35 protein-coding genes and 1 riboswitch (2 of these 36 cut by a window edge) are annotated in these 57,671 nt (G+C 65.0%); of the genes, 12 read left to right on the forward strand and 23 right to left on the reverse strand.

From position 1 onward, the window contains the following. The 3 genes from JAO73_RS18815 to JAO73_RS18825 all read left to right on the forward strand — a co-directional run. A protein-coding gene (locus JAO73_RS18815) for a bifunctional transaldolase/phosoglucose isomerase (protein ID WP_198978804.1) crosses the window boundary here: on the forward strand, positions 1–1,131 show its 3' portion. 1,689 nt of this gene lie to the left of the window's left edge; 1,131 of the gene's 2,820 nt are visible here — the last part of the coding sequence; its start codon lies off the left edge, out of view; it ends in the stop codon at positions 1,129–1,131. A 223-nt stretch (positions 1,132–1,354) separates the two neighbouring features. Next, positions 1,355–2,317 carry a glycoside hydrolase family 43 protein gene (locus tag JAO73_RS18820; RefSeq protein WP_198978806.1) on the forward strand — a complete coding sequence of 321 codons (963 nt, stop codon included), beginning with the start codon at positions 1,355–1,357 and terminating at the stop codon, positions 2,315–2,317. Between the two features lie 89 nt (positions 2,318–2,406). Next, the gene (locus JAO73_RS18825) at positions 2,407–3,504 is read left to right on the forward strand and encodes a cellulase family glycosylhydrolase (protein WP_198978808.1); all 1,098 of its coding nucleotides are present in this window, start codon (positions 2,407–2,409) and stop codon (positions 3,502–3,504) included. 4 nt (positions 3,505–3,508) lie between these two features. Here the strand turns inward: JAO73_RS18825 and JAO73_RS18830 are convergent, their stop codons facing one another. The 14 genes from JAO73_RS18830 to dxs form a co-directional block, all read right to left on the reverse strand. After that, positions 3,509–5,548 carry a glycoside hydrolase family 127 protein gene (locus JAO73_RS18830; protein WP_198978810.1) on the reverse strand — a complete coding sequence of 680 codons (2,040 nt, stop codon included), beginning with the start codon at positions 5,546–5,548 and terminating at the stop codon, positions 3,509–3,511. A gap of 49 nt (positions 5,549–5,597) precedes the next feature. Beyond that, positions 5,598–7,679 (reverse strand): alpha-L-arabinofuranosidase family protein, encoded by a 2,082-nt coding sequence (locus JAO73_RS18835; protein ID WP_198978812.1) that lies wholly within the window; start codon positions 7,677–7,679, stop codon positions 5,598–5,600. A gap of 188 nt (positions 7,680–7,867) precedes the next feature. Beyond that, complete coding sequence (gene araA / locus JAO73_RS18840; RefSeq protein WP_198978815.1) at positions 7,868–9,358, reverse strand: L-arabinose isomerase; 1,491 nt, start codon at positions 9,356–9,358, stop codon at positions 7,868–7,870. 143 nt (positions 9,359–9,501) lie between these two features. After that, positions 9,502–10,203: an L-ribulose-5-phosphate 4-epimerase gene (locus JAO73_RS18845; RefSeq protein WP_198978817.1), complete on the reverse strand. Its 702-nt coding sequence runs from the start codon at positions 10,201–10,203 to the stop codon at positions 9,502–9,504. Then, positions 10,200–11,924, reverse strand: coding sequence for a ribulokinase (locus tag JAO73_RS18850; RefSeq protein ID WP_198978820.1), 1,725 nt, complete (start codon positions 11,922–11,924; stop codon positions 10,200–10,202). The genes JAO73_RS18845 and JAO73_RS18850 overlap by 4 nt, the downstream gene beginning before the upstream one ends. A gap of 113 nt (positions 11,925–12,037) precedes the next feature. After that, positions 12,038–13,237, reverse strand: coding sequence for an aldose epimerase family protein (locus JAO73_RS18855; protein ID WP_198978823.1), 1,200 nt, complete (start codon positions 13,235–13,237; stop codon positions 12,038–12,040). Between the two features lie 65 nt (positions 13,238–13,302). After that, a complete protein-coding gene (locus tag JAO73_RS18860; RefSeq protein WP_198978824.1) occupies positions 13,303–15,042 on the reverse strand; it encodes a family 43 glycosylhydrolase in 1,740 nt (579 codons plus the stop codon). 47 nt (positions 15,043–15,089) lie between these two features. Next, positions 15,090–16,166, reverse strand: a complete 1,077-nt coding sequence (locus tag JAO73_RS18865) for a glycoside hydrolase family 43 protein (protein WP_198978825.1) — start codon at positions 16,164–16,166, stop codon at positions 15,090–15,092. 76 nt (positions 16,167–16,242) lie between these two features. Beyond that, complete coding sequence (locus tag JAO73_RS18870; protein WP_198978826.1) at positions 16,243–17,778, reverse strand: RagB/SusD family nutrient uptake outer membrane protein; 1,536 nt, start codon at positions 17,776–17,778, stop codon at positions 16,243–16,245. A 65-nt stretch (positions 17,779–17,843) separates the two neighbouring features. Beyond that, complete coding sequence (locus tag JAO73_RS18875; RefSeq protein WP_198978827.1) at positions 17,844–21,014, reverse strand: SusC/RagA family TonB-linked outer membrane protein; 3,171 nt, start codon at positions 21,012–21,014, stop codon at positions 17,844–17,846. A 432-nt stretch (positions 21,015–21,446) separates the two neighbouring features. After that, complete coding sequence (locus JAO73_RS18880; RefSeq protein ID WP_198978828.1) at positions 21,447–23,681, reverse strand: T9SS type A sorting domain-containing protein; 2,235 nt, start codon at positions 23,679–23,681, stop codon at positions 21,447–21,449. Between the two features lie 395 nt (positions 23,682–24,076). Then, positions 24,077–24,943, reverse strand: a complete 867-nt coding sequence (locus tag JAO73_RS18885) for an aldo/keto reductase (protein WP_198978829.1) — start codon at positions 24,941–24,943, stop codon at positions 24,077–24,079. 210 nt (positions 24,944–25,153) lie between these two features. Then, positions 25,154–25,591 carry a hypothetical protein gene (locus tag JAO73_RS18890; protein ID WP_198978830.1) on the reverse strand — a complete coding sequence of 146 codons (438 nt, stop codon included), beginning with the start codon at positions 25,589–25,591 and terminating at the stop codon, positions 25,154–25,156. A 73-nt stretch (positions 25,592–25,664) separates the two neighbouring features. Further along, the gene (dxs, locus tag JAO73_RS18895) at positions 25,665–27,608 is read right to left on the reverse strand and encodes a 1-deoxy-D-xylulose-5-phosphate synthase (RefSeq protein WP_198978831.1); all 1,944 of its coding nucleotides are present in this window, start codon (positions 27,606–27,608) and stop codon (positions 25,665–25,667) included. A gap of 306 nt (positions 27,609–27,914) precedes the next feature. Here dxs and JAO73_RS18900 point away from each other — a divergent pair, with 306 nt between their 5' ends. Next, positions 27,915–30,896, forward strand: coding sequence for a TonB-dependent receptor domain-containing protein (locus JAO73_RS18900; RefSeq protein WP_198978833.1), 2,982 nt, complete (start codon positions 27,915–27,917; stop codon positions 30,894–30,896). 146 nt (positions 30,897–31,042) lie between these two features. Then, positions 31,043–32,119, forward strand: a complete 1,077-nt coding sequence (locus tag JAO73_RS18905) for a lysylphosphatidylglycerol synthase transmembrane domain-containing protein (protein ID WP_198978835.1) — start codon at positions 31,043–31,045, stop codon at positions 32,117–32,119. Positions 32,120–32,191: 72 nt separating this feature from the next. Here JAO73_RS18905 and JAO73_RS18910 read toward each other — a convergent pair whose 3' ends face one another. Together JAO73_RS18910 and JAO73_RS18915 are read right to left on the reverse strand one after the other, a co-directional pair. Then, the gene (locus JAO73_RS18910) at positions 32,192–34,741 is read right to left on the reverse strand and encodes an erythromycin esterase family protein (protein WP_198978845.1); all 2,550 of its coding nucleotides are present in this window, start codon (positions 34,739–34,741) and stop codon (positions 32,192–32,194) included. 163 nt (positions 34,742–34,904) lie between these two features. Next, positions 34,905–35,327 (reverse strand): hypothetical protein, encoded by a 423-nt coding sequence (locus JAO73_RS18915; RefSeq protein WP_190928760.1) that lies wholly within the window; start codon positions 35,325–35,327, stop codon positions 34,905–34,907. A 183-nt stretch (positions 35,328–35,510) separates the two neighbouring features. Between JAO73_RS18915 and JAO73_RS18920 the strand changes: the two genes are divergently transcribed. The 4 genes from JAO73_RS18920 to JAO73_RS18935 all read left to right on the forward strand — a co-directional run bounded on the left by JAO73_RS18920 (position 35,511) and on the right by JAO73_RS18935 (position 40,575). Next, positions 35,511–35,801, forward strand: coding sequence for a LysM peptidoglycan-binding domain-containing protein (locus JAO73_RS18920; protein WP_190928763.1), 291 nt, complete (start codon positions 35,511–35,513; stop codon positions 35,799–35,801). Positions 35,802–35,988: 187 nt separating this feature from the next. Continuing rightward, positions 35,989–36,104: riboswitch (SAM riboswitch) on the forward strand. Positions 36,105–36,493: 389 nt separating this feature from the next. Then, positions 36,494–37,873 (forward strand): O-acetylhomoserine aminocarboxypropyltransferase/cysteine synthase family protein, encoded by a 1,380-nt coding sequence (locus tag JAO73_RS18925; protein ID WP_198978847.1) that lies wholly within the window; start codon positions 36,494–36,496, stop codon positions 37,871–37,873. Between the two features lie 197 nt (positions 37,874–38,070). Then, the gene (gene metX, locus JAO73_RS18930) at positions 38,071–39,099 is read left to right on the forward strand and encodes a homoserine O-acetyltransferase MetX (RefSeq protein ID WP_198978849.1); all 1,029 of its coding nucleotides are present in this window, start codon (positions 38,071–38,073) and stop codon (positions 39,097–39,099) included. Positions 39,100–39,312: 213 nt separating this feature from the next. Further along, the gene (locus JAO73_RS18935; RefSeq protein WP_198978851.1) at positions 39,313–40,575 is read left to right on the forward strand and encodes a homoserine dehydrogenase; all 1,263 of its coding nucleotides are present in this window, start codon (positions 39,313–39,315) and stop codon (positions 40,573–40,575) included. Between the two features lie 91 nt (positions 40,576–40,666). On the opposite strand, the gene JAO73_RS18940 is transcribed toward JAO73_RS18935, so the two are convergent. Next, positions 40,667–41,905 (reverse strand): alpha/beta hydrolase, encoded by a 1,239-nt coding sequence (locus JAO73_RS18940; protein ID WP_198978853.1) that lies wholly within the window; start codon positions 41,903–41,905, stop codon positions 40,667–40,669. Positions 41,906–42,028: 123 nt separating this feature from the next. Continuing rightward, on the reverse strand, positions 42,029–44,992 hold the full coding sequence (locus tag JAO73_RS18945) for a DUF8693 domain-containing protein (RefSeq protein ID WP_198978854.1): 2,964 nt from the start codon (positions 44,990–44,992) through the stop codon (positions 42,029–42,031). Between the two features lie 172 nt (positions 44,993–45,164). On the opposite strand from JAO73_RS18945, the gene JAO73_RS18950 reads away from it, so the two are divergent. After that, positions 45,165–46,070 carry a S66 peptidase family protein gene (locus JAO73_RS18950; protein ID WP_198978856.1) on the forward strand — a complete coding sequence of 302 codons (906 nt, stop codon included), beginning with the start codon at positions 45,165–45,167 and terminating at the stop codon, positions 46,068–46,070. Positions 46,071–46,113: 43 nt separating this feature from the next. On the opposite strand, the gene JAO73_RS18955 is transcribed toward JAO73_RS18950, so the two are convergent. The 5 genes from JAO73_RS18955 to JAO73_RS23105 all read right to left on the reverse strand — a co-directional run bounded on the left by JAO73_RS18955 (position 46,114) and on the right by JAO73_RS23105 (position 52,140). Further along, the gene (locus tag JAO73_RS18955; protein WP_198978858.1) at positions 46,114–47,439 is read right to left on the reverse strand and encodes a DUF885 domain-containing protein; all 1,326 of its coding nucleotides are present in this window, start codon (positions 47,437–47,439) and stop codon (positions 46,114–46,116) included. Between the two features lie 233 nt (positions 47,440–47,672). Continuing rightward, complete coding sequence (locus JAO73_RS18960; protein WP_198978860.1) at positions 47,673–48,704, reverse strand: M28 family peptidase; 1,032 nt, start codon at positions 48,702–48,704, stop codon at positions 47,673–47,675. A 115-nt stretch (positions 48,705–48,819) separates the two neighbouring features. Next, complete coding sequence (gene cysS / locus JAO73_RS18965; RefSeq protein ID WP_198978862.1) at positions 48,820–50,352, reverse strand: cysteine--tRNA ligase; 1,533 nt, start codon at positions 50,350–50,352, stop codon at positions 48,820–48,822. 96 nt (positions 50,353–50,448) lie between these two features. After that, entirely contained in the window at positions 50,449–50,814 is a 366-nt protein-coding gene (locus JAO73_RS18970) for a four helix bundle protein (protein ID WP_198978863.1), read from the reverse strand. Between the two features lie 111 nt (positions 50,815–50,925). Continuing rightward, a complete protein-coding gene (locus JAO73_RS23105; RefSeq protein WP_198978864.1) occupies positions 50,926–52,140 on the reverse strand; it encodes an endonuclease/exonuclease/phosphatase family protein in 1,215 nt (404 codons plus the stop codon). A gap of 223 nt (positions 52,141–52,363) precedes the next feature. Between JAO73_RS23105 and JAO73_RS18980 the strand changes: the two genes are divergently transcribed. Together JAO73_RS18980 and JAO73_RS18985 are read left to right on the forward strand one after the other, a co-directional pair. After that, on the forward strand, positions 52,364–55,888 hold the full coding sequence (locus JAO73_RS18980; RefSeq protein ID WP_198978865.1) for a DUF7948 domain-containing protein: 3,525 nt from the start codon (positions 52,364–52,366) through the stop codon (positions 55,886–55,888). Between the two features lie 96 nt (positions 55,889–55,984). Beyond that, on the forward strand, positions 55,985–57,671 hold the beginning of the coding sequence (locus JAO73_RS18985; protein ID WP_198978866.1) for a DUF7948 domain-containing protein. The gene runs 1,853 nt beyond the window's last position; 1,687 of the gene's 3,540 nt are visible here — the first part of the coding sequence; its start codon is at positions 55,985–55,987; its stop codon lies beyond the right edge, outside the window.

Below are 57,671 nucleotides of genomic sequence, written 5' to 3' on the forward strand. Positions count from 1 at the left end.
AACGCCAAGTACCGCCGCATCTTCCTGAACTTCCCCGAAGTGGGCGGGCGCTTCTCGGCCCTCACCTACTTCGGCCTGGTGCCGGCGGCGCTCTACGGCCTGCCCGTGGGCGAGATTCTGGAGCGCGCCATCCGCATGATGCGCGCCTGCGGCGCTTACGGCCCCGTGAACGACAACCCCGGCCTGGAGCTGGGCGCCGCGCTGGGCGTGCTGGCCGAGCAGGGCCGCGACAAGCTCACGCTGGTGGTGCCCGACAGCCTGCACGACCTGGGCCTGTGGCTGGAGCAGCTGCTGGCCGAAAGCACCGGCAAGGAAGGCAAAGGCATCCTACCGGTGGCCGGCGAGCCGCTGGGCGACCCGAGCATCTACGGCAACGACCGGGTGTTTGTGTACGTGGGCTACGAGGGCCAGCCCGACGAAGCCAACGCCGGCAAGCTGCAGGCGCTGGCGCAGGCCGGCCACCCCGTCATCACCATCCGGATGAAGGACGCCTTCGATTTGGGCCAGGAGTTTTACCGCTGGGAAGTGGCCACGGCCGTGGCCAGCGCCGTGTTCGGCATCAACCCCTTCGACCAGCCCAACGTGCAGTCGGCCAAAACGGCCACCGACAAGCTGATGAAAGCCGTGCAGGAGCAGGGCCACCTGCCCGAAGGCGAGCAGCCCGCCGCCAGCGAAAACGGCGTGGACTACTACTCCGCCGTGCAGGGCAACGGCGCGGCCGGCGTGCTGAAGGCATTTTTTGCCCAGGCCATGCCCGGCGATTTCATGTGCCTGCAGGCTTACCTGACCGAGACGCCCGCCGTGACCGCCAGTCTGCAAGAGCTGCGCCAGCGCGTGCAGCAGGCGCTGCACATCGCCACCACCTCGGGCTACGGGCCGCGCTTTCTGCACAGCACCGGCCAGTACCACAAGGGCGGCCCCAACACGGGCCTGTTTGTGCAGTTCACCGACGACAACCCGCAGGACCTGCCGCTGCCCGGCCGCTCCTACACGTTCGGCACCTTCAAGAACGCCCAGGCGCTGGGCGACTTGCAGGCGCTGCTCGACAACGACCGCCGCACCCTGCGCGTGCACCTCGGCCACAACGCGGAAGCGGGCCTGAAGGCCGTGCTGGCGGCGCTGGAGCTGTAGCCGGCAGTTGAACTGAACCCTTAAAACGTCATGCTGAGCGCTGTCGAAGCATTTTTCCCGCTTCGCTGCAAGAGCATTGGTTCGTTGAGCGGGAGAGCTGCTTCGGCGGCGCTCGGCATGACGTTTTTATTTTGACGAGTTTCATCCAGTTACAACCCGCTCGAATTCCCACCCTTCAGCACCCTATTTTATGCTTTCTTTACACAATCGATTGTGCGGCGTAATGGCCTTTGTCAGCCTCTCTTCGGCCGCGCTGGCCCAGAGCGTGCCGGCCGGCCCGCCCACGCTGGGCGCCACGGTGGGCGGCAACCCCATCATCAAAAGCAAGTACACGGCCGACCCGGCCGCCATGGTGCAAAAAGGCACGGTGTACCTCTACACCGGCCACGACGAGGCGCCCGCCCGCCAGGAGCGCTACGTGATGAACGAGTGGCTCTGCTTTTCCTCGACCGACATGGTGCACTGGACCGAGCACCCCGTGCCGCTGAAGGTAACGGACTTTGCCTGGGCCAAGGGCGATGCGTGGGCGTCGCAGGTGGTGGCGCGCAACGGCAAGTTTTACTGGTACGCGGCGGTGGAGCACGGCACCGTTCCGGGCAAGGGCATTGGGGTGGCGGTGGCCGACAACCCCACCGGGCCGTTCAAGGACGCCCGCGGCACGGCGCTCATCAGCAGCGACATGACGCCGGAGGACAAGATTGGCTGGGCCGACATTGACCCGACGGTCTTTATCGACGGCAAGGGGCAGGCGTACCTGTTCTGGGGCAATACGACGTGCTACTACGCCAGGCTCAAGCCCAACATGACGGAGCTGGACGGCCCCATCAAGGCCATTAAGCTGCCGCAGTTTACGGAGGCGCCGTGGGTGCACGAGCACAACGGCTGGTACTACCTGAGCTACGCCTCGCAGTTTCCCGAAAAAATAGTGTACGCCATGAGCCGCAGTCTCGACGGGCCGTGGGAATACAAGGGCATTCTGAACGAGGTGGCGGGCAATTCCAACACCAACCACCAGTCCATCATCGACTTCAAAGGCCAGTCGTACTTCATCTACCACAACGGCGGCCTCAACACCGACGGCGGCAGCTTCCGCCGCTCGGTGTGCATCGATTACCTCTACTACAACAAGGACGGCACCCTGAAGCGCGTGGTGATGACGACCGAAGGCGTGAAACCGGCCAAATAATTCGCGGCCTTCGGCGCGAGCCCTGCCGAGGCTTTTCCACTGCGCTCATTTCTTCTTTGCTTTCCGTCATCTTCAATTCCCACCCGCTCATGACTCCCAAAAAACTTCTTGCCCTGCTGTTGGTGCTGCTGTGTCTTGCCCCGGCGGTGCAGGCCCAATCTCGCAAAGGCCGCGCCCCGCAAACCAGCACGGCCGCCGGGCAGCTCTGGCCCGTGGCAAAAGCCAACGCCTGGTACGCCCAGCACAAGTGGATATCGGGGGCCAATTTCATTCCCAGTACGGCCATCAATCAGCTGGAAATGTGGCAGGCCGCCACTTTCGACCCGGCTACCATTGACCGGGAGCTGGGCTGGGCCGAAGGCATCGGCTTCAACACCATGCGGGTATTTCTGCACCACCTGGCCTGGCAGCAGGACCCGGCCGGCTTCAAGCAGCGCCTAGACGCGTACCTGGCCCTGGCCGACAAGCACCGCATCCAGACGATTTTCGTGTTTTTCGACGACTGCTGGAACAAGCAGGCCAGCCCCGGGCCCCAGCCCGCGCCCAAAACCGGCATTCACAACTCGGGCTGGGTGCAAGACCCCGGCGAGCCCACCTCGCGCGACTCGGCCGCCTTCATGGGGCTGAAGCCCTACGTGAGCGACGTGATGACGCGCTTCGCGCACGACAAGCGCGTGCTGATGTGGGACCTGTACAATGAGCCGGGCAATTCCGATAAGAAGGACACCTCGCTGCCGCTGCTGCGCAACGTGTTTGCCTGGGCCCGCGCCGTGAACCCCGACCAGCCCCTCACGTCCGGCATCTGGGCCTGGAACCTGCAAGCGCTGAACGCCTTCCAGGTGCGCAACTCCGACGTGACGACCTACCACGACTACGAGGAGCCCAACTGGCACCAGCGCGTGATTGAGCTGCTGAAAACCAACGGCCGCCCGCTCATCTGCACCGAATACATGGCCCGCAGCCGCAACAGCCGCTTTGCCAACATCATGCCCTTGCTGAAACGAGAAAACGTGGGCGCCATCAACTGGGGCCTAGTGGAAGGCAAAACCAACACCAAGTACGCCTGGGACACGCCCCTGGCCGACGGCAGCGAACCCGCGGAGTGGTTCCACGAAGTATTCCGCCAAGACGGCACGCCCTACCGCCTCGACGAAGTGCAGGTCATCCGCAAAATGAACGGCAAATAGCGGCCTATTTCGCGTGCGTGGCCTCCACGGCCCGCCGCGTCACCAAGTCCACGTCGGTCACCTGCTGCGGAAACCAGACGGTCATTTCGCCCTTGCCGCGGTTGGCCCAGGCGTAGTACGGAATGGCCGTCAGGGTCTGGCGTACGGTGCTGATGGTGTTGGTGGCCGGGTCCACTTTCACCACGGGCACAGAAGCAGTGAGCTGGGTGATGCCGTTCAGCACCTCGGGCTTTTCGACGGCGGTGAAGGCGGTGCCGGCCGGCACGATGATGTTGCTGGCCTTGCCCTCGTTGTCGGTCCACTCGGCACAATACACCACCGGGCCGCGCTGCAGGGCCACTTTGCCCACGTTGTCGGGCACGTTGGGGTGGGCCTGCACGGTGCGCACTTCCATGGGCAGGCTCACTTCCACCACGTCGTTCTTTTTCCACTTGCGGCCCAGCACGGCGTAACCGTGTTGAAGGGCGTAGCTCACCGGCTTGCCGTTCACGTTGATGGTCACCTTCGCCGCCGAAGGCGTGGCAAACGTGTACAAATCAGAAGGCATGGCTTCGTTGCGCGCCCAGCCGGGAATGCGCACCAGCAGGTTGAAATCGGACGTTGCAGCCTGCTCGACGGTGAACTTCAGGTCGCCGCTCCAGGGGTAGTTGTTGGTTTGGGTGAGGCGCACGGCCTTGTTGTTCACGGCTAGGTCGGCGCTGCCGCTCACGAACAGGTTCACGTAGAGGTCCCGGCCATTCTGCCCGTACACGTAGCCCGGCAGCGACGGAAACAGCCGCGCCAGGTTGGTGGGGCAGCAGGAGCATTCAAACCAGCCCGCCCGCGCCGGCTCGGTCTGCGGGAAGCTGGCCGAGTTCTTAATCTGCATGGCGTTGGAGTAGAAGAACGACTTGCCGTCGAGGCCCACGCCGGAGAGCAGGCCGTTGAAGAGCACCTTCTCCATGATGTCGGCGTACTTGGCGTCGCCGTGTAGCTGGAACATGCGCTGGTTCCAGTAGATGTCGGCCACCGAGGCGCAGGTTTCGTTGTAGGCCGTGGCGTTCGGCAGCTCGTAGTTCTGCCCAAACCGCTCGCCACCGGGCACTGCGCCGGTGCCGCCGGTCACGTAGAACTTCTTGCTCACCATGTTCTGCCAGATGGTGTCCACGGCCGCCAGCAGCTGCCGGTCGCCGGTGAGGGCGGCCACGTCGGCCATGGCCGAGTACAGGTATTCGGCGCGCACGGCGTGGCCTTCGGCTTCTTTCTGGGCCACCACGGGCTTGTCGTCCTGCCAGTACTGGCCGTTGCGCCACACGTCCGGGCTCTTGGGGTCGTAGCCCTGGTACTGGCCGCGGGCCCCGATGAAAAACCTGGCCGTTTGGAGGTATTCTGGCTTGCCGGTCACGCGGTAGAGCTTCACCAGGCCCATTTCCACGATTTCGTGGCCGGGCGCCACCACCCGCTTGCCCGGCCCGAACACGGAGCACACCAAATCGGCATTTTTTAGGGCAATGTTGAGCAGGGTTTTCTTGCCCGTGGCCTGGTAGTGGGCCACGGCGGCTTCGTAGAGGTGGCCGGCGTTGTAGAGCTCGTGGCTGAGCTCGCGCTCCTTTTCCCAGCGCTGCGCGCCCGCCCAGGGGTGCGGGTGGGCCGGGTCGATGGTGCGGGCCGTGTAGAGGTAGCCGTCGGGCTCCTGGGCCTTGGCCACCTTGTCAATCAGCACGTCCAGGTACGCCGCCAGCTCCTTGTCCGGGTACAGGCTGAGCGAGTACGAGGCCCCTTCCAGCGTCTTGTAAATGTCGGTGTCGTCGAAGGGAAACGTGGTGGCAAACTTGCCCGATTTGGCCGCCGCCATCTCAAAGTTCTTCACCCGATTGGTGGCCTCGCAGCGCTGAAACGACGCCGGAATGGTGATGGTGGTGTTGGTTTTGAGGCGCGGCTGCCAGAAGGCATCGGTCAGCTTCACCTTGGTGAAGGGCACGGCCTGAATGGGGTAGTCGGCGCGCTGCTGGGCCGGGGCTGGCAAGGCGCCCAGCGCCAGGCCCACGGCGAGCAGAAAAGGCATTGGCGAAGTCATGGCAGAGGCGAATGAGGTGGAAAACCCGGGCCGGGGGCTACTTCTTGCCCGGAATGCGCAGCACGGTGAAGGAATTGGGCGCCAGCGTGTAGCTCACCGTCGAGCCCGACACGGCGACTTTCTCTTCTTTCGGCGTCAGCTTGTTGGGCTCCCGAATGGTGTTCTGGGCGTTGAGGTCGTCGCTGGCCATCACCAGGGCGCGGCCGGTGTTGCCCACTTTTTTGGCGCCGGCCAGGTTCACCTTCACGGCGCGGGGCGTGGCGGCGTAGTTCACCAGCTTCACGATGACGTCGCCGGTAGGGGCATCGGCCACGGCGCTGGCGAAAAGGTTGTCGGTCCCGTTTTTGGCATTGCCGGGCAGTTGCACGGTCAGCACGGCGGTGCCTTTGTTTTGGGCAAACAGCGTCTGCACGTAGTAGTTCACCGTGCCGTAGGCGGTCAGGTTGTCGAACCAAATCAGGTTCGGCGTCCACTGCCAGGCGTCTACGTGGGCCAGCATGGGCGCGTAGGAAGCCATGGCCACCACGCCGGCGTTGCGTTCCAGGCCGGTCATGAAGGCCGCTTCCGAGATGGCGCAGTCCCAGTTGTTCTTGTTGTCGGGGCTGGCAATGGCCACGCTCTGGGCGGCGTACTCGCCGGCGAAGATTTTGGGGCCGGTGCGGGGGTAGTTGTCGTAGCGGCCCACGTTCTGGCGAAACCATTCCGGCTTGGCGTAGTAGTGCTCGTCGATGAACTCGGCCTTGAGCTCGCGCAGCTTCAGCGTGGCTTTGTCGAACAAGTCGCCCTCCGGCGCGGGGCCGGCGCTGCTCACAATCTGCATGGCCGGGTACTTGGCCTTCACGGCCTTGGCAAAGGGCTCGTAGCGCTCCAGGTACTGGGGGCCCCACTGCTCGTTGCCGATGCCAATCATCTTCAGGTTGAAGGGCGCGGGGTGGCCCATGGCCGCGCGCTTGGCGCCCCAGGGGCTGCTGGCGGGGCCGTTGGCGAACTCAATCAGGTCGAGGGCGTCCTGGATGAAGGTGTCCAGCGTGGGCTCGTCGCCCTGGCCGGCCGCGTTGGGGCCCTTGGCCGCACTGATGGGCGCGAGCTCGGCCGAGTTGAACTGGCAGGCCATGCCCACGTTCAGGATGGGCAGCGGCTCGGCCCCAATGTCTTCCGACAGCTGGAAATACTCAAAAAAGCCCAGCCCGAACGACTGGTAATAGTCGGGCGTGTAGCGGTGCTTGAACTCCTTGTTCCAGCGGTTTATCATGGGCTTGCGCGAAGCCACGTCGCCGATGGTTTCCTTCCACTGGTAGCGGTTGTCGAGGGTGATGCCCTCCACGATGCAGCCGCCGGGAAAACGCAGGAAGCCCGGTTTCATGTCCTTGAGCAGCTGCACGAGGTCGGGCCGCAGGCCGTTTTCGCGCTTCATCCAGGTGTCTTTCGGGAAAAGCGACACCACGTCGAGGTCCACGGTGCCGGCGCCTTCCAGCGTCAGCTTGAGACGGGCCCGCGCGGCGGTGGCCGACGGCTTCAGCACCACGGAGTACTTCTTCCACTCGGTGGTGAGGCCCGTGATTTGGGCCTGCGCCAGCCCCTGGCCAGAACCCGGCGTTTCAGGACCCGGGCCGTTGCGGCCGGGCTCCTCCAGCGTCACGCTGAGGCCGCTCACGCTGCCGGGGCCCTTGCGGGCGTAAATCGAAAACGTGTACTCGGCCCCCTGCTTCACGCCCATGCCGCGGAAGCCCTCGTTCACGAAGCTCGCATCCGGGCCCGCGGTTTTGGCGCTCAGTCGCAGGAAATGGTTGTTGGCGTTGCTGATGGGCCGGTCCGTCGACACGAGGTAGCTTTCCAGCCCCGCCGCGCCCCGGATGGCGCGCCAGCCGAGGAGGTGGTCGTCGGTTTCGAAGGACTTGTTCTTCACCAATTCGGGGTACAGGCCGCCGTCGGCCGCGAAGTTGATGTCCTCGAAAAACAGGCCGTACATGTTTTTCGAAACCGGCGCGGCCGGCTGGTTCACTTGCACGGTGATGGTGGCCGGGGCCGCGCTTTGGGCACGGGCCGCCGGGCCCGGCAGCAAACCGGCCAGGGCCAGGCCCGCGGCGCCGAGCAGGAAACGGGAACGAGAGTAGGTCATGGTTGGTGGGATTTTTTGTTTCACTGAGCGAAAGCGGAAAGCCAATTGAGCGGCGCAAACGGGCGCGGCGGCCCCAGCCCCTCTCCGGCGAAAGGGGGCACCAGATGTAATCGAATGAGGCCCATCCGTTTCCCCTCTCCTTGCGGAGAAGAGGTCAGGGGCGAGGCGCCACGCCTGCGCGGCAGGAATTAGCGCCCGCCGAAGGCCACTTCGTTGTAGCGGAGCTCGTTTTTGAAGGTGCGCAGCTTGGTGTCGGCGTCGATGAGCACGAACTCGATGCCGGCCATCTCGGCGAAGTCTTCGAGGTATTCGGCGGTCAGGTTCTGGCTGTAGCCGGTGTGGTGGGCGCCGCCGGCCAGTATCCAGGCGGCGGCTCCGGTGGCCAGGTCGGGCTGCACTTTCCAGAGCACGCGGGCCACCGGCAGCTTGGGCAGGTCGGCGGCGGGCAGCACGGCCTCCACCTCGTTCACAATCATGCGGAAGCGGTTGCCGAGGTCCACGATGGTGGCGTTCAGGGCCGGGCCGGCGGGGCAGTTGAACACCAGGCGGGCCGGGTCGGCCTTGCCGCCGATGCCCAGCGGGTGCACTTCCACCTTCACCTTGCCTTCGGCAATGCTGGGGCAGATTTCCAGCATGTGCGAGCCGAGCACCTGCTCGTTGCCGGGCTCGAAATGGTAGGTGTAGTCTTCCATGAAGGAGTTGCCGCCGGGCAGGCCGGCGCCCATCACCTTCATGGCGCGCACCAGGGCCGAGGTTTTCCAGTCGCCCTCGCCGCCGAAGCCGTAGCCCTCGGCCATGAGCCGCTGCGTGGCAATGCCGGGCAGCTGGGCCATGCCGTGCAGGTCCTCAAACGTATCGGTGAAGCCCTTGGCGCCTTTGTCTTGCAAAAACTTGCGCAGGCCAGCCTCGATGCGAGCGGCTTCGCGCAGGCTCTCGCGCTGGGCGCCGCCGGCTTTCAGGTCGTCGGCCAGCTCGTATTCCTGCTCGTAGGTGACCAGCAGCTCGTCAATCTGGCTGTCGCTCACTTCGTTCACCACGGCCACCAAATCGCCGATGCCATAGGTGTTCACCTCGTAGCCGAACTTGATTTCGGCTTCCACCTTGTCGCCTTCGGTCACGGCCACGTAGCGCATGTTGTCGCCGAAGCGGACGAAGCGTGCGCCCTGCCAGTCGGCCCAGGCGCAGGCCACGCGCGCCCACACGCCCAGGCTTTCCTGCACGGCGGCGCTCTGCCAGTGGCCCACCACCACTTTGCGGTTCAGCCGCATGCGCGTCCCGATGAAGCCAAACTCCCGGTCGCCGTGCGCCGATTGGTTGGTGTTCATGAAGTCCATGTCGATGTCGGCCCACGGAATGTCGCGGTTGAACTGCGTGTGCAGGTGGGCCAGCGGCTTTTGCAGGATTTTCAACCCGTTTATCCACATTTTGGCGGGGGAAAACGTGTGCATCCACGCAATCAGGCCCACGCAGTTTTCGGCCTGGTTGGCTTCCTGCATGAGCTTGTAAATCTCCTGCGGCGTTTTCAGAATGGGCTTGTAAACGATGTTGATGGGCAATTTGCTGCCCAGCGCCTCGGCAATCTGCTGCGAGTGGCGGGCCACTTCCTCCAGGGTTTCGGGGCCGTAGAGGTGCTGGGTGCCGGTGATGAACCAGGCTTCGTAGTGGGAAATGTCAATCATGGGGTGGAAGGGGGATGAGGCGGTCAGGCCAAGCGCCGAGAAGCATCTCGCCTGCGCAGGTAATCAATCGATTGTGTTGGCAACGAAGCAGCACACGGGGTGCTTCGCGGCGCTTGGCCGGAGGTTCTGGTTGTGTAAAGGAATTACGACTGTCCGTAGTAGGAATGCACGCCGTGCTTGCGCTCGTAGTGCTTGCGAATGAGGGCGTCCTTGAGGCGCGGCACCTCCGGCCGCAGCGTGCAGCTGAGGTAGGCCATGCGGGCCACTTCTTCGAGCACAGCGCTGTTGTACACGGCTTTATCTACCGTTTTGCCCCAGCTGAAGGGGGCGTGGTTGGCCAGCAGCACCATTTCCACCTCGCTGGGCGAGAGGCCGCGGCGCTGGAACTCGTTGAGGATTTGCCAACCGGTCTGGTGCTCGTAGTCGCCCGCAATCATGGCGTCGTCCATGGGCGGGGCGCAGGGAATGTCGACGGTGAGGTGGTCGGCGTGGGTGGTGCCGAGGATGGGAATGTCGAGCTGGGCCTGGGCCCAGGCCGTGGCGTAGGTGCTGTGCGTGTGCACAATACCGCCGATGTGCTCCCAATGCGAGTAGAGCACGGCGTGGGTTTTGGTGTCCGACGACGGCCGCTTCTCCCCTTCCAGCACATTGTTGGCGAAGTCAAGAATGACGATGTCCTCCGGCTTGAGCAGCTCGTAGGGCACGCCGCTGGGCTTGATGGCAAACACCTGCTTGTCGCGGTCGACCACGCTGGCGTTGCCGAAGGTGAAGAGCACCAGCCCGAGCTTGGGCAGCTGCATGTTGGCGTCGTAGCACGCCTGTTTCAGGTCCTGGTATTGGCTCATGCGGTGGTGATGGCGGGCGTTTCGGTTTCCATAACGGGCTCCTCGGACTGACCTACGGTTGCCGTTTCCACAAACCGGCCGAAGGCCTGGTACTGCGCGTAGCGGGCCTGGTAGTCGGCCACGCGGGCCGGGTTGGGCTCGTAGGTTTCGGCAAAGCCGCTGCCCATGGCCTTCTGGGCCGTCAGCACGTCGGGGTGAATGCCGGCGGCCACGGCCGCGTACATGGCCGCGCCCAGCGCCGGTGCCTGTTCCGACACCGCAATTTTAATGGGTCGGTCGAGCACATCGGCCAGCGTCTGCATCACAAACTGCGACTTCTTGGCCACGCCGCCGATGCCGATGACCTGCTTGATGGCAATGCCTTCCTCTTCAAACCGCTCCACAATCTGCTTCGAACCGTAGCAGATGGCCTCTACCAAGGCCCGGAATACCTGGGGCGCGCTGGTGCCCATGGTCAGGTTCATCAAGGCGCCTTTTAGGGCCTGGTTGGCGTCGGGCGTGCGGCGGCCGTTCACCCAGTCCAGGGCCAGCACCTGCGACTCGGCGGGGTCTACGGCGGCGGCGGCTTCGCTGAGCTGCACCAGCAGCGTGTTGCTCATTTCTTCGCGCAGGGCGGCTTGCAGCTCGGGCGTCAGCACCTTGGAGGTGCTCAGCACATGTTGCAGGGGCCACTCCAGCATCTGCCGGAACCAGGCCAGCAGGTCGCCAAAGGCCGACTGCCCGGCTTCGAGCCCCAGCATGCCCGGAATCACGGAGCCATCGACCTGCCCGCAGATGCCGGCCACGAGGTGGTCGCCCACTTCGCTGGTCGGCGCCACCACGATGTCGCAGGTGCTGGTTCCCATCACCTTCACCATCGAATAGGCTTCGATTTCGCCCGCCACGGCGCCCGCGTGGGCGTCGAAGGAGCCCACCGCCACCACGGTGGCGGGGCTCAGGCCGAGGCGCTGGGCCCACTCTTCGGAGAGATGGCCGGCAACCTCGTCGGCGGTGTAGGTTTCGGTGAATAATCGATTGCGTAAACCGGCCAGCTTAGGTTCTACGTGGGTGAGAAACTCCTCGGCGGGCAGGCCGCCCCAGCTCTCGTGCCACATGGCCTTGTGGCCGGCGGCGCAGCGGCTGCGCTTGAAGCTAGCCAGCTCGCCGCCCGTGAGCAGCAGCGTAATCCAGTCGCAGTGCTCCATCCAGGAGTGGGCGGCGCTGGCCACGGCGGCGTCCTCGCGCACCACGTGGGCAATTTTGGCCCAAAACCATTCCGACGAATAAATGCCGCCCTCAAACTTGGTGTAGTCCTCGCCGCCCCAGGTGCGGGCTTTGTGGTTGATTTCGGCAGCTTCGTCCAGCGCGGTGTGGTCTTTCCAGAGCACGAACTGGGCGTTGGGGTTGTCGGCAAACTCGGGCAGCAAACCCAAGGCCACGCCCTCGGCGTTTACCGGGCCGGGCGTGCTGCCGGTGGTGTCCACGGCCAGGCCTTTAATCTGCTCGGCGGGCACCTGCTGGGCCACGCGGCGCACCACGGCTTCCAGCCCTTCAATGTAGTCGAGCGGGTGCTGGCGGAACTGGTTTTTGGCGGGGTTGCAGTACTGCAGGGTTTTCCAGCGCGTGTAGTGGTGCACGGCCTGGGCTTTTTCGGCCCCGGTGCGGGCGTCCACGAGCACGGCACGCACGGAGTCGGTGCCGTAGTCGACGCCGATGACGTAGGCAGGAAGGGTTTGTTCCACGGGAATGTCAGTTAACAGTTAACAGTGAGCAGTTATCAGTTTTAGGTGAGAGTATTTGGCGCCGACAAATTCATCTATCGACGACTGTTCACCATCAACTGATAACTGGTTTTCTATTTCCGCACCCCGAACTTGTAGGTGCTCACGGTGTGGTAGGTCTCGCCCGGCTTCAAAATCGTGTTGGGGAACTTGGGCTGGTTGGGCGAGTCGGGGAAGTGCTGGGTTTCGAGGCAGAAGCCGGCGTGCTTGCCGTACACGGTGCCGGCTTTGCCCTTCAGGGTGCCGTCGAGGAAGTTGCCGGTGTAGAACTGGATGCCGGGCTCGTCGGTGGTCACCTCCAGGGTGCGGCCGGTGGTGGGCTCGTACACGGTGGCCGCGGCGTGGCTGCCGGTGGCCGTGTTCAGCACCCAGTTGTGGTCGTAGCCGCCGGGCACCTGCGCGATGCGCTCGCCGATGGCGTGGGGCGCGGTGAAGTCGAAGGGCGTGCCTTTCACGGGGCGCAGCTCGCCGGTCGGAATCAGGGTGGCGTCCACCACGGTGTAGCGGTCGGCGGGCAGCGTCACTTCGTGGCCCAGAATGTCCTTGCCGGCGCCGTGGTTCAGGTTGAAGTAGGCGTGGTTGGTGAGGTTAATCGGGGTGGCCTTGTCGGTGGTGGCCGTGTAGTCGATGCGCAGGGCGTTGTCGTTGGTGAGGGTGTACACCACCGTTACGTTGAGGTTGCCGGGATAGCCTTCCTCGCCGTCCTTGCTCACGTAGCTCAATTTCAGGCTCTGGCCGTCGGCCGAGGACGCCGGCTCGGCCTGCCAAATCACCTTGTCAAAGCCTTTCAGGCCGCCGTGCAGGCTGTTCGGCCCGTTGTTTTTGGCGAGGGTGTACTCCTTGCCGTCCAGCGTGAATTTGCCGCCCTTGATGCGGTTGCCGTAGCGGCCAATCAAGGCGCCGAAGTAAGGGCCGGCTTTCTGGTATTCGGGGCTTTGGTAGCCGCTCACGTTGTCGAAGCCGAGGATGACGTCGCCGAGCTTGCCGTCCTTGTCGGGCACCAGCAGGCTGGTCAGGATGCCGCCGTAGTTGGTGATGGTGGCCTTCACGCCGTTGGCGTTGGCGAGGGTGAAAAGCTGGACTTCGGTGCCGTCGGTGGTTTTGCCGAAGGAGGCGGAGGTGGGCATGGCGGTGGTGTTCGTTTGGGCAGAATCGGCCGGGGCCGACGCCGCGGTGGTGGTATGCTCAGCGGAGTTGTTCGACCCGCAGGCGGCCAGCAACAGCAGGCCGGGCAATGTTACGGCCAGCAACCCAGAACGACGAAGTGAAATCATGGAATACGAAGAATGAAATGAAGGCGTGAAACTAAGTGCCCTTGCAAGGTACACCTTACTGTACCCTACTGCACGGTCTGTTTTTGGGTAATGAAGGCCGCCCCGCGCTGCACCCGCACCTGGTAGATGCCGGGCGCCAGGCCGGCGGCCACGGCCAGCTGGCGCTGCTGCGGGCCGTAGCTGCGGCGGTAAACCACTTTTCCCAGCAAGTCGGTTACCGTCACGGTGGTGGCCTCGGCGTTTGGCAGCGGGCCCAGGTCCACGGTGAAGGCGCCGCGCTCGGCCGGCACGGGGTAGAGGCTCACGCCCGCCAGCCGGGCGCCGCCGGCCACGGCGGTAGTGGTGCCCACCGGCGTCACAAACCAGTGCTGGCAGGCGCAGCCGTTGTAGTCGAAAATGCCCAGCTGCGCGCCGGGTGCGGTGGAGGCAAACGGCACTTCCACCACGCGGTTGCTGCTGAGCGCGGCCAGCACCAGGCTGCCGTCGCTGGCCCGGTCGAGGTGGAACTGCTGGCAGTCCTGCCCGGTGTAGGTGCCGAGCTGCAGCAGCGCAAAGTTGGCATCGGAGCAGTTGGCCGTGCCGGCGGCCAGCCCGCCGAGCGCGCTCGTGATTTTGTAGTCGCCGTTGCCCAGCGCCGTGAAATCCCACTGCTGGCAGGTGCCCGCGGCAGGCGTGGCCTGCACGATGGCTTGGCCCGCGGCGCCGGTGCAGCCCTGCGACTGCCACACCAGGCTGCTGGCCGCCGGGCCCGCGGCAATGGTGAAGCGCCCCGCCGCCCCCATGCTGCTGGCCGGTCCCAGCCAGTCGCGGCTCACCACGGGCCAGCCGGCGGCGTTCCAGGTCAGCTGGGCCAGCCCGAGCTTGGGCGCGCCGTTGTCGTAGGAGTCGTAGTAATGGTGCGAGAAGTAAGTGGCGCCGTTTTCCTCAAAAATGCCGGTGTGGCCCGGCCCGCGGTAGCGGCCCGCGCCGCTGAGCAGCAGGGTGCCGCCGTTGGCATTCAGGTCGACCCCGTTCTGGTCCAGAAACGGGCCGGCGGGCGAGGCCGAGCGGCCCACCAAAATGCGGTAGGTGCTGCTGATGCCCTGGCAGCAGGTGCCCCGGTTGATGAACAAGTAGTAGAAGGCGCCGCGCCGCGCCACGTAGGCGGCTTCCACGTCGCCGTTGGCCACGGCATTCTGGGTGGCGCCGGCCAGGGGCTTGCCGGTAGCCGCGTCGAGCTGCACGGCGCGGATGCCGCCGAAGTAGGACCCGTAGGTCATCCACAGGTTGTTGCTGGCGTCGCGGTAAACGGCCGGGTCGATGGCGTTCACGGGGCTGTTGGCATTGGTCGAAATCACCTCGCCTTCGTCCACCCAGTTGTAGCTGGGGCTGGCGGGGTCCAGCGTGACGTTGGTGGCCAGGCCAATGGCCGACACCTTGGAGCCAAACGTGGAGCAGGAATAGTAGAGGTAGTACTTGCCGTTCTGAAACACGCACTCCGGCGCCCAGAAATTACCGGCGAAGCCGGGCACTTTGGTATTTATCCAGCCGGGGTAGGCGTTGTTCACAAACACGGCCCGCGGGCCCGGCGTCCAGTTCACCAAGTCGGTCGAATACAAGCTGTAAATGCCCTGGCCGGTGGCAAACACCCAATATGTATTGCCCTGCTTCACGATGGTAGACGGGTCGTGCACCCCGGTTAGCCCTTGCAGGGCGTGGGCGCGCGGCGCAGCCCCGCACCACAGCAACAAGAGCAGCAGGCGCAGGCAGTGGCGGCGGGCAGGGTTCGCGCCACGGGGCGCGGCAACCGGACTAGTAGAAAGCATTGGCGGTGGGAATTTGAAGGCGTGGAAGGAATTGAAGTCGGTCGGGGCTATTCCCCGCTGGGTTTGGCCAGCGGTTGATTGATGGCCACGGGCACGCCGAAATTGGGCGAGCCGTCGGCGTTCCAGGTAAATTTTTGCATGCGCGGGTTGCGCTTGTCCACGCAGCCCTCGGCGGGGTTGGAGTTGGCGTGGTAGATAATCCAGTCCTCCTGGCCGTCTTTCGACTGGAAGAAGGAATTGTGGCCGGTGGCGTAGGCGCGGTTGGCCGGGTTCTGGGAGAAAACCGGCTGGTTCGATTTCGTCCAGGACGCGGGCAGCATGGGGTCGGCGGTGGCGCTGGCCGTGAGCTGGCCCAGGGCGTACTGGTCGGTGCCGCAGAAGCTGGCCGAGTAAATCAGAAACGTTTTGCCGGCGTGCTTGATGATTTCCGGGCCTTCGTTCACGTAGGGCGGACCCACGTTTTCCCAGGCAAACTCGGGGTGCGAAAGCTCCACCCGGGGCCCGGTGAGGGTCCAGGGGTTGGCCATCTGAGAGATGTAGAGGCGCTGCACGGCGTCGACGCCGTTGTGGCCCGACCAGATGAAGTAGCGGTTGCCGTTCTGTTCCAGCACGGTGCCGTCGATGGCCCAGAAGTCGGCCGCGGCGTTGTAGAGGCGGCCTTTGTCGACCCAGGTGCCGCTGGTGGGGTCGGGGCTGGGATTTTCCAGCACCCAGGTCCGCTGCAGGCCCAGGTTGGTGCCGTTGGGCCCGGCCGAGTAGTAGATGTACCACTTGCCGTCGAGGAAGTACAGCTCCGGCGCCCACAGGTTGCCCGAGGCCGGGCCGGTGGGCGGCGGCGTCCAGGCCACCACGCTGGGGGTGGTGCCCAGGTCCGACATGCGGGCCGTTTTCCAGATGCGCAGGTTGCTGCCCGTGGTGTGCATGTAGTAGTAGAAGCCGTCCTTCTGCACCACCCACGGGTCGGGCCCGGAGGCCATCAGCGGGTTGGTGAAGGTGTTGGCGGCGGTGGGCGGCACCACGGCGGGGGCCGCCGGGGCGGTGCGGCTGCCGTTGCAGCCCGCCAGGGCCAGCAGGCACAGCAGCGGCCAGCGCCGCAGGGTCGAAGCGAAGGGAAAGGTGCGCATGGCGAGGGGCCGTGAAGCAGTGGGCGATACGGCCGCCCCGGGTTGCAGCCCGGGACGGCCCTCTCACCACCACCCCTTAGTAGCCGGGGTTCTGGGTCACGCCCGGGTCGATGTCGATGTCGCGCTGCGGAATGGGCAGCAGCTTCGAAATGCCCAGGCGGAAGTTGGCAAAATCGGGGTCGCGGCCGCGCAGCTCGTCGATGCCGGCCTGGTTGTCCATCAGGCCCCAGCGCAGGATGTCGAACCAGCGGGTGCCTTCGCCGGCCAGCTCCTTGGCCCGCTCGCTGCGGATGAGCAGGCGCAGGGCGCTCTGGGAAAACGAGCCCGTGAGGGGGGCCAGGTTCACCGAGGGGCGCTGGCGCACGCGGTTGATGAGGGGCAGGGCGGCGCTCGTCTGGTTGAGCTCGGTGAGGGCTTCGGCCTGCATCAGCAGCACGTCGGCGTAGCGGATGACGCGGTGGTTGATGCCCGACGAGAAGTTTTCGTCGGTGCGGGTGCGGTCGTTCAGGTACTTGCGCCAGTACTGCTGGTTGGGGTTCCAGCCCCACCCCGAAAAGGTTTTGCCGTAGAACACGCCCGGGTTGCCGGCGTGAATGATGCAGATGTCGCGGCGCGGGTCAATCAGGTGCTTGCGGGTGCTGCCGGGCGCCAGCAGCGTCACCGTCGAGTCGCGGTACTCGTCCAGCAGCCAGCGGCGGGGCTGCACGTCGGCAAACGTGGGGCCGGGAGGGCCGAAGAAGTTGGGCCGGTCGTGGCTTTCCGACGAGGCCGAGTTGTCCTGCCCCTGCCCTACTTCCAGCACCGCCCCCGTAAACTGCACCTCAAACAGCGACTCCTTGTTGTTCTCGTTGGTGTCGGTGAAGTTGTCCAGGTAGTTATCCACCAGGTCGTACTGGTTGGAGCCGATGATGGTGCTGAACAAGGCCGAGGCGTCGGCCCAGCGCTTCTGCTGCATGTACACCTTGGCCAGCAGGGCCTGGGCGGCGCCTTTGGTGGCCCGGCCGCGCTCGGGGTCGGGGTAGGTGGCCGGCAAATCCGGAATGGCCTCCGTCAGGTCCTTGATGATTTGGGCTTCGGTTTCGGCCGCCGTGGCCTGGGGCACGCGGGTGGTCACCGTTGGCTCCACCAAAATCAGCGGCACGCGGCCGAAGAAGTACACCAAATCGAAGTACGACAGGGCGCGCACAAACTTGGCTTCCGCGATGAGGCGCTGCTTCAGCACGCCATCCATTTCAATGGCCGGCACGCGGGTTACCACCTGGTTGGTCCGGAAAATGGTCCGGTAGTAGTCGTTCCAGGCGAAGGACGAGATGAAGAAGTTGTTGTCCGGCGTCACAAACCGCGTGAAGTTGGCCAGCTCCACAAAGGGGCTCTGGCTGTACGACTCGTCGGAGCGGTGCGCCATGAAGTGCCAGCTGCGGTAGTAGCAGGCAAACTGCTGCAGGCCCGAGTAGCAGGCCAGCACGCCCTTGTTGGCGTCGTCGGCGGTTTTCCAGAACGTGGCCGTGGAGGGCGCGTTGGGGTTGGTTTTGTCCAACAGGTCTTTTTCGCAGCCCGTGGCCAGCACCAGGCTGGCGGCGAGCAACAAAGCGGGAATTTTCGGAAATTTCATGGGATGACGTGGTGCGCGCGGCGGCCGGGAAAACCGCGGGTTCTCTACCGGCCCGCGCCGGTGAGTTAGAAATTGACTTGCAGCCCGCCCGTGAAGCTGCGCACGTTGGGATAAGCGCTGTTGTCGACGCCGCGGCTGTAGAAGCCCGTGCCCGTGATTTCCGGGTCGAAGCCAGTGTACTTCGTAAACGTCACCACGTTGCGGCCCGTCACGTACACCCGCACGCTGCCCAGGCTGGGCATGAAGCTCGTGAGGGTTTTGGGGAAGGTATAGCCCAGCTGCACGTTTTTCAGGCGCAAGTAGGCGCCGTCTTCCAGCCAGCGCGTGGTATTGGCCCGGCCATTGAAGGCCGCCGAGGCAATGAGGTCGGGGGTGGCGCCGCCGCCCTGCAGCAGGCGCGGCGTGGTGGTGGAGGGGTTGCTCGGCGACCAGGGCGTCACGTCGGCGTTGTAGTTGTTGGGGCCGCTGTAGCTCTCCAGGGCAATGCGGGCCGAATTGAAAATCTTGTTGCCCGAAACGCCCTGCCAGAACAGCGACAAGTCAAAGCCCTTAAAAGCCGCGTTCAGGTTCAATCCGTATTGCAGGGTCGGAATCGCCTTGCCCGAAAACACGCGGTCGAGGTTGTCAATCTTGCCGTCGTCGTTCACGTCCTTATAGCGCACATCGCCGGCCGTGGCATAGGGCTGGATGATGGTGCCGTTGGAGCTCTTGTAGTTCTGCGCCTCCTCGCGCGACTGAAAAATGCCGTCGAACTGAATCAGGTAGAACTCGCCCAGCGACGAGCCCAGCTCCGAGCGCGTGAAGCCCTCACCGCCCTCAAAAGCTGACCCAACCACGGGCAGGGACGTGATTTTGTTGCTGATGGTGGTGAGCGTGAAATCGGCGCCGTACACGAAGGCCTTGCGGTTTTCGTGGTAGCCCAAGGCCAGCTCAAAGCCCCGGTTTTCAATGTTGCCGGCGTTCTGGTACAGCACGGTTCCGAAGTGCCCCAGGTAAGTAGGCACTTGCACGGGCGCCAGCGCCTTCCGGGTTTCGGCAATGTAGTAGTCGGTCGAGAGCGTCAGGCGGCTGCCGAGCAGGGCCAAGTCTAGGCCTATGTTCTTCGTGAACCGTTCTTCCCACTGAATGTCGGGGCTGGGCAAGGCCAACTGGGTCTGGCCGTTTACGATGGCCTGCCCTGTGCCCAGCACGTAGTTCACGTTCTGGGCGATGTTGGGTGTGGTAAGGTAGTTGCCGCCATACTCGCCGAACAGCGCGTCGTTGCCGTTGCCGCCGTAGCTGACGCGCAGTTTCAGGTTGTTCACCTGCGGCAGCGCGTCCTTAAAGAACGTCTCTTCGCTCAGGCGCCAGCCCAGCGAGGCCGCTCCAAAATTGGCCCAGCGGTTCTGGGGCGCAAATCTCGACGAGCCGTCGCGCCGGAAGCTGCCCGAAATGAGGTAGCGGTTTTTGTAGTCGTAGGTGGCTTGGGTGAAGAACGAGCGTTTGGAATTTTCCGTCGACGTGCCCAGCACGGCGCCCTTTGTGGTACCCGCGCTCAGCTCGAAGTAGTACTGCGGCAGGCTCGAAAAGCCTTGCGAGCCCGCCTGCACGTTGTGCTGCCGGTAGCGCTGCTCCGAGTAGCCGCCCAGCACGTTGATGTGGTTGTCGCCGAAGGCCTTGTTGAAATTGAGGGTGTTTTCGGCCAGCAAAAACACGTCGTAGCCCAGAAACTCATTGAGCGAGGACGTATTGATGCGCGTGTTCTGGCGCAAAATGCCCGACTTCTGGGCGTCGGAGTTGCTGTAGGTGTGCCCGTCGATGGCCGCGTTCAGGCGGTAGGTGAGAAAATCGAAAAGGCTCACGTCCATGCTGAAGTTGCCGGCCAGGCGGTTGTCGGCCTGCTTGCGTCGCAGCAGTTCCTGCGCCCCGATGGGGTTGGTGGCGAAGGTGTTGAGAATGGGCGAGCCGGTGCCGTAGCCGCCTTCGTTGCGGGCGTCGTACACCGGAATGCTCGGCAGCATGGCCAGCACGTCGATGAACGGCGCCCCGTTCAGCAGCGTCACGTCGAGGTGGGTCAGCTGCGCATTTTCCTGGAATTTGAAGCGGCCCCGCGTCAGGCCCGAGTTCAGGCGCAAGCTCAGACGCTGAAAGTCCGGCCCTTTCACAATGCCCTCCTGGTGGAAGTATTCGCCCGAAATCAGGAAGTTGCTGGCAGTTTTGTCGCCCACGCTGCCGCCCGAAAACGACAGGTTGTAGTCTTCCAGCGTGCCCGTCTGGAAAAACTCCTTCTGCCAGTCGGTGTCGATGTTGGGGTTGAAGGCGCCGCCGGGCCCTTTCGCGGCGCCGGCCAGGCCGTTCTGGCCGTTGTTCAGGGGGTTCAGGCCGGCGTTGGCGTAGGCCTGCACGGCGCGGTCGGCCCAGTCACTGGCGTTGGTCAGGTTGTAGCGCTTGTAAATCTGGTCGATGCCGCGGTAGCCGTTGAACGCAATGGATGGCTGACCGGCCTTGCCTTTTTTGGTGGTGATGAGCACCACGCCGTTGGCGCCGCTCGAGCCGTACACGGCCGTCGAGCTGGCGTCCTTCAGCACCGTGAGCGACTCGATGTCATTGGGGTTCAAATCCCGGATGTTGCCCGTCCACAAGCCGTCAATCACATACAGCGGGCCGCTGCCCGCGTTGCCCAGCGTGCCAATGCCCCGGATGGACACCACCGGCGCATCGCCGGGCCCACCCGAGCCCTGCACGGTCACCCCCGGCAGGCGGCCCTGCAGGGCCTGCGTGGCCGTGGCCACGGGCGCTTTGTTGGCCTCTTTCACGTCGAGGCTGCTCACGGCGCTGGTCACGTTCTGGCGGTCCTGGGCCAGATAGCCCACCACCACCACTTCGCTCAGCCCCTGCGTGTCGGTCGCGAGGCGGGCATCCACGGCGGTGCGGCCGCCCACGGCCACTTCCTGGGTTTTGTAGCCCACGAAAGAAAACACCAGCGTGGCCCCGGCGGGTGCCACCAGGCTGTAGCGGCCGTCGGCGTCGGTTTGGGTGCCGGTGCTGGTGCCTTTCACCAGCACGGTCACGCCCGGCAGGCCGGCGCCATTTTCATCCGTGATGCGCCCCGTCACGGGCGTGTCGGCGGCCTGCTGCACGCTGAACGGCCGCGCCGCGGGCGCGGCCATTGCCGGGTGCAGGCCGGGCAGGCTTAGCATGCCCCCTAGCAGGACGGGCACCGCAAAACCGGGAATCTTCGGTACTGACTTTTTCATAAGAACTGTGGTGGGAATTGGTGAGAACAAACACAATCGATTGTGTAATGAGCAGTCAAAAACCGACTGTTTCCGAAAACACAATGCAATGTCCGAGGAAGAAGAGCAGATAAACTCGCGAAGCTTAAACACGGGCAAAAACCGCATTCAATGGCTATAAACAAGTTTTTTTCTTCTGCGACGCCGGCACCACCCCCCGAAAAGGGTGAAGCTGGAGTCGCTTGAAGGTTGGCAATGTTACTGCGATTTCCTGACATTTTCAATTTAACGATTGTTTTTTTCTGGAGCAGTATCCTTTTTTCTTAGTAGTGTCGACTTTTTCTTTTTCTCCCCTTCCGGCGCGAAGTGCGGTACTGGGCCGGCCTTCACCCACAACAAAAAAGACCAGGGCCACCGGGCCCTGGTCTTTCACTTTTTGGCGCTGCTGACGGCCTAGCGGCGGCTCATTCGCAGCACTTGCTGGGCGTTGCCCTGGCGCACGGTGAGGTAGTACACGCCCACGGGCAGGGCCGCGGCCCGCGGCAGGGCAATGCGCTGCGTGCCGGGCTGCGCCGGGGCCGTGCCGGTCAGCACGGTTTGGCCCAGCATGTTCTGCACCGTGAACGTCACGGGGGCTTCCTGGTGGGTGGTCAGCTCCACGGTGGCTTCGCCGCCCTCGTAGGGGTTGGGGAACACCGTGGCCTCAAATACGACTGCGGCCTTGGTGGTTTGCAGGGTTTGCACGGGCGAGTAGCTATGCTCGCCGTTGGTGTCTACCTGGCGCAGGCGGTAGTATACTTGGCCGCTGGCCGAGGCCCGGAAGCTCACGTCCAGGAACTCGTACTCGGTGCGGGCCGCCGACGTGCCGGCGCCCTCGCGCTGGCCCACTTCGGCAAAACGCTGGCCGTCGGTGCTGCGCTCCACGGCGAAGTAGGCGTTGTGCTTCTCCGAAGCCGTTACCCAGCTCAGGCGGGGCGTTTTCTCGGCCCAGGCCGCGGCGAAGCTCACCAGCTCCACCGGCAGCGGCGTCACCGCGATGGTGGCCTGCGCGGTGGTGAAGCAGCCGGCGGCGTTGGCACCCTTCACGGTGTAAGTCGTCGTGACGGACGGGCTCACGGTGATGGTCGGCGTGGTATCGGCCAGGTTGGTGGTCGTGCCACCGGCGGTGGCCGTCCAGGAATACGTGCTGCCACCGGTGGCGGTAATCGTGGTGGGCGTGCCGGGGTCGGCAGTGGTCGATGTGGGCACCACCGACACGGTGGGCTTGGCGTTCACGCTCACGCCCACGTCTTGGCTGTTGGTGCCGCAGGGCGTGGTCGTGATGACACGGTAAATGGTGTTGGCGGCGGGCGTGGGCGCGAAGGTGGCCGACGTCGACAGGATGCTGCCCAGGTCGGTGGTGCGGTACCACTTGTAGGTGGTGTTGGTGATGCCCGAGCTGGCGGTGAGGGTGGCCGCGTCGCCGGCGCACACGGCGGCCGAGCTCGGCGTGACGGCATACGTGGGCGCAGCGGCAATGCTCACCACCACTTGCTGCGTGGCCACGGCGCCGCAGGGCGAAGTAGCCGTGACCGTGTAGGTGGTGGTGCCCGTGGGCGTGGCCGTCACGGTGGCCCCGCTGGTGGAGCTCAGGCCCGTGGCCGGCGACCACGCGTAGGTGGCGCCGGGGTTGTTCGACAGCGCCGTGAGGGCGATGGGGCTGCCCGTGCAAATGGTGGCAGCGGCCGGCGACACGGCCACCGCCGAAACGCCTACGCTCACCGTCACTTCTTTGGTGATGGTGCTGCAGTCGGAAGTGGTGGCCACCACCTGGTAGGTGGTGGTAGCGGCCGGGGCCACCGTGAGGGCGCTGGTGGTGGCCAACACCGCGCCCTGGCCTTTCTCAAACCACTGGTAGGTGGCGCTGGTGCCGCTGTAGGTAGCCGTGAGGGTGGTAGACTGGTTGGCGCACACCACCGGGGCGGCGGGCGCCACCAGCACGTCTTTCACCGGAATGGTGACCTGCTGCGAGCTTACGCCGCAGGAGGTGGTGGCTTCCACCGTGTAGGTGGTGGTAGCGGTGGGGGCCACGGTCAGGGTCGAGCCGTTCTGGTTCGGAATGACCACGCCGTTGGCGCGCCAGGTGTAGGCGCCGCTCAGCAGGCCCGAAGCCGTGAGCGTGACGCTGCTGCCCGAGCACACGCCCGACACGGCGCTGGTGCCCGACGAGGCCAGCGACAGCGTGGGCGTGAGCGTGAGGTAGACGTAGGACACGGTGTTGTTATTGCACGAGTTACCGGGCACGCTGCCCTTGCCCGCGTCCGACTTCAAACGGAAAATGGTGGCCGTGGTAAACGACGTGGCCAGCGCAAGCTCGTTGGGCGTAGCGGTCGAGCTGGTTGGCACGATGGCGCTGGACAAGTTTTCCACCACGTCGTCGGCAGGGTCGTTCACCACGCCCTGGTCAATCACCCGCGACCAGGTCATGAGCGCGCTCGAGGTAGAGCTGCCGCTAAACGAGTACTGGGCGCCGGCCGTGGGGCACACCGCGCCGGTGTAGCCGCTCTGGCCTTTGTTGGTCACGCTGGTGTTTACCAACGTGCCGTTGTCATAGTACCGAATGGCAATCTGGTTCGAGCACTGCGCAAACCCCGGAACAGATGCGAGCAGCAGACCGAAGCCACCCAGCAGGGTAAATAGTTTTTTCATGATAAAGTTTGTTTAAACGGTAGCTGTTTAATGCAATCAACCCGAAGATAACGCAAAATTACAGCCTAGCTTATATAATTGTACTCCATTAGTTTTACAGGCCAATACAAGGCAAATAAAAGAGTATTTAGTATAATTATTTCGCTAAAACGATTTGAATAATCGGTTAAAATATTTGATTATTTTCTGCATTTATTCACATTAACATCCAAAGTATATCAGCATGCAAATCCATGGTTGAACCCATGGTGGCGGCCGCCTCAGGCTGGCGTGCGGCTGGTAGGGCTTGCCCACTGGCGGCCCATTGCTGCGGGGCACCCACCACAAGAAGAAGGCCCCGCAACACACGTTGCGGGGCCTTCTTCTTGTATCCGACAGGAAACTATACCGGGCGTTTAGCGCCCACCGATGGCGTCCAGCGCAGCGAGGTCGTCGGCCGTGAGGCGGATGTCGGCGGTTTTCATGTTCTCTTCGAGGTGCTTCACCTTCGACGTGCCCGGAATGAGCAAGATGTTGGGTGAGTGGTGCAGCAGCCAACTCAAGGCGATTTGCTGGGGCGTGGCGCCGTGCTTGTCGGCCAGCTGGCCCAAGGCGGACAGGGCCTGCTGGTTGCCGCCGGCCAGCGGGTACCACGGAATGAAGGCCATGCCTTCCTCGCGGGTATAGGCAAGCTCGGCCTCCCACTTGCGGTTGTCGACGCTGTACATGTTTTGCACCGACACGACTTTCACGTATTGCTGGGCTTTTTTAATCTGCTCCACCGAGACTTCCGACAGCCCGATGTGCTTGACAAGGCCCTGCTGCTGGGCTTTTTGCAGGAATTCCAGCGTTTGCTCAAACGGCACATTCGGGTCGACGCGGTGCAGCTGGTACAAGTCAATCTGCTCCACGCGCAGGCGCTTGAGGCTGCCGTGCAGGGCTTCTTCGAGGTGCTTGGGGCTGGCGTCGATGGGCCATTCGTTGGGGCCGGTGCGCAGCAGCCCGCCCTTGGTGCCGATGACGAGGCCGGCCGGGTACGGGTGCAGGGCTTCGGCAATCAGCTCTTCCGACACATTGGGCCCGTAGCTGTCGGCCGTGTCGATGAAGTTGACGCCGAGTTCCACGGCGCGCCGCAGCACGCGGATGGACTCGGTGTGGTCGCGCGGCGGGCCCCAGATGCCGTCGCCGGTGATGCGCATGGCGCCGTAGCCCAGGCGGTTCACGGTGAGGTCGCCGCCGAGGGCGAAGGTGGGATGGTAGGTGGAGGTGCTGGTATCAGACATAAGAGTTAAAACATTACAAGTGAGGTGCGGCCGGGCACGCCCCGCGCCACAGGCCTGTAGAAAGACGGTTCGGGGTGGCAAATGTTTTATACCGATAGCAAGGGCACGCTCGGAACAGGCCGTCGCTGGCCGCACATAAACCGAAAGCGCCCCCTGTAACCACAGCTACAGGGGGCGCTTTTGGCTTACCGGCGTTTTTGCGAAGGATTGCTACAGCTGAATCTCAGCAAAAGAGCCCGTCACTTCTCCCACGCCGGTGAACGTGGTGCGGAATTGGCCGCTGACAATCCGGGTTTTTGTGTCATAGGTCGTCGTGCCGGTGGTGTTGGTGCCAGATTCGCCTTCCAAAGTGCTGGTAAGGGCGTTGGTCATGTAAGGAGCCGTGGTCGTGCCTTTCGTGAAGAACAGCGTCAGGGTTTTGCCGCTGGTGAGCTTGCCGGAGAAGCTCAGACGCGGCGCGCCGGTTTGGTAGGAACCGTCGATAACGCGGGCTTCCTTGAGCTCGTAGGGCGGGGCGCCGGCTTCGGAAACCGACACCTTGATGGTAGATTCTGCCGGGCCCGGCGTCGGCGTCGGCGTGTCTTTGCTGCAGCTGGTGGCCAAAATGCCAAGCAGCAACGCCGGGGCGAAAAGGGTGATAATGCGCATAAACGCTGAAGGTATAGGAAAAGGAAGGATGCAACAACGGTCAGGGCAGCCCAATGGCTGGCCCAGCCGCTGTTTAAACCAACGTTTGCAACACTTGATTCCCCACCTTGGCGCTCAGCTCGCGCACGGCGGCGGCGATGCCGGCCGCATCGAAGCCGCATTCTTTGTAAAGCTCGTCCTGGGTGCCGTGCTCCACCACGCGGTCGGGGATGCCGAGGCGGCGCACCGGCAGGTGGAAGCCGTGGTCGGTGAGGAATTCGAGCACGGCCGAGCCGAAGCCGCCGGGCAGGCAGCCGTCTTCCACCGTCACGATGGCGCGGTAGCGGCGGGCGATGTCGCGCAGCATTTCCTCATCCAGCGGCTTGCAGAAGCGCATGTCGTAGTGGCCCGCGTCGAGGCCCTCGGCGGCCAGCGTGTCGGTGGCCTTCACCGCATAATTACCGATGTGGCCGATGCTGAGGATGGCCACGCCGCCTTCTTCGCCCTCACGCACCACGCGGCCCGTGCCAATGGCCACGCGCTGCAGGGGCGTGCGCCACTCGGGCATCACGCCCTCGCCGCGCGGGTAGCGGATGCTGAAGGGACCTGCGTTTTCGGGCAGAGTGGCAGTATACATCAGGTTGCGCAGCTCCTGCTCGTTCATCGGGGCCGATACCACAATGTTGGGGATGCAGCGCATGTAGGCCAGGTCGTAGCAGCCGTGGTGGGTGGGGCCGTCGGCGCCCGCAAAGCCGGCGCGGTCGAGGCAGAACACCACGTGCAGGTTTTGCAGGGCCACGTCGTGCACCACCTGGTCGTAGCCCCGCTGCATGAACGAGGAGTAGATGTTGCAGAACGGCACCAGCCCCTGCGTGGCCAGGCCGGCCGAGAACGTAACGGCATGCTGCTCAGCAATGCCCACGTCGAAGGCGCGGTCGGGCATGGCTTCCATCATGATGTTCAGCGACGAGCCCGAGGGCATGGCCGGCGTCACGCCCATGATTTTGTCGTTGGCCTCGGCCAGTTCCACCAGCGTGTGGCCGAACACGTCCTGGTACTTGGGCGGCTGCGGCTTCTCGGGCGTCTTCTTGTAAATCTCGCCCGTGATTTTGTCGAATAAGCCCGGCGCGTGCCACAGCGTCTGGTCCTTTTCGGCCAGCGCGTAGCCCTTGCCTTTCACCGTCACGCAGTGCAGCAGCTTGGGGCCGGGAATGCTTTTCAGGTCGTTGAGAATGGTGACGAGGTGCTGCACGTCGTGCCCATCCACGGGACCGAAATAGCGGAATTTCAGGGCCTCAAACAGGTTGCTTTGCTTGAGCAGGGTGGCCTTCATAGCCGCCTCCACTTTGCGGGCAATCTGCTGGGGATTAGGACCGAATTTCGAGAGCTTGCCGAGCACATTCCACAGCTCGTCGCGCACCTTGTTGTAGGTGCGGGAGGTAGTGATGTCGGTGAGGTATTCCTTGAGCGCGCCCACGTTGGGGTCGATGCTCATGCAGTTGTCGTTGAGGATAACCAGCAGGTTGGAATTGGCCACGCCGGCGTGGTTCAGGGCCTCGAAGGCCATGCCGGCCGTCATGGCGCCGTCGCCAATCACGGCGATGTGCTGCCGGTCTTTCTCGCCTTTATAATCCGACGCCACGGCCATGCCTAGCGCGGCCCCAATGCTGGTGCTGCTGTGGCCCACGCCGAAAGCGTCGTACTCGCTCTCGCTGCGCTTGGGGAAGCCCGACATGCCGTGGTAGCGGCGGTTGGTCGGGAACCGGTCGCGGCGGCCGGTGAGGATTTTGTGGCCGTAAGCCTGGTGGCCCACGTCCCACACCAGCTGGTCGTAGGGCGTGTTGAAGACGTAGTGCAGGGCCACGCTCAGCTCGACCACGCCCAGCGAGGCGCCGAAGTGCCCGCCGTAGATGCTCACCGAGTCGATGATGAACTCGCGCAGCTCAGTGCTGAGCTGGACTAACTGTTCGGGAGCAAGCTTTTTGAGGTCATCGGGCGAGTCAATCGCCGCTAGCAGCGGGCCGGGTTCAACTATCATCGGGGCAGGCGTGGTGGGATGGTGACGGAGAGTTAACCGCCTGACCCGCTAAAAGATTATGGGGCCGGCACAAAGGTACGACGGCGGACGAAGAGCGGTTGTTGGGAAGCGGCAGAATCGGGGCCTTGGTCGGGGTTTGGGCGTTGATAATCTAGTTTTTGCCGGCCCGGTTGGCTTTCGAGCGGACCTTTGCGTATCGGCAAGCCGATTGGGCCGCTTCGCTGTTACGCTGCCACAAACCCTAAAATAAAGACGCTGGATGCAACCTCCGGCCCCCGCGACGGCACTTTGGCCGTTATGCATTGTATGAAACGAACTATACCGGCCACCGCCGTTCTGCTTTCCGCCCTGCTGGGCACCGCTCACCTGGCCTCGGGCCAACAAACTCCTGGCGGGGCCCGCCCCGCTCCTGCTGCCGCCGCTCCCCGCGCGGCGGGCCGCGTGTCCGGCACCGTGACCGATGCCGCCACCGGCAAACCGGTTTCCTACGCCTCGGTGGCGGTGCTGGATGCCGCGGGCAACCCCGTGAACGGGGGCGTGTGCGGCGACGACGGCCGGTTTGTGCTGCCCGGCATTCCGGCCGGTACCTACACGGTGCAGGTGAGCTTTGTGGGCTACAAGAACGAGGAGCGGCCGGGCGTGGTGGTAACGGCCGGCAATGCCACCGATTTGGGCACGGTGAAGCTGGCCGTGTCGGCCCAAAAGCTGGGCGAAGTGGTGGTGACGGGCCAAAAAGCCCTGATTGAGGAGCGCGTGGACCGCACCGTGTACAACGCCGAAAACGACCAGACCACCCGCGGCGGCGACGCCACCGACGTGCTCAAGCGCGTGCCCATGCTGAGCGTGGACCTCGACGGCAACGTGAGCCTGCGCGGCAGCTCCAGCATCCGGGTGCTCATCAACAACAAGCCCTCGACCATTGCGGCCAGCAGCATTGCCGACGCCCTGAAGCAGATTCCGGCCGAGCAGATTAAGACCGTGGAGGTCATCACCTCCCCCTCGGCCAAGTACGACGCCGAAGGCTCGGGCGGCATCATCAACATCGTCACCAAGACCAACGACTTGCGCGGCGCCACCCTCGGCGTGAACCTGAGCGCGGGCCTGCGCAGCACCAACCTGGGCTTGCAGGGCAGCCTGCGCACCGGCAAAATGGGCTTCTCGCTGGGCGGCTTCGGTCGCTCGCAGTACAACACGCCGGGCGAGTTCACCAACACGCAGGTGACGCGCAGCCTGGCCACTGGCGCGGCCACCACCACGGTGCAAAGCGCCGACACCCGCAACCAAGGCATTTTCGGGCGCTACCAGTTGGGCTGGGACTACGACATCAACAAGTTCAACTCGCTGCAGGCGTCGATTTCGTACGGCACGCGCAGCGGCAGCAACTACCAGGACGGCCTGCTGCGCAACACCTACGCCGGCACGCTGGCCGGCGGCACGCCGCTCAGCAGCGACCTGCGCGACACCTACTCGAAAGACAATTCGGGCACGGTGGACGCCAGCCTGACTTACACGCACAGCTTTGAGAAACCGCAGCACGAATTCAGCATTTTGACGCTGTTCAGCCGCAACGACCGCACCAATAACTTCACGAACACCATTCTGGGCTCGACGCAGCCCAGCCCGGCGCGCATCGAGAACGACAACCCGAGCTACAACGAGGAATACACCGTTCAGTTTGACTACCAAAACCCCATCAGCAAGACCCAGATTCTGGAAGTGGGCGCCAAGAACATTCTGCGGCGCGTGAATTCGGATTACACCACCACTTCCTACGGGGCCGGCGGTGAGGTGCTGCCGTCGGTGGGGCTGCTGGCCTCCAACAACGTGTTCACCTACCGCCAGAACGTGACGGCCGGCTACGCGGCCTACACCCTGGGCCTGCCCAAAGGCTTCACCCTGAAGCCCGGCGTGCGCTACGAGTACACCACCATTCAGGCCAATTTTGCGCGCTCCGAGGCGGCCAACATCCCTGACTACGGCGTGCTGGTGCCCAGCGTGAACCTCTCGCGCAAGCTCTCGAACGGCAACGTGCTGAAGCTGGCCTACAACCGCCGCATTCAGCGTCCCTCGCTGCAGTTCCTGAACCCCAACGTGAACGCGCAGAACCCCAAGAACGTGAGCCAGGGCAACCCCTACCTCGCCCCCGAATACACCAACAACTACGAGCTGGGCTACAGCACGTTCTACAAGCGCCTGAACCTGAATTTCAGCACCTTCGTGCGCAACACCACCGGCTCCATCGAAGCCCTGCGCACGGTGCGCGGCGTCGACACGGTATCGACCAGCTACGCCAACATTGGCCAGCAAAACGCCTACGGCGGCAGCGTGTTTGCCAACATCAACAACGGCAAACTCACCCTGAACGGCGGCGCCGACTTTTACTACACCACCCTCACCAACAACGTGCCCGACCGCAACTTCGCCGCTTCCAACGAGGGCTTTGTCATCGGCGGCCGGGTGGGCGGCTCCTACAACATCACCCCGGTGTGGGGCGTGCAGGCGTTTGGCGGCTTCCGCGGCCGGCAGGTGCAATTGCAGGGCAACCAGTCCGGCCAGGGCTTCTACACCGTGGGCGTGAAGCGCGACTTTGCCGAGAAGCGCGGCAGCATCGGCTTTGGGGTTGATAACATTTTCACGCCCACCATCACGGTGCGCAACACGGTGGTGTCGCCGCTCATCGACCAGGCCAGCGCCAACACCTCGCACATCCTGGGCTTCCGCGTCAACTTCAGCTACCGCATCGGCAAGCTCACGGCCACGCCCCCGCGCCGCTCGAAGAGCATCAACAACGACGACTTGAAGAGCGAAGGCGAAGGCGGCGGTGGCGGCGGCATTGATGCCGGCGGCGCCGGTGGAGCCGGTGGCGGTGCTCCCGGCGGTGGCGGCGGCCGGCCGGCCAGCGGTCAGCGCCCCGGTGGTGCCGGCGCGGCGCCCGGCGCAACGGGTGCTCCCGGCGCCCCTGCTGGTGCCCGCCCCGGCGGCTACCCGGGTGGCTACCCCGGCCGACCGGCCGGTGCCGTGCCCGGCGCAGCGCCCGGCGCCCAGCCGGTAGCTCCCGCCCCCGGCACGCCCACCGACTCGACCCAAACCGCACCGGCAGCGGTGCCCAGCACCCTGCCCAACCTGCCGGCGCCCACGGCTCAACCTGCCGATACCACGCGCCGCCCGGCCACGCCCGCCCTGGCCCAGCCCGCCAACCCCATCAACGCACCCGCCAACGCGCCTTCGCCGGGCACCACCACGCCCAACGGCACCACGCCGGCCGGCAGCCCCGGCGGCCGCCCCTAACGGCCAGGCGTTGGCGTTAGCAGAGAAAACGTCGTGCCGGGCGCAACCGAAGCAAGCTGCTTCACCTGCGCCCGGCATGACGTTTTTGTTTCTTCGTGCCAACGCGGCGGCCGCCGCCTACTTTTGCCCGGCGCTCATTTCTCCCGATGCCTATTCCTCGCCCCACTCCCGTAGCCGACCAAGACGCGCATTTTTTGCAGCGTCTGCGGCCGTCGCGCCTCATTTTGCCGGTGGCGCTGGGGCTGCTGGTGGTGGGCTACCTGTTTTGGCGGAGCTATAAGCCCGGCGACCTGGCCCCGCTGGCCCAGGCCGACTGGCGCTGGCTGGCCGTGGCCGTGCTGGTGCTGGCCGCCCGCGACCTAGGCTACATCTACCGCATCCGCCACATCGCCGAAACCGAGCTCACCTACCGGCAGGCGCTCGACGTGATTATGATTTGGGAGTTCGCGTCCTGCGTGCTGCCTTCGGGGCAGGGCGGCACGGGCGCGGCGCCGTTTATTCTGGAGAAAGAAGGCATTCCGCTGGGCAAAGGCTTGGCTTACATCATGGTCACGGCCCTGCTCGACAACCTGTACTACGTGGTGATGGTGCCGCTGGTGGTCCTCATTGCGGGGGCCGGGCTCTACCCGCACGAGGCCCTGCAAACCGGCTTTGTGGCCACGCTGCGGGTGGCATTTGGGGTGAGCTACCTGTTTGTGACGCTGTACGCGGGGCTGATGCTGTACGCCATTTTCATCAATCCCAGGTCGGTGCGGCGGCTGTTGGTGCGGCTGTTTTCGCTGCCGCTGCTGCGGCGCTGGCGGCGCACGGCCTACCGCCACGGCCAGGAAATGGTGCGGGCCTCGGGCCAGTTGCGCGGCAACGGGCCGGCCTACTGGTGGCGGGCCAGCGTGAGCACGGCTTTCGTCTGGACGGCCCGCTACGCCATCATCGGCTGCCTCATTGCCGCCTTTGTGCCCATGGATTCGGGCACGTTCCTGTTCATTTTCGCCCGCAACATCACCTACAAAGTCATCCTGCTGGTGGCAATCACGCCGGGCGGCGCGGGCATTGCCGAGGGCGCTTTCCCTACGTTTTTCGGCAAGTTCATCGGCACGGCCACCATGACCAGCTTCCTGGTGTTCCTCTACCGCATCGTGACCTACTACCTGTACCTGGTGCTGGGGCTGGTGTTTCTGCCGCGCTGGGTGACGCGGGTATTTGCGCGCGGAGGGAAGGAATAAGAACCTACCGCCAGGCTAGGATTACAGAATGGCAACACGTTCTGAAAACTCAAGCGGCACAGCGCTTATGCCTCACTTTGCGGGTCGCTGGTAGGTTTGCCAGAACTCGGGGCGGTATTCCGTCAGCGTCAGCTCGTCCAGCTCGTGGCCCACAAAGCGGGGCTCCAGCTTGGGATTGGGCGGCGGCAGGGCGGTACCAGCCGGCAGGTCGGTGAAATATTCGTCGCAGATTTTCTGGGTGTGAAAAGCGGGGCCGCCGATGACGCGGCCCACGCCCACGCCCTTGCCAATGCTGCGGCGCACGTGGTAGCGCCCGTTGGCGCCCTTGGCGTATTCCACCACGTGGTCGGTGCGCGAATCGGTGAGGATGGTATCGTAGAGGCGGGACACGAAGTCGTGCTTGGGCGCGTGCTTGTGGGCCACGGCGTTCCATTTCACGGTGTCCATTTGCCACAGGGCCTGGTAGCGGGTCACGGCGTAGTCGCGCTGCTGAATTTCCAACTGGCCCGAATAGCCGGCTTCGAGGTAGGTGCCGGTGCTGCGGTGGGTGGCGCGCTTCACGGCGAAGCTCAGCAGGTACACGGTTTCGCCGTCGCGCACCAGCACGCTGTCGAGGCGAAAGCGGAACTTGCCCACGGTGCTGGTTTTAAACAGGGGCGAAATGCGCACTGGGTCGGCCGCCGCAGCATAAAAGCCCTGGCCACTTTCCACGATGTCACTGGCGCGCATCCGCGCCGCCGGGCGCTTCAGCACGTGGGCCTCCTGCACCCGAATCTGGTGCTGCGGGCCCCAGCCCATGAAGCCGCCGTTCCAGTTGCGGTAGCCGCCGGGCTCAAACGTCTGGCTCACGTACTCCGATTCGTAGCACACGGTGTCGAAATTGATGACCTGCCGCCGGGTGTAGAGCTGCGCCGAGTAGTCAGCCTGCTCGTAGTTCTGCGGGGCGGCGGCCAGCACCTTCTTCATAATCTTGCGCGGGTCGAGGCTTTCGCCCCGCACCTGCACGCCCGCCAGCTCGTAGGCCGCGGGCTGTAGGTAAACCGTCAGGGCGGCAGCCGTGGGCGTCGCGCTGGCCGTGGCGTAGCCCACGCTGCTCACCGCCAGCTGCCCGCCAGCCGGCACGCCCAGCGCAAAGCGCCCCTGGCCGTCGGCTACCGTGCCCACGCCCTGGCCCGGCACCGCTACCGAGGCGTAGGGCACCGGCGCTTTGGTCTGGCGGTCGAGCACCACGCCGTGCACCGGCACCACAGACGCTCCGGCGGTAGTGGTACGCACGCGGCGGGGCACTGCGGCCGGGTTCCGGCTGCCCGGGCTGCTATTGGCGGAGGCGCTGTCGGGCGGGGCGGGCAGGGCGGCGCTGGCGGTAGCGCTGCCCCCCCGCGGCGGGTGCACCTCGCGCAAAAACAGAAAGCCGTCCACCGCCTCGCTCCAGGGCGCGCGCATGGGCGTGTAGTCGAAGGCGTAGGTGGTGAGCTCGCGGCCGGGCGCGTCGTGCTTCAGGCTCACGAAAGCGTAGTCGGCCGGCTGGGCCAGCAGCTCGGCTTCGAGCGAGCCCGCGGCCGGCGCGGGCACCGGCCGGTAGCCCATGGCCGGGAAACCGTGCGAGCCGCCGCCGGCCAGCGTGCCCAAAATGTACACTTGGTCGGGCCCGAGGGCCTCTTTCACGAGGCGGCCCATGGGCCGGTAGGCTTGCAGCTCGGCGGTATCGAAACGGTCGGTGCGGTTGGCCAGGTGCGGCAGCGCGGCCCAGCACACCACTTTTTCCTGCGGGTGCTGCTGCACGTACCACAGCAGGTTGGCGGCCATCTGGGCATCGCGCGGGTTGCTGTCGAGGGCCTTAAACTCCTGCTCGGTTTTCGCGGCAGGGTCGTGCTCGGCGTAGTCGCGGGCCTGGGCCAGCAGGCTGCGCAGGGTTTGCTGCCAGAAGGCGGCCTCGGTGCGGCGCCGGGCGTCGGAGCTGGCGGCAGCTTTGGCCACCTGTTTCGTGGCCTTGGCCATTTCCGCTTCAAACTCGGCCAGCGTGGTGGTGGGCAGAAAGGCGAAACGCTCGCCCATGAAGCCGATGACGCCTTCGAGGTAGTCGTAATTCAACAGGGCCGCGCTCTTCTGCGGCGCCAGAAATGCCTGCAAGTCATCTACCAGGTCGCCGCCGTACTCGCCGCTCAACTGCGGGTCGAAACCGGCCACGCGCAGCCCGTTTCGGCCCACCAACGGCAGCACGCCCTGGAATTCCTGCGTCGAAGTCCACACCCCAAACACGCTGTTGCCAAGGGCCTCCGGCGCCGGCCGGCCGGCTTCCAGCGCCTGCTGGGCCTTGTGCAAGTCATAAAACCCGCTCTCGAACGCCACCGTGGTGAAGCCCATCTGCTCGCGCAGAAAGCGCAACAGCCGGATTTTGGCCTCGAACACGTTGCCTTCGCCGTGAGTGGGCTCGCCCAGCATCACCACCCGCGCCGGGCCGATTTCGGCTTTCAAAAAATCCAGGTCCCGAAAATCGGTATCGGTTGGGGCAATGCTGCGCACCGCGTGGGTGGGCAGGGGCGCGGGGGCCTGGGCCTGGGCGAATGCGCCCGCCAGCAGCAGCGCCCCCGCCAGGGCCGCCGCCTTGCAATCAATCAGCATGCGTAGCAGAAAAAAGTGGGAAGGCTGCTTGGTGCAGTTCGGAAAGTGGCGGCAAGTTACTGGCCTTTTCCCGCTGGGCCCGGGCTTGAGCCCGACTGTTGAACAACAAAAAAAGCCCCGAACCACTGTGGTTCGGGGCTTTTTGTAGAATTGGTGGCGATGCCTAGTCCTTTTCCAGCATCAGCGTGGCGCCGTCGGCCGACTTCAGCGTGAGCTTGTCGTCGGTGAGGGTTTCTACGGCGAAAGTGTTGGCCGTAGCGCTGCCTTCGGGGGTGAAGGTGATGGTTTTACCGGCCTGGTCAAAGGTGTACTTGCCCGACACGGCACCGGCGGCGCCGTCGGTCATGGTGTAGTTGCCGTTGGCAAAAACGTGAAGCTCCTGCTGTTTTTGCGCGTCAGTTTGCTTTACTTTGTCGCCACTGGCATCGGTTTCTTTAGCAGTTTTCCATACCTTGCTATCGGTGCCGTACAGCATATTCACGCCTTCTACCTTGCCTTTGTCGTTGCCACACGCCGTGACAAACAACGACACCAACAGCAACAGGCTGGCGAAATAACGGAGCGAAAAAAGGGACTGAAGTTTCATGAGCACAAAAAGAAGAATGGTGAAAGAATGAGAAAGCCTGCGGTTGCAAACTCGTCGGCTTACGGACCCGCAAGCAAAAGAGTTTACGCCGTAACCTCGTCGGAGCCGGCCCGTATATGGGCCCTGTTGGCTACCCCACGGGGCGGCTCATTCAATTTTTTTTTCATCAAACGGAACAAATCCATGGGACTCTTTGATTTTCTCAGCGACAAAGGCGAGCAAAAACCCGTAGAGCCCGCAGCGAAGCCGGCTGCTGGCGGCACTGATTTTTTCGGAAACGCGGCCAATGCCAATCCAGCCGCCGCCGGCGATTCGTACACCGTGGTAAGCGGTGACTCGCTGTCTAAAATTGCCAAACACCACTACGGCGATGCCGCCAAGTGGCATCAGATATACGAGGCCAACAAGGCCACCATCGGCAGTAACCCTGACCATATCGAAGTCGGCCAGGTGTTAACCCTACCTAGTCTCTAGGTACTTTTTTGCAGAAAAAAGGTGAGAAAAGCCACTCTGTTTCAGGGTGGCTTTTTTGTGTTTGGGCGGGTCCGAAAACGGCCAGCGAAAAATTTATTTCGCCCTGCTTGCTTGCCCGTCCAAAAATTTCTCTCGTACATTTGCCCCCACCAACCCGGTACTCCCTGCTAACGGCGGGAAGTTTTACGTTTTATACAGAAGCGGCGAGAGACTAGGCTCCCTGACCCGCTGGCAACCTTCCTTCCTGTGAAAGGTGCCAATTCCTACCCACTGCGGCGTTGGCCGCGCTGGGGCATATGACTCGAGTGCCATGGAAAATTCTTCTCGTTTCGCCTTTCCCAACCCGACTCCTGCGGCTGCTTTGCGCGCCGGGGCTTCGGGTTTTTCTGTTTCGGCCCCGGGCCGTTGCATGCCGGCCGCGCCGTTCGCCCGAATGCGAATGTGCTGTTGCTGCCCGTGTTGTTGCTAAGCTGATTTCGGCTTAGGCACCCCCTCCCCTCCTTTCTGGATTTTCTGGTGGCTTCTCGGGGCCGTCGCGCGCCTTTTCGGCACGTTCGGCGCGCACCAGGCCGCCGCTTCAGCACGGGCACACTTCGGGGACTTGCTGCGCTTCAAGTGCTTATGAACAAGCCAATTAGCGCCTTTCTCTATCAACTCATTCCGGTTTTTCAACCTTCAACCATTCCCCCATCATGTCCGCTCAATCCCTGCACTTCGAAACCCTGCAACTCCACGCCGGCCAGCAGCCCGACCCCACCACCGGCTCGCGCGCGGTGCCCATTCACCAAACCACCAGCTACGTGTTCAAGAACGCCGAGCACGGCGCCAACCTGTTTGCTCTGAAAGAGTTCGGCAACATTTATACCCGCCTCATGAACCCGACCACCGACGTGTTTGAGCAGCGTGTGGCGGCGCTGGAAGGCGGCGTGGCCGCGCTGGCCACCAGCTCGGGCCAGGCGGCGCAGTTCATTGCCCTCAACAACATCCTGCAGGCCGGCGACAACTTCGTGAGCACGGCCTTCCTCTACGGCGGCACCTACAACCAGTTTAAGGTGGCCTTCAAGCGGTTGGGCATCGAGGTGCGCTTCGCCGACGGCGACAACCCGGCCTCGTTTGAGGAGTTGATTGACGAAAATACCAAGGCCATTTACCTCGAAACCATTGGCAACCCCAGCTTCAGTATTCCGGACTTTGAGGCCATTGCGGCCATTGCCAACCGGCACGACCTGCCGCTGATTGTGGACAACACCTTTGGGGCGGGCGGCTACCTGTTTCGGCCCCTGGAGCACGGCGCGCACATCGTGGTAGAGTCGGCCACGAAGTGGATTGGCGGGCACGGCACCAGCATCGGCGGCGTGATTGTGGACGGCGGCACCTACGACTTCGGCAACGGCAAATTCCCGCAGTTCACCGAGCCCAGCGAAGGCTACCACGGCCTAGTGTTCAACGACGTATTTGGCAAGGGCGGGCCGTTTGGCAACATCGCCTTCATCATACGGGCCCGGGTGGAAGGCCTGCGCGACTTCGGCCCCTCGCAGAGCCCGTTCAACGCTTTCCAACTGCTCATCGGACTCGAAACCCTGAGCCTGCGCGTGGAGCGCACCGTGGAAAACGCCCTCAAAATCGCGACTTGGCTGGAGCAGCACCCGCAGGTGGAAAGCGTGAACTACCCCGGCTTGCCCAGCAGCCCCTACCACCGCCTGGCGCAGAAATACCTGAAGCGCGGCTTCGGCGGCGTGCTGAGCTTCTGCATCAAAGGCAGCAAGGAAACGGCCACGCAGTTCATCGATAACCTCAAGCTTATCAGCCACCTGGCCAACGTGGGCGACGCTAAGACGCTCATCATTCAGCCTTCGGCCACCACGCACCAGCAGCTCAGCGACGAGGAACAACTGGCCGCTGGCGTCACGCCCACGTCGTTGCGCCTGTCGGTGGGCATCGAGCATTTTGAAGACATCAAGGGCGACTTGCAGGCCGCGTTTGACGCCGTGGGCAATACGGCCAGCCTGCCTACGGAAGGCGAGGCCGTGACCGAGCCCGAATTAGAGCACGCCCAGCCGCTGGAAGTGTAACCCCACCGCCGCCAGCGGGCCACCCCTGGTGGGCCGGTGCCAGTCTCGCTGGCGGCTTCTTGCTAGTTAGGTCGATGCAGAACCAGCCCACGGGCGGGCCCACTTTCCTGCAGTTTGTTGGAGAAAGATGGGGGTGAGATACCAAGGGCCGGTTTCGTGCGCTGGTTCTGCAGCGACTTTTTTACACTTGATGACCCATGTCAGACCATATTTTTCACCTGCCCGACCTGCTTCTTGAAAGCGGCGAAACCCTGGCCGGGGCCCACGTGGCCTACCGCACCTGGGGCCAGCTCAACGAGGACCGCGACAACGTGGTGTGGGTGTGCCACGCCCTCACGGCCAACGCCGACGTGCTGGCCTGGTGGCCGGGGCTGGTGGGGCCGGGGTGCTACTACGACCCCGCCGAGTACTTCATTGTGTGCGCCAACGTGCTGGGCTCCTGCTACGGCAGCACCAGCCCACGCGACCCGGACCCCGCCACGGGCCGCCCGCGCTACCAGCACTTTCCGCGGCTGACCATCCGCGACCTGGTGGCGGCGCACGAGGCCCTGCGCCAGGACCTGGGCCTCACCGACATTCACACCCTGATAGGCGGTTCGCTGGGCGGGCAGCAGGCCTTGGAGTGGGCCGTGCAGCGGCCCGATTTGTTCGACCACCTCGTGGTCATTGCCACCAACGCCCGGCACTCGGCCTGGGGCATTGCCTTCAACGAGGCCCAGCGCCTGGCCATTGAAGCCGACCCCACTTACGCCGCCGGCCAGCCCGGCGGGGGCGACGAAGGCCTGCGCGCCGCCCGCGCCATGGCCCTGCTCAGCTACCGCAGCTACTTGGCCTACGCCGACACCCAAACCGACCCCGACGACGACCACCTGCCGCACGAGCACCGCGCCAGCACCTACCAACGCTACCAGGGCGACAAGCTGGTGGCCCGCTTCGACGCCTATAGCTACGTGGCCCTGAGCCGCAGCATGGACAGCCACAACCTGGGCCGCGGCCGGGGCGGCGTGGCGGCGGCGCTGCGGCGCATCGGGGCTCGCACGCTGGTGCTGGGCATCACGTCCGACGTGCTGTTTCCGCTGAGTGAGCAGCGCGAGCTGGCCGCTCACATTCCGGGCGCGATGTACGCGGAGCTGGACTCCCGCTACGGGCACGACGGTTTCCTGCTGGAAACGGCAGGAATTACGCACTTTCTGGAGCGGTTTTACGCGCCCACGTTCGTGCATTAATTTTTGGCGCAGCAACGCAATCAATTTAAAAGAAAGCCCCTTCAGTGGCTTAGAAAGCTGTCGCTGAAGCACAAATCTCGGCAGATTGGCACAAAGACCAAACCACTGGTACAAACACACATTGGCCGGCACAAAGAGCGTAGCTATGGTACAAGCTTGCTTATGAAAGAGCCGCCTAGGGATTAACGCCCAACCTTCTCATCTATCAAAGAAATGAACCCAACCCAACCGCCCCTGCGCATTGGCCTCATCGGCTTTGGCTGCGTGGGGCAGGGCTTCTACGACATCGTGCAGCGCCAGCCCGAACTGGGCCTCACCGTGACGCGCATTGCCGTGAAAAGCCCCACCAAGCCCCGGACGCTGCCCGCCGAGCGGTTTAGTCTGCAGGCCGATGACCTGCTGGCCGACCCCGAGCTGGACCTTCTGGTGGAAGTCATTGACGACGCGACCGAGGCCTTCCGGCTGGTGAGCGCGGCCCTGCGCCAGGGCCGCCGCGTGGCAACGGCCAACAAGGCCATGCTGGCCCGGCACCTGCCGGAGCTGGTGCGGCTGCAGGCGGAGTGCGGCGGCACGCTGCTCTACGAAGCGGCCGTGTGCGGCAGCATTCCCGTCATTCGCACGCTCGACCAATATTTTAGCCACGAGCCGTTGCGTGCGGTCAGCGGCATTTTCAATGGCTCGTCGAACTACGTGCTGACGCGCATGGGCGAGGACGGCTCCGACTACGGCCCTGCCCTGGCCGAAGCCCAAGCCCAAGGGTTTGCCGAAACCGACCCCGCGCTCGACATGGGCGCCTTCGACCCGCGCTCGAAAGCCGTGATTCTGGCCGCTCACGCCTACGGGGTTTTCCTGAACCCCGAACAAGTGCTGAACCTGGGCATCGAAGGCGTTGGGGCGGCCGACATTGCCCGCGCCGCCGCGCACGGCCAAAAAATAAAGGTGGTGGCCGGCTTGTACCGCTTGCCGGACGGGCGCGTCACGGCGCTGGTGACGCCGCAGCTGGTGGGGCCAGAGTCGCCGCTCTACGCCGTGGACCGCGAATTCAACGGCGTGGTGCTGGAGGCGGAATTTGCCGGCGCGCAGTTCCTGCGAGGGCGGGGCGCCGGGGGCCACCCCACCGGCTCGGCCGTGCTGGCCGATGTGCTGGCCCTGCGCCGCGGCCTGCGCTACGGCTACGCCAGGCAGGCCGCGGCGCCAGCCGCTCAGCTTACCCAGGGCCTGGCCGTGGAAGCGTACGTGAGCCACCCCGACGTGGGGGCCCTGCGCGAAGTGCTGACCTGGCTGGAGCTGCCGCCCGAAAGCTTGCGCACCGATGAGCGCGGCACCTACGCCACCGGCCCCGTGGCGCTGGAGCAGCTGTTTGCCTGGCGCAAAGAGCTGCGAGCCAACGGCGTATTTGTGGCCCGCCTGCACGAGGTGCCCACAGCGGCCGCCGCGGCCCACGCCTGGGCCCAGGGCACGGCTGAGCTGGTCTAGTCAGGAAACCAGGTAAAAGTACAAGGGGCGCGATTCAGCTGAATCGCGCCCCTTGTGTTGCGTGGCAAACCGAGTCAACGACTCCGCATCTTTACTTGAATTCCAGCCGCAGCGCCGGCTGGCCGGGAAACTTCAGGAAGTAAACGCCCGGTTTCAGGGCGTTGCGCAGCAGGCTCAGGTCGTGGGCCTCGGGGCTAATGACGCGCACCACGCGGCCGGCGGCGTCGAGCAGTTGGGCCTGCAGGGGCAGCAGCAGTTCTTTGGGCAGGGTCAGCTGCACGGCGTCTTCGGCCGGCACGGGGTAGGCCTGGGCGGCCGGGGTGGCGCTGGCCCTCGCAGTGGCAAGCACGGTGCCGGCTTGCGCCAGGCTGGGCCGCAGGAAGTCGCGGATGGCGCGGAAGGTGGTGTCGGCGTAGAGCAGGCCGGGGGCGGTGGTGCTTTCGAAGGGAATGTGGCCGGCCCGCGACAGGCGCACCAGCGTGTTGCGGATGCCCACCTGCGCGGCGCGCGGGTGCAGGCGGCCGCTGCCGTACACGTACTTGGGCGGCAGGCTGCTGCCCACGCGGCCCTGCAGGTAAGGCACGGTGCCGTCGGCGGTGCCGTGCACGCTGAGCAGCGGCGCGTTGCCGGGTTCGATGAGGCTGGGGTTTTCGGTGGCGCCGCTCAGGTTGAGCACGGCCAGCGGCTGGCTGCTGTAGCCAGGGTTGCCGCTATTGCCTTCGATGCCGCCCAGCGCCGCAATGCCCACGTAGGCGGGCACTTCGCTCACTTTATCCAGGTAGCCCACTTCCAGGGCCGCAAAGGCCCCGGCCGAAGAACCGCCCACCGTGATGTAGTTGGGGTGTACCCGGTAGGTGTTGGTGGTGGCGGCGTCTTTGCGGAAGAAGCGCACGGCCGCCCGCAAGTCCTGCATGCCCCGAATGGCCGACTTGGCGATGTTCACCGTGTCGAAGCCCCCGCCGATGATGGTGCCTAAATCCAGCAGGCGGTAGTCGATGCTGGCCGTGACGTAGCCCAGGCGGGCAAAGCGCGTGCACACGGCCACCATGTAGGCATCGGTGCGCGAGCCCGTGACGAACCCGCCCTGATGCGCAAAAATGATGACCGGCCGCCGGGCCAGCGCATCGCCGGTGGGCTGGTAAATGTCCATCAGCAGCTGCTGGGTGGCACCGGCCGAGTTCACGGCCGAACCGAAGTTGACGCCCGAAGTCACGGTCACGTTGGCAAATACGGGCTGGTAGTAGCGGCCTTGGGTGGTGTCGATGACGGCCTGCGCCGAGGCCATGCGCCCGCCAATCAGCAGCGCCAGACAGAGAAATAGTGCTTTCATAAAAGAGAAAAGAAATGGCAGAAAGAAGGTGGGAAGCGGACGGGCCCGCCGCCTCTTCCACAACATGAGTAATACCTCAGCCAGACCATGGCTCAAACGCCCAGCCGTGCCGCAAGTTCCGACTTATTGCACCACCACGCGGCGCACCAGCGGCAGGCCCGCCACGCGCAGGTGCAGCTGGTACACGCCCGGCGCCAGGCCGCGCACGTTCACTTCGCCGGCCAGGGCCTGGCCGGAGGCCGCGAGCAGCTGGCGGCGCACCGTTTGGCCCAGGGCATTGGTGAGCTCGGCCACGGCCGGCACCCGTTGGCCCGCAGGCAGCGGCAGCAGCACCTGGAAGCTGCCCGAAGCGGGGTTGGGAAACACCTGCAGCTGGGCGGCCAGTGCCTGAGCGGGGCCGGTGGCCAGCACGCCGGCGGCGCGTAGCTCCAGGGCAAAGCGGCCGGGTGCCGTGGTGCCGGCCATGGTGAAGGCATACCGTGCGCCGGCGGCCAGCGGCGTGCGCGTGCCCGTGAGGGCGTCGGTCAGAGTGAGGGCGCCCGCGGCGTAGTTGGCCAGCTGGGCGGCGGTGAGCACGTAGGTGCCCGGCTGCGGCACGGCCACGGCCAGCGGCACGGTGGCGGGCGCGCCCACCACCGGCAGGCCGTTGATGGCCAAGGCCTCGCCATTGGCCAGCGTGGCCAGGTTCAGGCCGCTGGGGTTGGGCATTTTGGCGGCATCGAAGGCCGCGTCGGGGCTAGCGGTGGCGCCGGCTTCCTGGTAGAGGTAAGCTTCGTCGGCGGTGGCGGGGGCGGCACCCGCTGCGGCCAGGGTGAGGCGCAGGCGGGGACGGGCATCGGTGGTGCCGCGCTGCACGGTGGCCGCGTTGGCGGCCGCGTAGTCGGAGATGCGGGCGCTGAGGGGAAAGGTGAGTGTGACCGGCGCGCTGGCCAACGACCGCACGAAGAAGGCTTGCCCCAGCGGGACGGTGGCCCCGGCGCCGCCCACGCCGTTGACGTAGGCGCGGTAGTTGCCGCTGTACTGGCTGGTGCTCACGAAGATGTACATGGCGCCGCTCAGGCCGGCGGGGATAGTCACGGCGTCCCAGTTCAGGCCCGCCGGGAAGGGGTTGCCCAGGAAATGCCAGCCCGCGGTGGGCGTGGCCGCGGCGGGCAGCGTCACGGCAATGTCTTCGTTGTTGCGGGAGAGGGGGCCGGCCAGGCTTAGCGTTTGGCCGGCGGTAATGTTCAACGTAAAGCCCTGGCCGCGGTCGAAGCTGGTGAGCGAGCCGCCGGGGGCCACGGGCACGGCCCAGCCTTTGTCGAACTCCGAGTAGCTGGTAGCCGGCGAAGTCAGGGCGCGGGCTTGGTCGTAAACGAAGATGTTGGGGAAAGGCCGCACCAAATCGGGGCGGGCCGCCGTGTTGTAAGCGGGGTTAAACTCGGGCGTGAAGGCCGGCGCGCTCACGCTGGTGAAGCCCCCAAAGTCAAACGGCAAAGCCAAATGACGGTAGCCCGGGCCGGGGTTCACGCTGGGGTCGAGGTAGCGTTGGAAGGCCACGCTGCTCCGTAGCGTGGCTGCGCCGGGCGTCACCAGGGCGGTGCCCGTGGGGCCAGAGAGCAGCGTGAGCTGCTGGCTGTTGAGCACCTGCCCGCTGGTGGGCAGGAAACGCTGCTTGATGCTCAGCCCATTGGTCAGTTGCACGGAGAGCGAGCTGGACACATTCACTTCAAAATCGCGCACCTGACCAGGCAAACCCGAGCCGGTGATTTGGTTGGCAGTGCCTTCGTACACGTACACGGCATCGGAGCTGAAGGTGCGGCTGCCCGTGTTGCGAATGGCCCCGGTGGCACCGCTGGCCGCAATGCCATCCGGGTCACAAATCCGCAGCGCAGCCCCGGCTTGCAGGTCGAAGCTGCCGGGCCCGTCCACCACAAAGCAGTTGGTTTTGAGCGAGCCCGGCGTTTGACCGCTCAGGCTTTTGATGACCAGCGTGCCGTAGACCGTCACGTTGCCGCCAAGAGTGGCCTGGCCGCTGTTGATGGCAATGTCCTGGTAGGCGCCGGGCGCCACGGCGGTGTTCGTATTGATGACCAGACTGGGCAGTACCGGCGCCACAAACGGCGCCAGCAAGGGGCGCAAAAACGCCCGAACGTCGCGGAAAGTGGTATCGGCGTAGGCCGCCGAGTTGGGGCTGCCGGTGCCGGCGCTCTGCACCGGGTACTGCGGGATGTGGGGCGCCTTGCTGAAGCGACGCAGCACGTTGAGCACGCCCACGCTACTGGCGTAGGGGTTCAGCAGGCCGCTGCCAAACACGTATTTGGGCGGCAGCCCGGCCCCCACCCGGCCCTTGAGGTAGGGCACCACGGCATCGGCGGTGCCGTGGGCACTGTAGAGGGGCGCATTGCCGGGCTCGATGAGGCTAGGCGGGTTGGTGGCGCCGCTCAGGTTGAGCACGGCCAGCGGCAGGCTGCTGTAGCCGGGGTGGCCGCTGTTGCCCTCAATGTCGGCCGCGTTGGTGATGTTCAAATCGGTGGGCACCTCGCTCAGTTTGTCGAGGTAGCCCACCTGTAGCGCCATGAAGCCGCCAGCCGACGCCCCGCCCACCACAATGCGGCTCGGGCTGACGCGGTAAACATTGGCGGTGGCCGCGTCTTCGCGGAAGAAGCGCACGGCCGCGCGCATGTCCTGCATGGCCTGGAAGGCGGCCCGGCTCACGCCGGTGGTGTCGGTGGGGGCAAAGATGATGAATGGGTTGAGCCGGTAGTCGATGCTGGCCGTGACGTAGCCCAGCTGGGCAAACTGGGTGCACACGGCCGTCATGTACACGTCGGTGCGCGAGCCTCGCACAAAGCCGCCTTCGTGCGCAAAAATGATGACCGGGCGCTGGGCCGTGGCGTCGCCCGTGGGTTGATACACGTCCATCACCAGGTTCTGCGTCCCAAAAGCGCCCGTCGCCGCGCCGTATACCACGCCCGTGGTCTTGGTCACGGCCGGGAAAATGGGCTGGAAATAGCGGCCGCCGGTGGTATCAATCGGGGCCTGAGCCGCGGCGGGTTGCCAGGCGCCGAGCAGCAGCAGCCACACAAACAGTAGAGAAGCTTTCATAGACAACGGGGTAAGAAAGGTAAATGGGATGGAGCCAATGGGCTGACGTGCAAACGGGGCGCAGGGTTGGGCAAGCAATGAAACCGGCGTTCCGAAGGTACGAACCCCGTTATTTGCAGCCGCCTTGTCAAAAAGCCCGGGGCGCGCCCCCCCGCCAACACATTCCGTCCAGATGCCCGTCACCTTCCCCCCTGCCCTGCAAGCCGGCCACCGCGTGGCCATCGTGAGCCCCGCCCGCAAAATCTCGGCCGCCGACCTAGCCCCCGCCATCGCCACCCTCGAAAGCTGGGGCCTGGAAGTGGTGTTGGGCGAAAGCATTGCCGGCGACTTCCACCAGTTTGCCGGGCCCGACGACCTGCGCCGCCGCGACTTTCAGCAGCAGCTCGACGACCCCGGCATCCGGGCCATTCTGTGCGCGCGGGGCGGCTACGGCACCGCCCGCATCGTGGACGGGCTCGACTTCACGGCCTTCCGCAGCGCCCCCAAGTGGGTGGCCGGCTTCTCCGACATCACCGTGCTCAACGCGCACCTGCTGGCCCTGGGCCACGCCAGCATCCACGGCGTGATGCCGGTGCTGTTTCATCAGGAAGGCGGCGAGCTGGCCCTCGAAACCCTGCGCCGGGCCTTGTTCGGCGAAGCCTTTCAGTCCATTGCGGCCGCGCCGCACGCCCTCAACCGTGTTGGCACGGCCACCGGCGAACTGGTGGGCGGCAACCTCAGCCTGCTGCAGACCATCACGGGCACGGCCTCCCAGGCCAGTTTCGCCGGGCGCATTCTGTTTCTGGAAGACTTGGACGAATACCTCTACCACGTCGACCGCATGATGCTGCACCTGCACCGCAGCGGGCAGCTGCAAGGGCTGGCCGGGCTGGTAGTCGGCCACTTCTCCCAAATGCGCGACAACGCCATCCCCTTCGGCGTCACGGCCGAGGAAATCATCGACCGCTACGCGCAGCTGTATAATTTCCCGGTGGCGTACGGCTTCCCCGTGGGCCACGAGGCCGATAATCTGGCCCTGGTGGTGGGCCAAACGGTGACGCTGACGGTGGACGCCAGCGGTGGACGCCTGACGGCGTAGGCCTGGCCAACGTGGGGCAGGCCGAGGCCCGGCGCCGCCCAGGTCACCCCAGTTTCCCGAGCGTGTTGTACACGGCGCCGATGTGGCTCGTCACGACCTCCAGGGGCAGGCGCGACAGCGCCAGATACGCGGCGTGAAAGCGGCGCAGGCTGAACCCGGGGCGGTGTTCCAACTGCGTTTTTAGGTCTTCGATGACCTGGGCGCCCACTTTGTAGCTCAGGCATTGGCCGGGCCAGTTGGTGACGCGGTTGATTTCGCGCTCGGCAATGTCCTGTTGGCCGGGCACGTTGGCCTGCCAGTAGGCCAGGGCCTGCGCGTGGGTCCAGCCCCGGTCGTGAATGCCCACGTCGAGCACCACGCGGGCCGAGCGCACCAGGTCCCATTCCCACTTGCCCAGCTCGGCCTCGGGCTGCTGGTACAGGCCCAACTGTTTGCCCAGGTACTCGACGTAGCACCCCCAGCCCTCGGCGTTGCCGGAGTAGAACGTGAGGGCGCTGAGCGGCGAAAGCGGCCCGGCTTTGCGCTGCAACGACGACTGGTAGTGGTGCCCGGGAATGCCCTCGTGCTCGAAAATCCACTCCATGGCGCGGGTGTTGTGGCGGCCGCTGGCGAAGTTGAAATCGAAGCTGCCCTCGCGGTAGATGCCGGGCGGCGTGGCCGGCGTGGCGCCCTCCCAGAGGCGGATGCGCAGCGCCGGCACGGCCGTGTCGGCGAAAGCCACCGGCAAGTGCGCCCGCAGGCGCCGCTCCAGGGCACGGTAGCGCCGAATGATGGTGGCCGTGTCGGTCAGCACAAACTTGTCCGACGCCAGGTAGCGGTAGAAACCGGCGCTGTCTTGTCCGTAGCCCATTTGCCGGCGCAGGCGGCGAATTTCGCCTTGCACCCGGGCCACCTGCTGCTGCCCAAAGGCAAACAGCTCGTCGGCCGTGCGGGCTGTGCTGGTGTACTGGCGGGCATAAAGCGCGTACCAGGCGTGGTGGTTGGGCAGGGCGGCCAGGCCGGTGGCGGGCACCGCGGCATTGGTGCGCCGAAAAGCCGTTTCCAACGTCACGCGCCGTAGGTTCTGGGCGGCTTCGTAGGCCAGGTGGTCGTAGGTAATCTGCTCGGTGAGGCCGAGGCCGCTGCGCTTCACCGCTGCCAGCTGCCGCTGCACGTTCAGAAAGAAATCGTGCTGGCGCCGGAGCTGCTCGGCGGGCGGAATCTGCCGCAGGTTTTGATGGAAGTCGAAGGTTTGCTCCGGAATGCGCAACTGCTGGTACCCGGCCAGGTAGTCGGCCGCCAGCCGGCTTACGGCTTGTGCCGCCGCGGGCCGGGCCACGCATCCCAGCAACAACCACAGCAGGAGTTTCAGAATACGCTTTTGGGTCATATTGGGATGTGGAATTTCACCAATGACGCCAACTTCCGTCAATAACTGCTTGGCGCCCACTAATACCCGGCGCAAACGCCGTAGCGCTGCCTTGCGCAACGCCAAGCTACTCAACGTTCACATGCTTGAGGCCGGGCAGAATCTGCGCCTGCCCGTGCGGCGGGCTTGACACCAAAAACGGCCGCTGGGTTGCCCCAGCGGCCGTCTTCAGGTCTAATACAAGGCCGCGCTGGCTAGTCGACATACAACACCTGCACCATGGTCTGGCCCACGGCCTTGAGCGTCTTGCGGTCGATGATGCTCATGTTGTCGGTGGTGGCGTGGTGGTAGGCGGGAAAGTAGTCGTCGCCGTAGGTGGGGTGGTCGTAGATGTCGAGCGTGGGAATGCCGGCCCGGTTCGTGTACACGTGGTCGTCGGTGATGCCGCCGGTGTCCTGGAAACGGAAGAAATCGGAGTAGCCCAAGGTAGCGGCGGTGTTCCAGATTTTGTCGAGCGGGCCGCGGGCGTTGGTGCGCGAGGTTTCCTCGCGGGTGAAGGTGCCGCCCTTGGCGCCCACCATGTCGAGCAGCACGCCGTACTCGGCCTTGTAGCCCACGGGCAGCAAGTTTTTGGACCAGTACTGCGAGCCCAGGCACCACGAGTCGGTGCCGCTGCCGTCGAGCTGGTTTTTCACGCCCTGCTGGGTGCCTTCGTCGTGGCCCCAGTCCTCGGCGTCGAAGAAGATGAAGTCGACGCCCACGTTGGGGGCCAGCGAGTCGGGCTGCTGGCTGAGCACCCGCGCCATTTCCAGGGCCACGGCCACGGCGCTGGCCCCGTCGGAGGCGCCGTCCATGGGCTTGTTTTTCTTGGCCGGGTCCTTGTCGGCGTCGGCAAAGGGCCGGGTGTCCCAGTGCCCGAAGATGGCCACGCGCCGGGCGGCCGTGGGCTGGTACTGGGCAATGATGTTGCGGGCCCGGATGTTGGTGCCGTCAAACGTCATCGCACTGAACGGCTGCTCCATCACCTTCAGGCCGTAGCCCTTCAGCTTGCGCACTATCCAGTCGCCGCAGGCCACGTGGGCCTTCGAGTTGGGCACGCGCGGCCCGAAGCTCACCTGCTTGGCCGTGAACGCATAGGCCGAGTCGGCGTTGAACACGGGGGCCTTGGGCAGCTTGGGGGCGGCAGGGGCGCTGGTGTCGGCCGTTTCGGCGGTTTTGGTTTTGTCGGGGCAGCCGGTGAGAACGAGCAGGCCGGCCAGCGCGGCCAGGGGGAAATAAGATTTCATGCTTTTTCTGTCATCCTGAGCGCAGCGAAGGACCTTATCGCGTCAGGGTTATTGGATAAGTAGCTCGACCGGCGCCAGCGTGATAAGATGCTTCGCTGCGCTCAGCATGACAGATTTACTCCTCGCTGTAGGCCCACTCCACGCCGGCCTTGGTGTCTTTTATCACAATGCCTTGGCTTTTGAGCGCGGCCCGAATCTGGTCCACTTTGTCGTAGGCTTTGTCGGCCTTGGCTTCGGAGTAAAAGCCCAGGGTGAGGTCGAGGAGCTGCTCGGCGTTGGCGCGGGGCTCGTCGCGCAGGCCCAGCACGTCCTGCACCAGCATGCGGTAGGTGGCGGCGGCAAAGCCCAGCGCCTCATTAGTCAATTCCGCCAGCGCGGCAGGAGTAGCAGCAAGTGTATTAAAACGTTTGAGCAGGTCGAACAGCGCCGCTAGCGCGCGCGGTGTATTCAGGTCGTCGTTGAGGAACTCAGCAGGCTTTGCAGCTAAAGCAAGGAGTTTGAAATCGGCCTCTGATTTTCCAGCGTTACTCCATCGAGCCACTGCTTCTGTCCAACTTTCATTTTTAGAGTTTTCGTCCGCTACAACCAGCTTGTCGAGCAGGCGCAGGCCGTTCATCAGCCTGCGGTAGCCCTTGCGGGCGGCCTGCAGGGCGTCGTCGCTCACGTCCACGGGCGAGCGGTAGTGGGCCTGTAGCAGGAAGAAGCGCACCACCATGGGCGAGTAGGCCTGCGACAGGCCACCGGTGGGCCCCACAAACATGTCGCCGAGCAGCACGAAGTTGCCCAGGCTCTTGCTCATCTTGGTGCCGTTCACGGTTATCATGTTGTTGTGCAGCCAGAAGCGGGCCTCGTCGGTGTGGGCGTGGCTGCCCTGGCTCTGCGCGATTTCGCACTCGTGGTGCGGAAACATGAGGTCCAGGCCACCGCCGTGAATGTCGCTCAGCTTGCCCAGGTACTTCCGGCTCATGGCCGAGCACTCCAGGTGCCAGCCGGGGAAGCCTTCGCCCCAGGGCGAGGGCCAGCGCATGATGTGCTCGGGCGCGGCCTTTTTCCAGAGGGCAAAATCCAGCGGGCTGCGCTTTTCGCTCTGGCCTTCCAGGTTGGCGCGGGTGCCGGCCAGCTGGTCCTCAATGCTGCGGTTCGAGAGCTTGCCGTAGCGCTCGGACTCGTTGTATTTGGGCACGTCGAAATACACTGAGCCGTTCACCTCGTAGGCCAGGCCGTTGGCGATGATTTCCTCGATGACCTGAATCTGCTCGATGATGTGGCCGCTGGCCTGGGGCTCGATGTCGGGCGGCAAGCAGCCCAACGCCAGCATGTGCTGGCGGTAGCGGTTGGTGAAGTGCTGGGCCACCTGCATGGGCTCGATGCGGGCGGCGCGGGCGGCTTTCTCCATCTTGTCCTCGCCGGTGTCGGCGTCGCTTTCGAGGTGGCCCACGTCGGTGATGTTGCGCACGTAGCGCACTTGGTGGCCTAGGTGGCGCAGGTAGCGCGTCAGCACGTCGAACACCACCGGCCCGCGGGCGTTGCCCAAGTGGGCTTCGCTATACACCGTGGGGCCGCACAGGTACACGCCCACCTGGGGCGGGTGCACGGGCTGGAATTCTTCTTTTCGGCGGGAAAGCGTGTTATAGAGCGAGAGCGGCATGGGGGAATCAGTTAACAGTTATCAGTGAGCAGTTAACAGGTTAAATGACCACGCAAACAGCACTGACAACTGCTCACTGATAACTGTTAACTGTATTTATGCGCGGCCACTTGACCGCAGGATGGAATAGAGGATACGACAAAGTTGCTGACAATCGTCGTGGAGGGAAAGGAATAACTTTTCCTCCATGCAGCCCGCCGCCTGTAACAGCCGAAGCCAGTAGCTTGTCTCTCGAGCTTCTTTATAAGCAATGGAAATCTTACTGGTGAAATCCGCCGTCGAAATAGCACCCGTCGCTTCTTCCGCATTGGCACCAATAGAGGTCGCGCTGCGAACCAACTGCTTGGAAACGACAAACTCTCGCTCGTTGGTTTGCAAGTGGCGATAAAACTTCATCATCCGCACCGCGAAAGCAAAGGATTTTTGCAACAATGGCCCGGCTTCGTGCTTTGGCGTGTCCATACGCCAAAACTACTCGGTTATCAGTTAGCAGTCAGTCAGCAAATGCTTCCATGGCTCACTGCCAACTGCTCACTGCTCACTGCCAACTGCTCACTGCTCACTGCCAACTGCTCACTGCTCACTGCTCACTGTTAACTGGTACAGCGCTTCTACTGGGAAATGGTCGCTCCATTTTACTTCGCGGTGCACCTGGCAGCCCAGCACCCGCCACTGCGGGCTGGCAAACTGCTGGTCGATGCGCAGCAGGGGCAGGCGGCCGTTGTAGGTGGCCCCGATGCCCAGGCCGGCGGTGGCCCAGGCGTTCTGCAGGTGGTCGGCCAGTTGGTCGTAGGCGTAGGAATAAGGCAGGTCGTTGAGGTCGCCGGCCAGGAGCACGGGGTAGGGCGAGCGGGCCACGCGGGCCAGCAGGGTATCGACCTGGGTGCCGCGGGCCACCGCGCCGTTGCGGAAGCGGCGCAGCAGGTTGGGGGCTTTCTGGCGCAGGCCGTCGCGGCTGCCGGTGGCGGCGGCAATGTCGGCATCGGCCATGCTCATGCTTTGCAGGTGCAGGTTGAACACGCGGAGGGTATCGGGGCGGCCGCGGCCGGTGCGGGCGGCGGGGCGAACCACGTCGGCCCACATGGCGTGGTTTTGCGTGAGCTTGCCGAAGGAAATGGTGCCCCGGCGCACGATGGGAAAGCGCGAAAAAATGGCCAGCCCAAACTCGGCCCCGATGCTGTTGGTGAGCGTGACCGACACGAAGGCGTGGCGGCCGCTGCCCCGGCCGAGGTATTCCTCGGTCCGAAAAATGTCTTTGTCGTTGCGTGAGCCGTGGGGCTCGTTGTAGAATTCCTGCAGGCACAGCACGTCGGCCGGGCTGGCAGCCAGCCAGCGAATGAAGCCGATAGAGGAGGCCATGTCGGGGTCGCGCAGCTGGGCATACACGTTGAAGATGCGCACGTTGGCCGACAGCAGCGAGACCTCCGTGGGGTGCACTTCGTAGAACTGCGAGGCCGGCACCGGCGCCTTCGGCAGGGCGGCGTTGCGCCGGCCCACGGTGCCGGTAGCAGGGGGCAGCTTGTTGGCGCGGGGCAGGTGCAGGGCCAGGCCGCGCTGCAAATGAGGCCAGGTGAGGCCCAGCACCAGCAGGGGCAGCACGGCCACCCGCCAGTTGCGCCGCAGCCAGTACAGCGCCAGCAGCAGCGTGCACACCAGCGCCACCGGCGTGGTGAGCGCCCCAAACAGCACCGGCCAGAACGCACCGGCCGGCACCTGCTGGCAGGCAATGGCCAGCAGCAGCCAGCCAAGAGTAAACAGGGTTATTTTGAAAGCGAAAGAGCGGCGCACGGCACTGGCAAACGAGCCCGCAAAGGTAGCGGCAGGGCCCGCAAGCCGCGGCGGGGTGGCCGCCTTTATATTCCGGGTCTGGGGCCGCCGGAAAAGGTGCACGAATCCCGCGCAACCTTGCACGAATTTTGCGCTTGCGCGGTTTCGGCTGCAACGAATTGGGTTCTTTTAGGTCCTCCTTTTCGCCACTCCTTTTTATTCCTTTCCTGCCTCTGGCGCTTCTATGCCTCTACTTTTCCGCTTTAGTTTCCGGCCGTTGGGGTCGTTGCCGCTGGGTGTGTTGCTGCTGACTGCCGGCCTTGGCCAAGCCCAGGCGGCCGGCGGCGAGCCGGGCGCCCCCAGCCTCGAATTCATTCACAACAAAGGCCAGTGGGAAGCCCCCGTGCGCTACGAAGCGGCCCTGCCCTCAGGCCGGCTGTTTGTGCAGCGCGACGCCCTCACCTACGCCTTCGTGGACCCCGCCCTGCTGCGCCACCACCGCGAGGCCACCGGCCAGGCCCCGGGCGGCACCCGCGCCGCCACGCCCACTGTGGTGGCGGCCCACGCCTACACGGTGCACTTTGAGAAGGCCAGCGCCCGCGCCAGGCTCACGGCCGAGGCGCCCACGGCCGGCACCCGCAACTATTTCGTGGGCGCCGACCCCAAGCGCTGGGCCAGCGACGTGGCCGCCTACCGCCGCCTGCGCTACGAGCAGCTCTGGCCGGGCATCGACCTGACCTTGTACGAAAACGCTGGCCAGCGCTTGGAGTACGACGTGCTGCTGGCCCCGCACGCCAACCCCGCCCGCGTGGCCCTGCGCTACGACGGCGCCAGCCGCCTGAGCCTCGACGCGGCCGGCAACCTCGTGGTGAAAACCACGGTGGCCACCGTCACGGAGCAAGCCCCACAGGCCTGGCAAATGGACGCGGCGGGCCGGCAGCAGCCCGTGTCCTGCCGCTACGTACTCACGGGCAGCACCGTCACGTTTGCCCTGGGCGCCTACGACCACAGCCGCGCCCTCACCATCGACCCCACGGTGCAGTTTTCCACGCTCACAGGCTCGGCGGCCGACAACTGGGGCTTCACCGCGACTTACGACGCGGCCGGCAACCTGTACTCGGGCGGCATTGCGTTCGGGGCCGGATTTCCTACCACCACCGGCGCCTACCAGGCCAGCTTCAGCAGCCTCGAAGACATGGCGCTCATTAAGTACAACACCACCGTGCGGGGCACGGCGGCGCGGATGTGGGCCACCTACCTGGGCGGCAACAACGCCGACTTTCCGAGCAGCCTGGTGGTGAACGCGCAAAACGAGCTGGTGGTGCTGGGCAGCACGTCTTCCACCAACTTTCCCACCACGCCGGGGGCGGCCCAGCGCACGTTTGGCGGTGGCTCGGCACTCAACCCCTTCAACGTTCTCAACGCCAGCGCGTCGCCGCAGTACCTCATGGCCAATGGCGCCGACCTGGTGGTGATTCGCCTCGACGCCAACGGCAACACGCTGCGGGCCAGCACCTACCTGGGCGGCTCCGGCAACGACGGCGTGCAAAACGAGAACTCGGCCACGGCGTCGAACTACGGCGACGTGTTTCGGAGCGACGTGGTGCTTGACGGCAACGGCAACGTGTACGTGGCCTCGTCGTCGACTTCGACCAACTTTCCGGGCCTGAGCCAGGGCTTCAACGCCGCCTTCCGGGGCGGCAGCTCCGATGCGCTGGTGTGCAAGCTCACCGCCGACCTGAGCACCGTGGCCTGGGCCGGCCTGCTGGGCGGGACCGGCGCCGATGCGGCCTATTCAATTCAGCGCGACGCCCAGGGCCGGGTGTACGTGTGCGGCGGCACCACGTCGCCCACGCTGCCGGGCACGGCGGGCGCCTACCGCTCCGCGCTGCAGGGCAACGTCGACGGCTTTGCGGCCCGCGTGAGCACCGATGGGCGCACGCTGGAGCGCGTCACCTTTGTGGGCACCAGCAGCTACGACCAGGCCCAATTCCTGCAGCTCGACGCGGCCGGCAACGCCTATTTGTTTGGCCAAACGCTGGGGCAATACCCCGTCACGCCGGGCCTCTACACGGTGGTGGGGGGCCGGCAGTTCATTCAGAAGCTCAGCCCCGACCTCACGGCCAGCATCTACAGCACGGTATTTGGCAGCGGCCGCTCCAGCATCGACCTGGTGCCCACGGCCTTTCTGGTAGATGAGTGCGAGCGCATCTACGTGGCGGGCTGGGGCGGCGAAGACACCGGCGGCTACCTGCAGGGCACCACCTTCGGCCTGCCCGTGACGGCCAACGCCTTCCAACGCACCACCGACGGGTCCGACTTTTACCTGGCCCAGTTCGGGGCCGGCATGAGCAGCCTGCAGTACGGCACCTACTTCGGGCAAAACGGCGGCGGGGCCGAGCACGTGGACGGCGGCACCTCGCGCTTCGACCGGCGCGGCATCGTGTACCAGGCCGTGTGCGCCAGCTGCCGCGGCACCCAGGGCTTTCCCTCCCCGCCCGACGCCGGCACCTATACCACCCAAAACGGCAGCACCAACTGCAACAACGGGGCGTTTAAGATGAACTTTGAAATCATTCAGGCCGACCCCGGCCCGCGGCGCTTTGTGTGCGTGGGCAGCGGGCCGGTGGCCCTGAGCGGCACGCCCGCCGGTGGCATCTGGACCGGGCCGGGCGTGCAGGCCACGGCCGGCGGCGGCTACCAGTTCGAGCCCGCCGCGGTGGGCCCGGGCCAGTACGGCCTCACCTACACGGTGGCCTCCACGGGCACCTGCATCAGCACGCGCAGCGTGCGCTACGTGGTGGCGCCGCCCGTGGTGCCCGCGGTGAACCCCATTCCGCCCCAGTGCACCACCGGCCAGGGGGCGGCCCTCACGGCCTCGGTGCCGGGCGGGGTGTGGAGCGGGCCGGGGGTGTCGGGCAGCATTTTCCTGCCGGCCGCGGCCGGGCCGGGCACCCACACCATCAGCTACACCGTCGCCGACTCGCTGGGTTGCGGCGTGGGCACGCGGCAGGTGGTGGTGACGCGCCCGCCCACCGTGGTGCCGGGCCGCGACACCACCCTGTGCGCCGACCTGCGCCAGCCCTTCCAGCTGCGCGGCTTCAGCCCGGCGGGCGGGGTGTGGAGCGGTACGGGCGTCACGGCCAGCGGCTTTTTCACGCCGCCAAACACCAACAACCGCGGCGGCGTCTTCGCCCTGACGTATACCGTGACCGAGGGCCCCTGCCAGGCCGCGGCCACCCGCACGGTGGTGCTGGCCCCCACTTCCACCCAAGACGTGGGCCTGAACCTGCCGGTGTGCGAGGCCGTGCCGCAATACGCCGGCCTGGCGCCGTTCAAGTGCCAGCTCTCGCCGGTGCTGCTGGCGCCCCGCGCCACCTACCTCTGGGATTTTGGCGATGGCAGCACCAGCACCGAGGCCGAACCCGTCCACGTGTACGAAAAGCCGGGCTCCTACCGCGTGCAGCTGCAGGCCCGCTACGGCAACTGCGAAGTGCTCACGGGCTTTGCGCCGGTAGAGGTGGGCGCCGTGTTCGTGCCCAACATCATCACCCCTAACGGCGACAACCAGAACCAGACCTTCCGGCCGCGCATCGGCTGCAAGCCGGCCTCGCTCGAAGTGTTTTCGCGCTGGGGCCAGCGCGTGTACCAAACCGATGAGTACCACAACGACTGGGACGCCAACAACCTGCCCGACGGCATCTACTACTTCCTGCTGCGCGACGCCGACGACCGGCGCGTGAAGGGCTGGGTGGAAGTACGCCGCTAGCCCGGTCGGGCTGCTGTTGCCGGTTCGGCCGCTTCGCAACCCGGGGCGGCCGAACATTTATATTTACTTTCCCACCCGTCCTTTATTCTGCTGTTGATGAAGCTATATCTACTCGTAGCGGCGGGCGTGCTGCAGCTGGGTTTCGGCACCGCGGCCACCGCCCACACCACGCCTCCAAGCCGACCCGAGCGCACGCTGGAATTTGTGGAAAACAAAGGCCAGTGGGACGAGCGCGCCCGCTACGCGGCCGCCCTGCCCGGCGGCCGTCTCTTTGCCGAGTCCGACGGCCTCACATTCTCGTTGCTGGCCAGCGGCAGCCTCGACCGGCCCGGCCACGGCACCCACAAGCAGCGCCGGCCCGCCGCCGACAGCCTGCTGCACGGCCACGCCCTGCGGCTGCGCTTTGCGGGCGCGGCCCCGGCCACCATCACCCCCGCCGAGGCCACCGAGGAGCGGCGCAACTACTTCCTAGGCCAAGACCCCAAACACTGGGCCACCGGCGTGCGCGGCTTCCGCGAGCTGCGCTACACCGGCCTGTGGCCCGGCGTGAACGCCCGCGTGTACGAAAGCGCCGACCAGCACCTGGAATATGACTTTGAAGTGGCGCCGGGCGCCCGCCCCGAGGCCATTGCCCTGCGCCACGACGGCGCCACCGGCCTGCAGCTGGATGCCGAAGGCAACCTGCTGGTGCGCACCAGCGTGGGCACCCTCGTGGAGCGCGCCCCGCAAGCCTGGCAAACCACCGCCCGCGGCCGGCGCAAGGCCGTGGCCTGCCGCTACGCGCTGGCCGACGGCACCGTGCGCTTTGCCTTGGGCCATTATGATAAAACCCTGCCGCTCGTCATCGACCCCGTGGTGGTGTTTGCCACCTACACCGGCTCGACGGCCGACAACTGGGGCTTCACGGCCACCTACGACGCGCAGGGCAACCTCTACTCGGGCGGCATTGTGTTTTCGCTGGGCTACCCGGCCAGCCCGGGCGCTTTCCGCACGCAGTTTTCGGGCGTCATCGACATCGGCGTGATTAAGTACCAAACCAGCGTGAGCGGGCCCGCCGCGCGGGTGTGGGCCTCCTACATCGGCGGCGGCAACGCCGACTTTCCCACGAGCCTGGTGGTGAACAGCCAGGGCGAGCTGTTGCTGCTGGGCGCCAGCTCCAGCAACAACTACCCGACCACCGCGGGAGCGTTGCAACGCACGTTCAACCAAGGCTTTTACACCGACCCCTACGGCTACGGCTTCGACTACGCCCTCCCCAATGGCTCCGATTTGGTGATAACCCGCTTCAACGCCAACGGCACGGGACTGGTGGGCTCGACCTACCTCGGAGGCTCGGGCAACGAGGGCGTGCTGCCCCTGAACGTGAACACCACCGCGCAGCTGGCCCACAATTACGGCGACCCGTTTCGGGGGGACATTCTGGTGGATGCGGCCGACAACGTGTACGTGGCCAGCAACACGTCTTCCAGTGATTTCCCGCTGGCCCGGGGCTTTAACACGACCTACCGGGGCGGCGCCACCGATGGCCTCGTGCTCAAGCTCAACCCGACCCTCACGGCCCTTACCTGGGGCAGCTACCTGGGCGGGGGCGCTTCCGATGCCGCGTATTCCATTCAGGTGGAGCCCACGAGCGGCGACGTGTACGTGGCCGGCGGCACGCTGAGCCCCAACTTTCCCACCACGGCCGGCAGCCTGCGCCCCGCGGCCCTGGGCGACGTCGACGGCTTTGTGGCCCGCATCAGCGCCAGCGGCACCGGTCTGCTGCGCGCCAGCTACCTGGGCA

Origin of the sequence: Hymenobacter miniatus (assembly GCF_016427455.1) — a bacterium.
Classification (GTDB): Bacteria; Bacteroidota; Bacteroidia; order Cytophagales; family Hymenobacteraceae; genus Hymenobacter; species Hymenobacter armeniacus.

What these genes read in the sequence shown, in the direction of transcription:
- JAO73_RS18915 (WP_190928760.1), bottom strand. Translation starts at nt 35,327, where the DNA reads ATGAAACTTCAGTCCCTTTTTTCGCTCCGTTATTTCGCCAGCCTGTTG.
- JAO73_RS18880 (WP_198978828.1), bottom strand. Translation starts at nt 23,681, where the DNA reads ATGAAAAAACTATTTACCCTGCTGGGTGGCTTCGGTCTGCTGCTCGCA.
- JAO73_RS18870 (WP_198978826.1), bottom strand. Translation starts at nt 17,778, where the DNA reads ATGAAATTTCCGAAAATTCCCGCTTTGTTGCTCGCCGCCAGCCTGGTG.
- araA (WP_198978815.1), bottom strand. Translation starts at nt 9,358, where the DNA reads ATGATTGACATTTCCCACTACGAAGCCTGGTTCATCACCGGCACCCAG.
- JAO73_RS18935 (WP_198978851.1), top strand. Translation starts at nt 39,313, where the DNA reads ATGAACCCAACCCAACCGCCCCTGCGCATTGGCCTCATCGGCTTTGGC.
- JAO73_RS18890 (WP_198978830.1), bottom strand. Translation starts at nt 25,591, where the DNA reads ATGCGCATTATCACCCTTTTCGCCCCGGCGTTGCTGCTTGGCATTTTG.
- JAO73_RS18955 (WP_198978858.1), bottom strand. Translation starts at nt 47,439, where the DNA reads ATGACCCAAAAGCGTATTCTGAAACTCCTGCTGTGGTTGTTGCTGGGA.
- JAO73_RS18820 (WP_198978806.1), top strand. Translation starts at nt 1,355, where the DNA reads ATGGCCTTTGTCAGCCTCTCTTCGGCCGCGCTGGCCCAGAGCGTGCCG.
- JAO73_RS18900 (WP_198978833.1), top strand. Translation starts at nt 27,915, where the DNA reads ATGAAACGAACTATACCGGCCACCGCCGTTCTGCTTTCCGCCCTGCTG.
- JAO73_RS18885 (WP_198978829.1), bottom strand. Translation starts at nt 24,943, where the DNA reads ATGTCTGATACCAGCACCTCCACCTACCATCCCACCTTCGCCCTCGGC.
- JAO73_RS18865 (WP_198978825.1), bottom strand. Translation starts at nt 16,166, where the DNA reads ATGCGCACCTTTCCCTTCGCTTCGACCCTGCGGCGCTGGCCGCTGCTG.
- dxs (WP_198978831.1), bottom strand. Translation starts at nt 27,608, where the DNA reads ATGATAGTTGAACCCGGCCCGCTGCTAGCGGCGATTGACTCGCCCGAT.
- JAO73_RS18950 (WP_198978856.1), top strand. Translation starts at nt 45,165, where the DNA reads ATGCCCGTCACCTTCCCCCCTGCCCTGCAAGCCGGCCACCGCGTGGCC.
- metX (WP_198978849.1), top strand. Translation starts at nt 38,071, where the DNA reads ATGTCAGACCATATTTTTCACCTGCCCGACCTGCTTCTTGAAAGCGGC.
- JAO73_RS18940 (WP_198978853.1), bottom strand. Translation starts at nt 41,905, where the DNA reads ATGAAAGCACTATTTCTCTGTCTGGCGCTGCTGATTGGCGGGCGCATG.
- JAO73_RS18960 (WP_198978860.1), bottom strand. Translation starts at nt 48,704, where the DNA reads ATGAAATCTTATTTCCCCCTGGCCGCGCTGGCCGGCCTGCTCGTTCTC.
- JAO73_RS18845 (WP_198978817.1), bottom strand. Translation starts at nt 10,203, where the DNA reads ATGAGCCAATACCAGGACCTGAAACAGGCGTGCTACGACGCCAACATG.
- JAO73_RS18945 (WP_198978854.1), bottom strand. Translation starts at nt 44,992, where the DNA reads ATGAAAGCTTCTCTACTGTTTGTGTGGCTGCTGCTGCTCGGCGCCTGG.
- JAO73_RS18910 (WP_198978845.1), bottom strand. Translation starts at nt 34,741, where the DNA reads ATGCTGATTGATTGCAAGGCGGCGGCCCTGGCGGGGGCGCTGCTGCTG.
- JAO73_RS18920 (WP_190928763.1), top strand. Translation starts at nt 35,511, where the DNA reads ATGGGACTCTTTGATTTTCTCAGCGACAAAGGCGAGCAAAAACCCGTA.
- JAO73_RS18970 (WP_198978863.1), bottom strand. Translation starts at nt 50,814, where the DNA reads ATGGACACGCCAAAGCACGAAGCCGGGCCATTGTTGCAAAAATCCTTT.
- JAO73_RS18830 (WP_198978810.1), bottom strand. Translation starts at nt 5,548, where the DNA reads ATGCCTTTTCTGCTCGCCGTGGGCCTGGCGCTGGGCGCCTTGCCAGCC.
- JAO73_RS18825 (WP_198978808.1), top strand. Translation starts at nt 2,407, where the DNA reads ATGACTCCCAAAAAACTTCTTGCCCTGCTGTTGGTGCTGCTGTGTCTT.
- JAO73_RS18860 (WP_198978824.1), bottom strand. Translation starts at nt 15,042, where the DNA reads ATGCTTTCTACTAGTCCGGTTGCCGCGCCCCGTGGCGCGAACCCTGCC.
- JAO73_RS18855 (WP_198978823.1), bottom strand. Translation starts at nt 13,237, where the DNA reads ATGATTTCACTTCGTCGTTCTGGGTTGCTGGCCGTAACATTGCCCGGC.
- JAO73_RS18925 (WP_198978847.1), top strand. Translation starts at nt 36,494, where the DNA reads ATGTCCGCTCAATCCCTGCACTTCGAAACCCTGCAACTCCACGCCGGC.
- JAO73_RS18835 (WP_198978812.1), bottom strand. Translation starts at nt 7,679, where the DNA reads ATGACCTACTCTCGTTCCCGTTTCCTGCTCGGCGCCGCGGGCCTGGCC.
- JAO73_RS18980 (WP_198978865.1), top strand. Translation starts at nt 52,364, where the DNA reads ATGCCTCTACTTTTCCGCTTTAGTTTCCGGCCGTTGGGGTCGTTGCCG.
- cysS (WP_198978862.1), bottom strand. Translation starts at nt 50,352, where the DNA reads ATGCCGCTCTCGCTCTATAACACGCTTTCCCGCCGAAAAGAAGAATTC.
- JAO73_RS18875 (WP_198978827.1), bottom strand. Translation starts at nt 21,014, where the DNA reads ATGAAAAAGTCAGTACCGAAGATTCCCGGTTTTGCGGTGCCCGTCCTG.
- JAO73_RS18905 (WP_198978835.1), top strand. Translation starts at nt 31,043, where the DNA reads ATGCCTATTCCTCGCCCCACTCCCGTAGCCGACCAAGACGCGCATTTT.